The 42,813-nt window shown below is 72.2% G+C and carries 41 protein-coding genes and 5 pseudogenes; 23 read left to right on the forward strand and 23 right to left on the reverse strand.

The window, feature by feature from the left end:
• Positions 1 to 83 precede the first annotated feature (83 nt).
• Positions 84 to 239 (reverse strand): hypothetical protein, encoded by a 156-nt coding sequence (locus tag ACFVXK_RS08625; protein WP_389610775.1) that lies wholly within the window; start codon positions 237 to 239, stop codon positions 84 to 86.
• 374 nt (positions 240 to 613) lie between these two features.
• On the opposite strand from ACFVXK_RS08625, the pseudogene ACFVXK_RS08630 reads away from it, so the two are divergent.
• Positions 614 to 709 (forward strand): annotated as a pseudogene (locus tag ACFVXK_RS08630) (AAA family ATPase); the annotation flags it as partial.
• Between the two features lie 132 nt (positions 710 to 841).
• Positions 842 to 1,087 (forward strand): hypothetical protein, encoded by a 246-nt coding sequence (locus ACFVXK_RS08635; RefSeq protein ID WP_389610776.1) that lies wholly within the window; start codon positions 842 to 844, stop codon positions 1,085 to 1,087.
• A gap of 118 nt (positions 1,088 to 1,205) precedes the next feature.
• Here the strand turns inward: ACFVXK_RS08635 and ACFVXK_RS08640 are convergent, their stop codons facing one another.
• The 5 genes from ACFVXK_RS08640 to ACFVXK_RS08660 all read right to left on the reverse strand — a co-directional run bounded on the left by ACFVXK_RS08640 (position 1,206) and on the right by ACFVXK_RS08660 (position 3,661).
• Positions 1,206 to 1,901, reverse strand: coding sequence for a DUF6766 family protein (locus ACFVXK_RS08640; RefSeq protein ID WP_389610777.1), 696 nt, complete (start codon positions 1,899 to 1,901; stop codon positions 1,206 to 1,208).
• An 86-nt stretch (positions 1,902 to 1,987) separates the two neighbouring features.
• Positions 1,988 to 2,380, reverse strand: coding sequence for a hypothetical protein (locus ACFVXK_RS08645; protein WP_389610778.1), 393 nt, complete (start codon positions 2,378 to 2,380; stop codon positions 1,988 to 1,990).
• Between the two features lie 32 nt (positions 2,381 to 2,412).
• The gene (locus ACFVXK_RS08650) at positions 2,413 to 2,547 is read right to left on the reverse strand and encodes a hypothetical protein (protein ID WP_389610779.1); all 135 of its coding nucleotides are present in this window, start codon (positions 2,545 to 2,547) and stop codon (positions 2,413 to 2,415) included.
• A gap of 14 nt (positions 2,548 to 2,561) precedes the next feature.
• The gene (locus ACFVXK_RS08655) at positions 2,562 to 2,837 is read right to left on the reverse strand and encodes an isoamylase early set domain-containing protein (protein WP_389610780.1); all 276 of its coding nucleotides are present in this window, start codon (positions 2,835 to 2,837) and stop codon (positions 2,562 to 2,564) included.
• A 251-nt stretch (positions 2,838 to 3,088) separates the two neighbouring features.
• Positions 3,089 to 3,661, reverse strand: coding sequence for a cysteine hydrolase family protein (locus ACFVXK_RS08660; protein WP_389610781.1), 573 nt, complete (start codon positions 3,659 to 3,661; stop codon positions 3,089 to 3,091).
• 487 nt (positions 3,662 to 4,148) lie between these two features.
• On the opposite strand from ACFVXK_RS08660, the gene ACFVXK_RS08665 reads away from it, so the two are divergent.
• From ACFVXK_RS08665 to ACFVXK_RS08680, 4 genes and pseudogenes are all read left to right on the forward strand, one after another.
• Positions 4,149 to 4,625 carry a hemerythrin domain-containing protein gene (locus ACFVXK_RS08665; protein ID WP_389610782.1) on the forward strand — a complete coding sequence of 159 codons (477 nt, stop codon included), beginning with the start codon at positions 4,149 to 4,151 and terminating at the stop codon, positions 4,623 to 4,625.
• A gap of 123 nt (positions 4,626 to 4,748) precedes the next feature.
• Entirely contained in the window at positions 4,749 to 4,976 is a 228-nt protein-coding gene (locus tag ACFVXK_RS08670) for a hypothetical protein (protein WP_389610783.1), read from the forward strand.
• A gap of 66 nt (positions 4,977 to 5,042) precedes the next feature.
• Positions 5,043 to 5,396: pseudogene (locus tag ACFVXK_RS08675) on the forward strand (SDR family NAD(P)-dependent oxidoreductase); the annotation flags it as partial.
• A 155-nt stretch (positions 5,397 to 5,551) separates the two neighbouring features.
• The gene (locus ACFVXK_RS08680) at positions 5,552 to 7,093 is read left to right on the forward strand and encodes an FAD-dependent oxidoreductase (RefSeq protein ID WP_389610784.1); all 1,542 of its coding nucleotides are present in this window, start codon (positions 5,552 to 5,554) and stop codon (positions 7,091 to 7,093) included.
• A 143-nt stretch (positions 7,094 to 7,236) separates the two neighbouring features.
• Here the strand turns inward: ACFVXK_RS08680 and ACFVXK_RS08685 are convergent, their stop codons facing one another.
• From ACFVXK_RS08685 to ACFVXK_RS08695, 3 genes and pseudogenes are all read right to left on the reverse strand, one after another.
• Positions 7,237 to 8,421, reverse strand: coding sequence for an alcohol dehydrogenase catalytic domain-containing protein (locus ACFVXK_RS08685; RefSeq protein ID WP_389610785.1), 1,185 nt, complete (start codon positions 8,419 to 8,421; stop codon positions 7,237 to 7,239).
• Positions 8,422 to 8,446: 25 nt separating this feature from the next.
• A pseudogene (locus ACFVXK_RS08690) lies at positions 8,447 to 8,861 on the reverse strand (CBS domain-containing protein).
• A gap of 545 nt (positions 8,862 to 9,406) precedes the next feature.
• Entirely contained in the window at positions 9,407 to 10,057 is a 651-nt protein-coding gene (locus ACFVXK_RS08695; RefSeq protein WP_389610786.1) for a hypothetical protein, read from the reverse strand.
• Between the two features lie 194 nt (positions 10,058 to 10,251).
• Between ACFVXK_RS08695 and ACFVXK_RS08700 the strand changes: the two genes are divergently transcribed.
• The 5 genes and pseudogenes from ACFVXK_RS08700 (at position 10,252) to ACFVXK_RS08720 (ending at position 15,399) form a co-directional block, all read left to right on the forward strand.
• Positions 10,252 to 12,696: a molybdopterin oxidoreductase family protein gene (locus tag ACFVXK_RS08700; protein WP_389610815.1), complete on the forward strand. Its 2,445-nt coding sequence runs from the start codon at positions 10,252 to 10,254 to the stop codon at positions 12,694 to 12,696.
• The gene (locus tag ACFVXK_RS08705) at positions 12,693 to 13,490 is read left to right on the forward strand and encodes an SDR family NAD(P)-dependent oxidoreductase (protein WP_389610787.1); all 798 of its coding nucleotides are present in this window, start codon (positions 12,693 to 12,695) and stop codon (positions 13,488 to 13,490) included. The genes ACFVXK_RS08700 and ACFVXK_RS08705 overlap by 4 nt, the downstream gene beginning before the upstream one ends.
• 123 nt (positions 13,491 to 13,613) lie before the next feature.
• Positions 13,614 to 13,997, forward strand: a pseudogene (locus ACFVXK_RS08710) (SDR family oxidoreductase); the annotation flags it as partial.
• Positions 13,998 to 13,999: 2 nt separating this feature from the next.
• On the forward strand, positions 14,000 to 15,001 hold the full coding sequence (locus ACFVXK_RS08715; protein WP_389610788.1) for a PHP domain-containing protein: 1,002 nt from the start codon (positions 14,000 to 14,002) through the stop codon (positions 14,999 to 15,001).
• On the forward strand, positions 14,998 to 15,399 hold the full coding sequence (locus tag ACFVXK_RS08720; RefSeq protein WP_389610789.1) for a TraR/DksA family transcriptional regulator: 402 nt from the start codon (positions 14,998 to 15,000) through the stop codon (positions 15,397 to 15,399). Before ACFVXK_RS08715 ends, ACFVXK_RS08720 begins: the two co-directional genes overlap by 4 nt.
• 368 nt (positions 15,400 to 15,767) lie before the next feature.
• Here ACFVXK_RS08720 and ACFVXK_RS08725 read toward each other — a convergent pair whose 3' ends face one another.
• Complete coding sequence (locus ACFVXK_RS08725) at positions 15,768 to 17,234, reverse strand: aminotransferase class I/II-fold pyridoxal phosphate-dependent enzyme (protein ID WP_389610790.1); 1,467 nt, start codon at positions 17,232 to 17,234, stop codon at positions 15,768 to 15,770.
• A gap of 114 nt (positions 17,235 to 17,348) precedes the next feature.
• Here ACFVXK_RS08725 and ACFVXK_RS08730 point away from each other — a divergent pair, with 114 nt between their 5' ends.
• On the forward strand, positions 17,349 to 18,572 hold the full coding sequence (locus ACFVXK_RS08730) for an amidohydrolase (RefSeq protein ID WP_389610791.1): 1,224 nt from the start codon (positions 17,349 to 17,351) through the stop codon (positions 18,570 to 18,572).
• Between the two features lie 99 nt (positions 18,573 to 18,671).
• On the opposite strand, the gene ACFVXK_RS08735 is transcribed toward ACFVXK_RS08730, so the two are convergent.
• Positions 18,672 to 19,154 carry an MSMEG_6728 family protein gene (locus ACFVXK_RS08735; RefSeq protein ID WP_389610792.1) on the reverse strand — a complete coding sequence of 161 codons (483 nt, stop codon included), beginning with the start codon at positions 19,152 to 19,154 and terminating at the stop codon, positions 18,672 to 18,674.
• Between the two features lie 164 nt (positions 19,155 to 19,318).
• On the opposite strand from ACFVXK_RS08735, the gene ACFVXK_RS08740 reads away from it, so the two are divergent.
• The 6 genes and pseudogenes from ACFVXK_RS08740 to ACFVXK_RS08765 all read left to right on the forward strand — a co-directional run bounded on the left by ACFVXK_RS08740 (position 19,319) and on the right by ACFVXK_RS08765 (position 24,685).
• Positions 19,319 to 19,645, forward strand: coding sequence for a plasmid stabilization protein (locus tag ACFVXK_RS08740; RefSeq protein ID WP_389610793.1), 327 nt, complete (start codon positions 19,319 to 19,321; stop codon positions 19,643 to 19,645).
• A gap of 143 nt (positions 19,646 to 19,788) precedes the next feature.
• Positions 19,789 to 20,274: pseudogene (locus ACFVXK_RS08745) on the forward strand (NAD(P)/FAD-dependent oxidoreductase); the annotation flags it as partial.
• Positions 20,275 to 20,362: 88 nt separating this feature from the next.
• On the forward strand, positions 20,363 to 21,619 hold the full coding sequence (locus ACFVXK_RS08750; protein WP_389610794.1) for a cytochrome P450: 1,257 nt from the start codon (positions 20,363 to 20,365) through the stop codon (positions 21,617 to 21,619).
• Positions 21,620 to 22,175: 556 nt separating this feature from the next.
• Complete coding sequence (locus ACFVXK_RS08755) at positions 22,176 to 22,826, forward strand: PLP-dependent aminotransferase family protein (protein WP_389610816.1); 651 nt, start codon at positions 22,176 to 22,178, stop codon at positions 22,824 to 22,826.
• Positions 22,823 to 23,011 carry a hypothetical protein gene (locus ACFVXK_RS08760; protein WP_389610795.1) on the forward strand — a complete coding sequence of 63 codons (189 nt, stop codon included), beginning with the start codon at positions 22,823 to 22,825 and terminating at the stop codon, positions 23,009 to 23,011. The genes ACFVXK_RS08755 and ACFVXK_RS08760 overlap by 4 nt, the downstream gene beginning before the upstream one ends.
• Before the next feature lie 303 nt (positions 23,012 to 23,314).
• A complete protein-coding gene (locus ACFVXK_RS08765) occupies positions 23,315 to 24,685 on the forward strand; it encodes a hypothetical protein (RefSeq protein WP_389610796.1) in 1,371 nt (456 codons plus the stop codon).
• Between the two features lie 281 nt (positions 24,686 to 24,966).
• Here the strand turns inward: ACFVXK_RS08765 and ACFVXK_RS08770 are convergent, their stop codons facing one another.
• Positions 24,967 to 26,160 carry a hypothetical protein gene (locus tag ACFVXK_RS08770; RefSeq protein ID WP_389610797.1) on the reverse strand — a complete coding sequence of 398 codons (1,194 nt, stop codon included), beginning with the start codon at positions 26,158 to 26,160 and terminating at the stop codon, positions 24,967 to 24,969.
• A 336-nt stretch (positions 26,161 to 26,496) separates the two neighbouring features.
• On the opposite strand from ACFVXK_RS08770, the gene ACFVXK_RS08775 reads away from it, so the two are divergent.
• Both ACFVXK_RS08775 and ACFVXK_RS08780 read left to right on the forward strand, forming a co-directional pair.
• Positions 26,497 to 27,387 carry an SDR family NAD(P)-dependent oxidoreductase gene (locus ACFVXK_RS08775; protein ID WP_389610798.1) on the forward strand — a complete coding sequence of 297 codons (891 nt, stop codon included), beginning with the start codon at positions 26,497 to 26,499 and terminating at the stop codon, positions 27,385 to 27,387.
• Between the two features lie 82 nt (positions 27,388 to 27,469).
• Positions 27,470 to 28,048: a TetR/AcrR family transcriptional regulator gene (locus ACFVXK_RS08780; protein ID WP_389610799.1), complete on the forward strand. Its 579-nt coding sequence runs from the start codon at positions 27,470 to 27,472 to the stop codon at positions 28,046 to 28,048.
• 291 nt (positions 28,049 to 28,339) lie between these two features.
• Here ACFVXK_RS08780 and ACFVXK_RS08785 read toward each other — a convergent pair whose 3' ends face one another.
• The gene (locus ACFVXK_RS08785) at positions 28,340 to 29,245 is read right to left on the reverse strand and encodes an alpha/beta hydrolase family protein (protein WP_389610800.1); all 906 of its coding nucleotides are present in this window, start codon (positions 29,243 to 29,245) and stop codon (positions 28,340 to 28,342) included.
• A 159-nt stretch (positions 29,246 to 29,404) separates the two neighbouring features.
• Between ACFVXK_RS08785 and ACFVXK_RS08790 the strand changes: the two genes are divergently transcribed.
• Positions 29,405 to 30,301: a helix-turn-helix domain-containing protein gene (locus tag ACFVXK_RS08790; protein ID WP_389610801.1), complete on the forward strand. Its 897-nt coding sequence runs from the start codon at positions 29,405 to 29,407 to the stop codon at positions 30,299 to 30,301.
• Between the two features lie 252 nt (positions 30,302 to 30,553).
• On the opposite strand, the gene ACFVXK_RS08795 is transcribed toward ACFVXK_RS08790, so the two are convergent.
• Together ACFVXK_RS08795 and ACFVXK_RS08800 are read right to left on the reverse strand one after the other, a co-directional pair.
• A complete protein-coding gene (locus ACFVXK_RS08795; RefSeq protein ID WP_389610802.1) occupies positions 30,554 to 31,423 on the reverse strand; it encodes a hypothetical protein in 870 nt (289 codons plus the stop codon).
• Positions 31,424 to 31,764: 341 nt separating this feature from the next.
• Entirely contained in the window at positions 31,765 to 32,652 is an 888-nt protein-coding gene (locus ACFVXK_RS08800; RefSeq protein WP_389610803.1) for an alpha/beta fold hydrolase, read from the reverse strand.
• 77 nt (positions 32,653 to 32,729) lie between these two features.
• Between ACFVXK_RS08800 and ACFVXK_RS08805 the strand changes: the two genes are divergently transcribed.
• A complete protein-coding gene (locus ACFVXK_RS08805) occupies positions 32,730 to 33,392 on the forward strand; it encodes a TetR/AcrR family transcriptional regulator (RefSeq protein ID WP_389610804.1) in 663 nt (220 codons plus the stop codon).
• Between the two features lie 181 nt (positions 33,393 to 33,573).
• Here ACFVXK_RS08805 and ACFVXK_RS08810 read toward each other — a convergent pair whose 3' ends face one another.
• Positions 33,574 to 34,608 (reverse strand): saccharopine dehydrogenase NADP-binding domain-containing protein, encoded by a 1,035-nt coding sequence (locus ACFVXK_RS08810; protein ID WP_389610805.1) that lies wholly within the window; start codon positions 34,606 to 34,608, stop codon positions 33,574 to 33,576.
• Positions 34,609 to 34,679: 71 nt separating this feature from the next.
• On the opposite strand from ACFVXK_RS08810, the gene ACFVXK_RS08815 reads away from it, so the two are divergent.
• Complete coding sequence (locus ACFVXK_RS08815) at positions 34,680 to 35,630, forward strand: helix-turn-helix domain-containing protein (RefSeq protein ID WP_389610806.1); 951 nt, start codon at positions 34,680 to 34,682, stop codon at positions 35,628 to 35,630.
• Positions 35,631 to 35,642: 12 nt separating this feature from the next.
• On the opposite strand, the gene ACFVXK_RS08820 is transcribed toward ACFVXK_RS08815, so the two are convergent.
• The 7 genes from ACFVXK_RS08820 to ACFVXK_RS08850 form a co-directional block, all read right to left on the reverse strand.
• Positions 35,643 to 36,320: an alpha/beta fold hydrolase gene (locus ACFVXK_RS08820; protein WP_389610807.1), complete on the reverse strand. Its 678-nt coding sequence runs from the start codon at positions 36,318 to 36,320 to the stop codon at positions 35,643 to 35,645.
• A complete protein-coding gene (locus ACFVXK_RS08825) occupies positions 36,317 to 37,147 on the reverse strand; it encodes a DUF1295 domain-containing protein (RefSeq protein WP_389610808.1) in 831 nt (276 codons plus the stop codon). Before ACFVXK_RS08825 ends, ACFVXK_RS08820 begins: the two co-directional genes overlap by 4 nt.
• Complete coding sequence (locus tag ACFVXK_RS08830) at positions 37,144 to 38,430, reverse strand: class I SAM-dependent methyltransferase (protein WP_389610809.1); 1,287 nt, start codon at positions 38,428 to 38,430, stop codon at positions 37,144 to 37,146. Before ACFVXK_RS08830 ends, ACFVXK_RS08825 begins: the two co-directional genes overlap by 4 nt.
• Positions 38,427 to 39,734 (reverse strand): class I SAM-dependent methyltransferase, encoded by a 1,308-nt coding sequence (locus ACFVXK_RS08835; protein ID WP_389610810.1) that lies wholly within the window; start codon positions 39,732 to 39,734, stop codon positions 38,427 to 38,429. Before ACFVXK_RS08835 ends, ACFVXK_RS08830 begins: the two co-directional genes overlap by 4 nt.
• Complete coding sequence (locus ACFVXK_RS08840) at positions 39,731 to 40,519, reverse strand: DUF1365 domain-containing protein (RefSeq protein ID WP_389610811.1); 789 nt, start codon at positions 40,517 to 40,519, stop codon at positions 39,731 to 39,733. Before ACFVXK_RS08840 ends, ACFVXK_RS08835 begins: the two co-directional genes overlap by 4 nt.
• A complete protein-coding gene (locus tag ACFVXK_RS08845; RefSeq protein WP_389610812.1) occupies positions 40,516 to 41,772 on the reverse strand; it encodes an NAD(P)/FAD-dependent oxidoreductase in 1,257 nt (418 codons plus the stop codon). Before ACFVXK_RS08845 ends, ACFVXK_RS08840 begins: the two co-directional genes overlap by 4 nt.
• A gap of 292 nt (positions 41,773 to 42,064) precedes the next feature.
• Positions 42,065 to 42,813 (reverse strand): anti-sigma factor (locus ACFVXK_RS08850; protein ID WP_389610813.1); only part of this gene is annotated, 749 nt, incomplete at its 5' end.

Below are 42,813 nucleotides of genomic sequence, written 5' to 3' on the forward strand. Positions count from 1 at the left end.
GGCTCTGCGCGGCCGCGGGGGGGCCCGGGCGGGGGGCCCCGGCCGGCCCCGGGGGGCCCGCGCGGGGGCCCCCCGCCCCCGCGTCAGCTCCCCCAGATGCCCACGCCGCGCTGCGGCTGGTCACTCACGGCCGCCGCCACGCCGCTGCCCTGAGCACCCCCCTTCGCGCCGGAGCCCGGTTCGGCCGCGGAGGCCGCCCCCGTGAAGCCGGTCAGCGTGAGGCCGGTGATGAGCGTCATGGCCGCGAGGCGGCTTCGTATGCGTCGCTTCGGCATTCTTGATGTCCCTCCCGTGAAGCGCGGCGGCACGGCACCGCCCGCGCCAGCATATGCCGCCACGGTCGCACGCCCGTTCGCCAACGTCGACGGGGAAGGAGCTGAGGCGACTCCATCAAGTCACCGATCCCGGCGGCCAATCCGGCGGAAGGCGTGGTCGGTGGCTCGCGCCCGGGAGTGAGCGATCGCAGAACGTGATGACAGTACACAGCGTGAGCATGGAGCCCGAGTGCATCCCTCGACACCGCACGAACGCGCCCAATCACGTCCATTACTTCGACATCGGTACCGGCACCTGGCACGGAAAGGCCACCTTCCGCGTCACCTCGTCGGCCGGGAGCAGCGTCGGCATCGCCTCCAACGAGTCGTTCTCCGGCTGGACCAAGACCTTTACCGACACCGGCTCCTACCGCCTGGCCACGAACCGAGCCTGAGCCGAGCAACAGGCAACCGCCTGAGCTGCCGAGGTTCACATGGGGGCCCGGAACTGCTTCACCGGATGGCCCATCCGGTCCGCCAGCGCCGTCAGCTCGTCCTCCCTGGACCAAAGGCGTTCGGGGTTCCAGATGGCGATCGCGAGCGTGGTGAACCCGTCGTCGCAGCAGGCCGAACTGCTGGGCCTGCGCGTCCTGGTCACGGGATGGCAGACACAGCCCCAGCGGCTGATGGCCGACATCGCCGGCATCCCCGGCCCTGGCATGGCCACCGGCGAACGCTACACACTGCCCGGCTTCCGCCGCCTCATCCGCGAACGAGCCCTACGCACCCTCGTCCCGCCGGACCCGGACGACGGGTGGCACCCCTGCGGGTAGCCGACGGCGGTGACGGCACGCTGTCCAGCGAACCGCCCATCGCACGGAGAGCCAGTGAGGAGCCCGGGAATGGCCCCATCGACTGCTGGTGGTTCGCCCGCGGAACGGGACACGGGCGTCAGCCTTCGACGCCGGTGCTGGTGTGGGCGGCGCCGACGGGCTTCGATTCGGGAGAGCCGCGCTGGCGCAGGTAGATCGACAGGACGACCATGGCGGCGACCGCGAGGAGTTCGGACTGCCAGTTCTGGAGGGTCCGGCCCCAGAAGTCGGGGGTGGTGAGGTATCCCGCCCAGCTGACGGGGTCCTCCAGCTGCCGGAGCTGCTGGTCGTTGTAAGCGGCGGTGCCGGTGATGGACTGGGCCGTCCAGGACAGCACGAACAGGGTTCCCATGACGGTGCCCAGAGAGCGTGCGTAAAGGCTCTGGCGCCAGTCACCGGTGCCGGCCCAGCGCGGCGAGTCGGGGCGGGCGTGCTCGCCCATGCGCTGTTCCTCGTCGCTTTCGGTGCCCGCCTTGTGGACTTTTTTGGACTCCGGGGAGCCGCGCTGGACGAGGTAGACGGTGCCGAAGATGTAGAGGAAGAACTGCAGGAACTCCGACTGCCAGTTCTCGGTCACGTCGACGGCGAAGTCCGAGGACGCCAGGTAGTCGGCGAAAGTGATGGGCTGGAGGCCGTCCACGGTCATCTGTTCGTTGAATCCGGCGTGCCCGGTGACCGCCTGGCAGGCGAGGACCACCAGGAAGGCGATGCCGAAGGCGAGGGTCAGGCTGTTCTGCCGCCAGAACCCCCTGCGTGCTTCGCGGTCGTCGGTCATCGCTGGAGTACCCCGATGGTGATGAAGTAGCCGAGTCCACCGAGGATGACGACGAGGGTGGTGACGAAGAGGAACCGCAAGACGACTCACGCCCCCTTGATCGTGCAGTGGTAAGGCTGGTCTGAGCGCGGCGTGCAACCCGCGGCCACGACCTTCCAGCCGGCGGTGAACAGCGACAGGAACAGGGTGTCGCCGTCCATCCGTACCATCGCCTGCCGGCCGTACGCCTCGACCTTCCGGATGCCGTGGGTTGTCGGCAGTTCCTGCGAGGCGAGCGCGGTGGGGCACCCCTTCCGCTCGTCCTGCTCCAGCTGCTGACGGGTCTGCGGTGCCAGCAGCTCGCAGGCACGCGCACGGTCCTGCGAGGTGATGGCGGCTTCGAAGGCGACTCCGGCCGCGGCCGCGGCGTCCTGCCGTTCCGCCGGCGCACCGCACCCGGCCGCCCCGAGCACCGCCACCACGGAGAGCAGCCCGCACATCAGTCGCCGCTCTGCTCGGCGCCGTGATCGGATCACTTCGATGCGGCGCTGGAAACAGCCGGCGGGTCGCACGGTGCCTGCTCCGGTGCGGCCTCGCGGGCGGCGGCGTGGAACACCTTCTCCTCGGTCCAGGCGGGGCCGGTCAGCTTCAGCACGATCGCATCCATCCGGGCGCTTCCCGTCATGTGTTGACACGGCCGTTGGAGCCGTCATGGGCGTCCGCCTGGTCGTCGTCGAACCAGTGGTTTCCGGTCGCCAGGTAGCGGAAGGAGTGGCTGCTGTGCGTGGGCAGGACGACCGTGGCGGCGCGCATGCCGTCACCCCGGGCCTGTAGCGGGTGGGCGGCAGGGTTCCAGTTGTTGAAGTCCCCTACGACGCTGACCGGCCCGTCCGGACTGTCTGCCGGGAGAACGAAAGTGACCTGCATGCGGCCCTTGAGCTGTTTACGTTCGAGCACAGGTGGCTCCTGACGTGCAAAAGGTGGCAGGGGTTCCAGCACACTCGCATGGTGGTCCGCTGCCCCAGCTCCGCACACGCCGCCGTCGGCGGGAGCGTCACCCACCTGGATGCCGAGCTTCGTTGCCCACGCCCACCGTCTGCCCGGCGTCGCGGGGACCGCGTCGGAGTGGCCGGCACACCGCCGCAGCCGGCCTCACCCCTCGTCGACCGAGCGGCGGGCCGCCCCGGCAGGTGCCGTACGTGCCGCGGTCAGCCTGAGGGGGCGGCCCCGAAGGAGACCTCGCCGCTCGGGCGAAGCTCAGCCGCCATGTTGCGTTCCATCATCCGCAGAGCCGCCTCGGCGAGGTCGGCATCGATGTGGGCGACCGCGTCAAGGGCGCAGATGACGTCGAGGTGCCGGATGTGGGCGTCCAGGGCCGAGTACAGCACGCACTGCTCGGTCACCTGCCCGCACAGCACCACCCGCCTGACAGCGAGCTGGCCCAGCAGGTAGGCCAGGGGGGTTTCGAAGAAGACGGAGTGCCTGGCCTTGACGACGAAGAGGTCATCCCCGTCAGGTGCGATCGGCTCGACCAGGTCGGAGTAGCGGCCGCTGAGGGCGGCTTCGAGGATCTCACCGTGGTGGGAACGCCAGCGGCCGAAGTTGTCGTTCACGTAGACGACGGGCGCGCGGGCGTCCCGCGCTCGCCTGAGGAGCGCCCCGATGCCCGGAAGTGCCTCGCGAACGGACCGCACGAGTACCTCGGCGTCCTCGTGCTCGTAGGTGTTCAGCATGTCGATCACGATGAGTGCCGTCCGGTCCGTTCCGGTGCTTTCGGTCACGCCGGGCGCCTGCCCGCGCCGCTGGGAGCCAACCAGCGTCGGAGGCCCGCTCAGTGCCGCGGCCTTCCAGGACGCCATGGTCCAGGCCATGGGTAGACGAGGTCGGCGCTCAGGCATCGGGGCGTCGGAGCGCGGATCGGGTCCGTGTCGGTCCCGGCACAGGACGGGGCGTCGTCTTTCGGCGGGCGGCGGCCGTACGTAGGCGTCGGCGGCCTCGCGGTGCAGCGTGCGCGACGTCGCGGGGACGCTCGGCTGGGCGAGGCGGTCACGTCGTGGCCCATGGCGTCACGGCTCCACAGCTGCGGGGCCGTGAGTGTCGCTGCCATCCGAGCACGGAGAGTCACCTGTGTGCTGGGCGCAGTGCTGGTCCGGGCGGGCGGTCTCCCGGGTGTCCGGCGGGAAAAGGTCAGGGCTGCAGGGTCCGGCGGGCGAGGGTGGGTGTCGGTGCCCGGCCGACGCCCGGCACACCCCAGTGGAGGAGGCGTACATGGACGCGATCGTGCTGCTCCGTGAGGACCACAAGACGGTGGAGAAGCTTTTCAAACGGTTCGAGAAGACCGGCGACGACGATCTGTCCGAGCGGCGGTCCATCGCCGACGAGGTGATCGAGGAGCTGACGGTGCACGCCTGGATCGAGGAGCAGGTCTTCTACCCCGCCGCCCGCGAGGCCGCCCCCGACACCACCGACCACATCCTGGAGAGCATCGAGGAGCACCACGCCGTGGTGTGGATGCTGTCCGAGATCAAGGGCATGGACCCGTCCGACGAGCGGTTCAAGGCCAAGATGAGCGTCCTGATGGAGAACGTGCGCCACCACGTCGAAGAAGAGGAACAGGAGTGGTTCCCCGACGTGCGCAAGGCCATGGGGCGCAACAGGCTCACCGAACTCGGCGACCGGCTGGAATCCGAGAAGCGCAAGGCCCCGCGGGACCCCCTCGCCGTACCGAGCGCGGACAGCAAGTGAGCGGCCCCCGCGGGCGTCGGCCCCGGGCGGAACGAGGTTCTCCATGAGCAGCCCGGTCGGTCTGTCGCAAGGCTGCCTGAATGCCGTCCACCGCCTGAAGGAGACGCGCGCGAGATCAATACGGTGATCCTCCGCGTCGAAGGCCCCACCGGAGTGCTGGTGCCGGACCTGGAGGGCGACCTCACCGAGGAGGGACTGGTGCGGGCGCTTCCCCGCGAGGCAGCGCGGGTGGTCTTCCACGAGCTGTTCTTCGCGTGGGGTACCGAAGGCTCGTCGCGCTCGCCGGCTGAGCCCCGCGGGCGCCGGCGGCGGTGCCGGTCCGCCCCCGGCTTCCTGGCGGACCGGCGGTGACCGCCTACCGAAGATCGGGGCTGGAGACTACGAGGGGGGGCGCCCGCGGGGCTCAGCCGGCGAGCGGATGAGCGGGGCGTGCGCCGGGGCCTGGACGTGGATCTGGTCGGACCGCTGCTGTGCGGCCGGCGCGCCGCCCGCTGGATGATCAAGCAGGGGCGGGGCGGCCGCATCGTCAAGATCACCTCGGTGCACGAGCATCAACCCCCAGTGGGCACTGCCCCGTACTGCGCGGCCAAAGCTGGTCCGGCCCTGCTCACCCAGGTCATGCCGGCCAAGAGGACATCGACGTGCGCTCCGTGGAACGGCCCGGGATCCCGCTCGGACGTCCGGTGACGCGCGCGAGGTCGCGGCGGGAGGCTGCGCATGGGGCCGATGGCGGGCTCGCACCTGGAGAGCGACGTGTGGCGCAGACCGTGAGTGGACGGCCGGGCCCGGCCGTCCACCGCTTCCGCCACGATCCATCGATGTCGCAGCCGTGATACCCGCTCTCCGGCGGGCGTTCCGCGTCGGAGCCCGAGGTAGCGTCAACGGGCGCTGCGCATCGCAGCACGCTTCCCGGGCAGGCGCGGGGCATGACCCCGATCCACGAAGACAACGAGTCCTACTGGATGCAGACGACCGCCCTGCCCTCCTTCGCCCCGCTGACCGCCGACACCGAGGCGGACGCGGCCGTGATCGGCGGCGGAATCGCAGGCCTCAGTACGGCCTGGGAACTCACCCGCGCCGGAGTGAGCGTCGTACTGCTGGAAGCCGGAGGGCTGGCGGGAGGCGTGACGGGCCACACCACCGGCAAGGTCACCGCCCTTCACACCACCGTCTACGACACGCTGCGGAACGAACACGGGGAGGACGCGGCCCGGCTCTACGCGGCGTCCCAGAGCGCCGCGCTGCAGCACATCATCGACGTGGCCCGGGACCTGGGCACGGACTGCAACCTGGAGCGCCGGCCTGCCCTCACGTACTGCGAGGATCCCGAGGGGGTCAAGGCACTCCGCGCCGAGGCCGATGCCGCCCGGGCGGCGGGGCTCGACGCCTCCTTCGTCACCGAGACGGGCCTGCCGTACCCGGTCGCGGGTGCCGTCCGGGTCGAGGACCAGGCCCAGTTCCACCCTCTGGCGTACCTGCGGGGGATCGTGGAGGACCTCGTCGCGAGGGGCGGCCGCCTCCACGAGAACACACGCGTCACCGAGGTGGAGGAGGGCGACCCGTGCCGCCTCACGACCTCCTCCGGCGGCACCGTCCGCGCCCGCCACGTGATCGTGGCCACCCATCACCCGGTCTTCGACCACGCCGTCCTCGCCACCCGGCTCACCCAGCACCGCGACCTGGTGATCGCGGGCCCGCTCCCCTCCAGCCTGGATCCGGAGGGCATGTACATCACCAGGGAGGGCGGCAAGCGGTCCGTCCGCACCGCCCCCCTCGGCGACGGCGAACGGCTCCTGATCGTCACCGGAGAGGCCTTCACCCCCGGCACCGGCTGGGACACGGAAGCCGGGTACGCCCGCTTGCTGTCCTGGGCCCAGGAGCGCTTCCCCGGATTCGAGGTGAGCCACCGGTGGGCGGCGCAGGACAACGCCGCCACCGACGGCCTTCCCCTGATCGGCCGGATGCGCGCCGGCGAGAACCTCTACGTGGCCACCGGCTTCGCCGGGTGGGGCATGACCGGCGGGGTCCTGGCCGGACGACTGATCGCTTCCCTCGTCGCGGAAGCCGAACACCCGTGGGCGGCCCTGTACGACCCCGGCCGCTCAGGTGCCGTCCTCGGGTCGGCCTCCGCCTTCCTGAAGGCCCAGTGGGAGACCGGCAAGCACTTCGTCAAAGACCGCCTGGACACCCTGGGCGACGGTACGAACGGACCCGTCGGCACGCTACCGCCGGGCGCGGGAACAGTGGTCCGCACGGCCGACGGGCCGTGCGCCGTACACCGCGACGACCGAGGCCACCTGCACGCCGTCTCGGCCGTCTGCACCCACATGGGCTGCCTGGTCGCCTTCAACAACGCTGAGCGCACCTGGGAGTGCCCCTGCCACGGCTCCCGCTTCGGCGTCGAGGGCGAAGTCCTCCAGGGCCCGGCGCTGCGACCGCTGGAACGACGGGAACCCACAGATCTCTGAACCCGCCTGGCACGAAGCCACCGACTACGAGGCCGACCACGGTCCGGGCGGGCGGACGACTACCGGGTGTCTCGTCACGACATCACCTCTCCTCGTACCGGAAACCGACGGGGCCTGGAGGCTCTCCTTACCGGTTCGGCCCGTCAGGGATGGAAGAGGACCTTCACCATGTCGTCCCGCTTCTGCTGGAAGTCCGCGTACGCCTGCGGGGCGTCGTCCAGGGGCAGGTGGTGGGTGGCGAAGCCTTCGGCGCCGAGGGGGTCCCCGTCGGTCAGCAGGGGGAGCAGGTCGTCGACCCAGCGGCGGACGTTGGCCTGACCCATGCGCAGCTGGATCTGCTTGTCGAACATCGTCAGCAGCGGCAGCGGGTCGGCGGCACCGCCGTAGACCCCGGAGATGGAGATGGTGCCGCCCCGGCGTACGAGCTCGACGGCGAGTTTCAGGGCCGCCAGGCTGTCCACGCCGGCCTTCTTCATCAGTGCGGCGGCCAGGGCGTCGGGGAGCAGGCCGGTGGCGGTCTGCGCGGCCCTGGCGGCGGCGCCGCCGTGGGCCTCCATGCCGACGGCGTCGATCACGGCGTCCGGGCCGCGGCCGCCGGTGGCGTCGCGGACGGCCTCGACGAGCTGCTCCCCGTACCGGTGCAGGTCGAGGACCTGTACGCCGTTGCCAGCGGCGCGGGCGAGCCGTTCGGGCACCAGGTCGACGCCGATCACCCTGCCGGCCCCGCGGTGGGCTGCGATGCGGGTGCACATGTCGCCGATGGGCCCGAGGCCCAGGACGGCGATGCTGCCTCCGGACGGTACGTCGGCGTAGACGACGGCCTGCCAGGCGGTGGGCAGGACGTCCGACAGGTATACGAACCGCTCGTCGGGCGGTCCCTCGGGAACCCGGATCGGGAGGGTGTCGGCGAAGGGGACACGCAGGTACTCGGCCTGGCCGCCGGGGACCTGGCCGTAGAGCTTGGTGTATCCGAACAGGCTCGCGCCGCTGCCGTGTTCGCGGACCTGGGTGGTCTCGCACTGCGAGTGCAGGCCGCGCACGCACATGAAGCAGGTCCCGCAGGACACGTTGAACGGTACGACGACCCGGTCGCCGGGCTTCAGGTCCCGGACCTGTGGCCCCACCTCGGCAACCACTCCCATGGGTTCGTGTCCCAGGATGTCGCCCGCGTCCAGGAACGGCCCGAGCACCTCGTACAGGTGCAGATCGGATCCGCACAGTCCGGTCGTCGTCACCTCGATCACGGCATCGGTGGGGTCGACGATCTGCGGATCCGGGACGTCCGTCACCTCGATCTTGCGGCGGCCCTGCCAGGTCACGGCCTTCATCTCGGCTCGCCTCCTCGGTCACATGTCAGCTGGAAAGGGCTTCGAGGAGCTCCCCGACCTGCGCGTCGGGCAGGGCGCGGGCGACGTCGGCCTGGGCGACGACGCCGACGAGGGTGTGGCCGTCGATCACGGGCAGGCGGCGGACCTTGTGCTCGGACATGGTCCTGAGGATCTCGGCGGCGTCGTCGTCCGCGCCGATGGTGACCGCCTCGCCCTGGGCGAGTTCGCCGGCCAGGCAGGTGGCGGGGGTCCTTCCCGGCGCCGAGGACCTTCACGACGATGTCGCGGTCGGTGAACATGCCGTTGAGGAGCTGGTCGCTGCCGCAGATCGGCAGGGCGCCCACCCCGAGGCTCGTCATCTTCTTCGCAGCGTCCAGGATGCTGTCGTCGGCACCGATGCAGGTGGCGTCCGGCGTCATGATCTCGCGTGCGGTAGTCATGATCTCTCCTCGGATTCGATCGGCCGCGCGGTCGGCCCGGCAGCCCGGTATGCGAGCGCCTGCCCTCCACCAGCAGCTCCAAGCAGCCCACCCCTGGCTGATTCGACGAAGCAGGCGCACGGACGCCCCTGGCCGCCTGGTGCGTGGACTGGCACGACCCCACCGCCAGGCAGGGGGAATCCGGCGGCCCGACGCTCCGTCCCTGCGCACGGCCCCGGTCGGCGCCGCCAGGAGGTACACCACCGCCGCCCCTTCGGGTGACGAGGCTACGCCGGCCCGGCAGCTACGCCGGATGGTTGGGGTCCGGGCGCTGGTGTGTCAGGCAGCGGGGATCCGGCAGGCCCGTCACCAAGCGCATACCTGTTCCTGAAGCCCGTACGCGACGTCACCGGCGCGGTGTCCCTGGCCGGGGACAACGAGGCGCACCATCGAGCCGGCACCGCCGTTCTGCCCGACGGGCGGGCCCCACCCGAACGGCCCCGGCAGGCTTCAACCGCTCCTGGCGCGGGCAAGGGCGTCGGCGCACGGAAGACTGCCGCGCCCAGTCACAGCTCTGGGCGTTCTCCCGGCTCGGCCCCTTGACGGACCGCGTCGGATCGGGGGCCGCGGCGTCCTACCGGAAGGAGGGCCCCATGTCGGGTGTCCTCCAGGGCGAAGGCGGCGGCCGCGTACAGGGCGGTCGCCGTCAGGACGAGTCCGATGAGGCCGGCCGCGTCTTCCCATCCCGGTCCCCCGGTCAGCTCGTGCAGCCCGGCCGCGCCCAGACGCAGTGCGGCGCAGCCGATCACAAGGGTGGCCGCGATCTTGCCGGTACCGGCAGCGGCGATGGGTACCAGCAGACTCGCGGCGGTGACCATCAGGAAGAGGCCGAGCACGTGCCGCGTGCCGGGCACGGGCCCGGTACCCAGAAGGGCGCCCTGGACCAGCCAGCTTCCGGCCAGGACGGCCATGGCCGTGCCGAAGGCGGTGTCCCGGGCTCGAAAGCCCAGTACGGACGCGAAGAGTTGCAGAGGGAAGGCGAAGGCGACCATGACCACGGCGACGGCTTGCCGTTCGGCGGGCGGCGCCCACCCGAGCTGCAGGGCGGCGGTGACGAAGGCTGCGCCCGCCAGCGCCAGGAAACCCACCGGCACGGGCGTGCCGATGGGCCGCAGGACAGTCCCGGTGACATGGCGCGGGGGATCGGGTGCGGCCATCGTTCGTCTTCCTTCCGGCTCGCCATTGATGCGGTCAGGGGGCCGGCCCCCTTCGGCGCCTGCCCCGCTCAACGCCCGTTACGCCTGAGGGGCGAGCCGTGTCAGGTCGTTTGCCGCGGGTAGACGCCGCTCATCGAAAGGCCGGCGCCGCCGGCGCCGCGCGACGGAGAGGGGCGGCTGTGAGGCGGAATCCGGTGGAGGTGTCCGGCGATCGGATCACCGACCCCTGGGGAGCCCGCACCCCCTACGGGCGGGGCGGGCGGTGGCCCGTGCGTACGGACTCCTGTCTGGCCGAGGGCGTGTCCGAGGAAGACGTCGGCGCGTGGGTGCGGGCGGCTTCGCTGCTGCACTCCGACGGCGACGCGATGGACATAGCCGTCCGGGACGGACGGATCGTCGGGGTCCGCGGCCGGGCCGGCGACCGGGTCAACCGGGGCCGGCTGGAGCCGAAGGACCTGTACGCCTGGCAGGCCAACGGCTCCGCGGACCGCCTGACCCGGCCGCTGGTGCGCGAGGCCGGGCGCCTCGTCGAAAGCGACTGGCCCACGGCGATGGGCCGCATCGTCGCCAAGTCGAGGGAGCTCATCGCTTCTCACGGGCCGGAGTCGGTCGCGTTCTACACCTCCGGGCAGCTCTTCCTGGAGGAGTACTACACCCTCGCCGTCCTCGCGCGCGCCGGAATCGGCACCCCTCATCTGGACGGCAACACCCGTCTGTGCACGGCGACGGCGGCGGAGGCGCTGAAGGAGTCCTTCGGCAGCGACGGACAGCCCGGCTCGTACGGGGACATCGACCACGCGGACGCGATCGCCCTGTTCGGGCACAACATCGCCGAGACCCAGGTCGTCCAGTGGATGCGGATCCTGGACCGGCTGGACGGCCCCGACCCGCCGCGGCTGCTGTGTGTCGACCCGCGGCTCACCCCCGTGGCGCGCCGGGCCTCCGTACACCTCGCACCCCGCCTCGGCACGAACGTGGCGCTGCTCAACGCCCTGCTGCACGAGGTCATCCGCAACGGCTGGACGGACCCCGGGTTCATCGACCGCCACACGGTCGGCTTCGAGGCCCTGCGCAAGCAGGTCGCATCGTGCACGTCCCGGTGGGCCTCCGGCATCTGCGACGTGCCGGCGGCCGCGATCGAGGAGGCCGCCGAGCTGCTCGGCACCGCCGACCGCCTGCTGTCGACCGTGCTGCAGGGGTTCTACCAGGCAAACCAGGCGACCGCCGCGGCCGTCCAGGTCAACAACCTGCACCTGGTCCGCGGCATGCTCGGCCGCCCCGGGGCCGGTGTGCTCCAGATGAACGGGCAGCCCACCGCGGAGAACACCCGCGAGTGCGGAGCCGACGGGGACCTGCCGGGCTTCAGGAACTGGCAGAACGACGACCACGTGGCCGACCTCGCACGGGTCTGGAACGTGGAACCGTCGGCCATCCCCCACGACGCACCGCCCACCCACGCCATGGAGATCTTCCGCCTGGCGGAGCAGGGCACGGTACGGATGCTGTGGATCAGCGCCACCAACCCTGCCGTGTCCCTGCCCGAACTCGCCCGGATCCGCTCGATCCTCTCCCGGGAGGGCCTGTTCACGGTCGTCCAGGACCTGTTCCTGACCGAGACCGCCCAGTTCGCCGACGTGGTGCTGCCCGCGGCGACCTGGGGCGAGAAGACGGGCACCTTCACCAACGCCGACCGCACCGTCCACCTGTCCGAGAAGGCCGTGGACCCGCCCGGCGATGCCCGCCCCGACCTCGACATCTTCCTCGACTACGCGGCCCTCATGGGCTTCCAGGACAAGGACGGCGGCCGCCTGGTCCACTGGACTGGCCCGGAGGAGGCGTTCGAGGCGTGGAAGCGGTGCAGCGCCGGACGGCCCTGCGACTACACCGGCCTGAGCTACGAGAAGCTCCGCGGCCCGAGCGGCATCCAGTGGCCGTGCGCCGAGGACTCCCCCGACGGCACGGACCGCCTCTACGGCGACGGCCCGGCCTGGGCCCACCCGGACCTGTGCGAGACGTACGGAAAGGACCTGGTGACCGGAGAACCACTGGGCGAGGACTGGTACCGGTCCGTCAACCCCGACGGGAAGGCGCTCATCAGGCCTGCCCCCTACGTCCCGCCGAAGGAATGGCCGGACGATGACCACCCCTTCCAGCTCACCACCGGACGCACCCTCTACCACTTCCACACCCGCACCAAAACCGGACGGGTACCCCAACTCGTGGCCGCCGCCCCGGACGTGTGGGTGCAGATCGCGGACGCCGACGCCACCCGCCTCAAACTGGCGGAAGGAGACCTCGTCGACGTCACCACCCGGTGCGGCACCCTGCGCGGACGGCTGCGCATCGGGGCGGTCCGCCCGGGCGTCCTGTTCGTGCCCTTCCACTACGGCTACTGGGACACACCGGCCGGCAACGCCCCGGCCCCCGGCGCCCCGGGGCGCGCCGCGAACGAGACGATCCCCACCCACTGGGATCCCGTCTCCAAGCAGCCGCAGTTCAAGACCGCAGCGGCCGCCCTCACCCTCGTCGTACGGGCCGCCGGCACGGCGGGTCCGACGGGTGGCGAAGCCGCCTTGGCTTCAGATTTGCCCTCGATGCCCAGGTATCTCCCGCCTGACTCGGGTAGGCGCGGTCCATGACCCAGAACCGAGAACTTGCGGTGGTGACCGGCGCGTCCAGTGGCATCGGATTCGAGCTCGCCCGGCAGCTCGCCGGGCGAGGCTTCGACCTGATCGTGAACTCCGCCGACGGCGAGCGGCTCCGTTCCGCCGCGGAGGAGATCGGGCGGGAGAGCGGAGCCTGCGTGCAGGCCGTGCGGGCGGACCTGCGCAGCTACGACGAGGCGGAACGGTTCGTCGGAGCGGTGACCTCCTGCGGGCGCCCGGTGGCCGTGGCGGCCCTGAACGCCGGCGTCGGCGAAGGAGGAGCCTTCCTCGACACGGACCTTGAGGACGAGTTCGAGATAGTCGACCTGAACGTCCGCTCCACGGTGCACTTGGCCAAGCGGCTGCTGCGGTCGATGGCCGCGGCGGGTGCGGGACGGATGCTGATCACGTCCTCCATCGCCTCCACGATGCCGGGGTCGTTCCACGCCGTATACAACGCTTCCAAGTCGTTCCTGCAGTCCTTCTCCCAGGCCCTGCAGAACGAGCTCAAGGACACTCCCCTGACGGTGACCGCCCTGATGCCCGGCCCCACCGACACCGACTTCTTCCGGCGTGCCGACATGGAGGACACCAAGGTCGGCAGCGGTGAGAAGGACGATCCCGCCCAGGTGGCCGAACAAGGCCTCGACGCCCTCTTCGCCGGCAAGGACAAGGTCGTCGCCGGATCGCTGAAGACCCGGGCGCAGGGCATGGCCGACAAGATCCTCCCCGACAGCCTCACAGCGGAAGGACACCGCCGCATGGCCGAGCCCGGCTCGGGCGAGTAGGCACGGAAGCCACCCGCGCCCGCGCCGCGCCCGCCGCGCACCTCGCGCGCCGCCCCCAGCACTTCTGTACCCGCCTATTCCCTGACCCGTGCCACGCCCGACCGTGTCGGAAGGAGAATCACGATGTCCTCCGACGAGCAGGCCCGTCCCACAGATCCGGTGAGTCTTCACGCCGGGCCCCCGTTTCCCGAGCAGGACCAGGACGACCATTCCGGCTCGACCGAGGGGATGGACCCCCGCCCCGACCACGGTGAGGAGACCTACCGGGGCCACGGCCTGCTGGACGGGATGTTCTGGCTCACCAAGACCGCCCTGGCCCACATGCCGCGCGGCGGCTCGGTGATCAACACGGCTTCGGTACAGGGCTACCAGCCGAGTCCGCACCTCCTCGACCACGCCATGACCAAGTCCGCGATCATCTCGTCCACCCACGGCCTGGCCCACATGTTCGCCGAGCGTGGTATCCGGGTCAACGCCGTGGCGCCGGGACCGGTGTGGACCCCGCTGCCATGACCCCGGACGAAGCCCTGCGCCGGATCGCCTTCCTCCTCGAATGGCGCGGGGCGTCCCCCTACCGGGTGCGGGCCTTCCACACGGCGGCCGACGCCGTTCGCGGCCTGCCACCGGGTCCGGTGGACGCCGCGCGGGCCGCAGAGGTGCGCGGCGTGGGGCCGGTCACCGCCGAGGTGATCGCCCAGGCGTCGACCGGGGCGGTACCGCGCTACCTGGCCCGCCTGGAGACCGAAGCCGGCCCGGACGCCCGCCTCGGCTGGGAGCTCGCGGCCGCGAGCATCGGGGACTGCCACCTGCACTCGGACTGGTCGGACGGCGGCAGCCCGCTGGAGGACATGGCAGACGCGGCCCGCGCCCTGGGCCACCGGTGGGCCGTCCTGACCGACCACTCGCCGCGGCTGACGATCGCCCACGGGCTGAGCGCCGAGCGGCTCGAGAACCAGCTGGAGGCTGTGGCCGCCCTGAATTCCGGGCTGGGCCCGGGCTTCCGGCTGCTGACCGGCATCGAGTGCGACATCCTCGACGACGGCTCACTCGACCAGGACCAAGACCTGCTGGGCCGTCTCGACGTCGTCGTGGCGTCCGTGCACTCCAAGCTCCGCTCGGAGCCCGGGCCGATGACCGCCCGCCTGCTGGCCGCCGTGCGCAATCCACGCGTCGACGTCCTGGGGCACTGCACCGGTCGGATCATCACCGGCCGGGGACGCCCGCAGTCCCGCTTCGACGCCGAAGCCGTGTTCGCCGCCTGCGCGGAAGCGGGCACCGCCGTGGAGATCAATTGCCGCCCCGAGCGGCGCGACCCCCCGGACGACCTCCTCGTGCAAGCCGCCGCCGCGGGCTGCCTCTTCGCCGTGGACACCGACGCCCACGCGCCCGAACAACTGCACTGGCAGAGCACCGGATACGCCCGCGCGGCCCGCATCGGGCTGGGGGCCGACCGGCTGATCACCACCTGGCCACTCGGGCGCCTGCTGGCAGGCAGAGGTGAGCGCAAGTGAACCCGTCCGTCCCCGACGTGCCTGGTCCGGCCGCTCTCTCGATCCGCACGCGCCTCGCGGCCGACCGCGCCGACACCCTCGTGCGGCTGGCCGCGCTGAGCCGCGACTTCGACGGGATCGTGGCGGCGAACGCCCTGGTGGCCGTGGACGACGAACACGACCCCGAGGGCGGCACCACCGCCTTCGAACGAGCCCACGTGGCCTCCCTGATCGCGCAGGCACGCGAGCACCTGGACGAACTGGACCGGGCCCTGGAACGACTCGAAGCAGGTCGGTACGGACGCTGCGAAGGCTGCGGCGGGACGATTCCGCCCGAACGCCTGGCGATTCGCCCCGCGGCCACCACCTGCGTCCGCTGCGCCGGCTCCCGTCCGGGCCGCACGGCACGCGCCTCTTGACGTGTCACCGCTGGGCCCGTGGCCCAGGGCGGTTGAACCGGCCGTCACCGCGGCACGCGTTGAGCTTCGGTCCGGCAGCCGTGCGGCCGTGGCGGACGTGCGGCGTCACCTGCCGGACGCTCCTCCGGTCCGGTGGTCCTGGGGCCGGATCCCGGTGGGGGAGAGTTCCCAAGGTGAGGGCCGTACCGGACATGGTGAACCTCCGGGGAGCTGTGGGCCCCGTAAGGCCGCTTCTTGGACGTCATACGGCGGCTGCCCAGGGTGGGTGACCTCATACAGCGTTCGTTCCGGCGATCATCCCGTTCTCGTCGCTGCCCGCCTCTGGTCCCTCAGACAGCCGGGCCCCGGCTACTCCGTCCGCGCCGTGGTCACTCTTCGCAGAGCACGCGGACGCTCGTGACCTCCGTGTCGACCGCGTCCGGTACGACCATCCCGGCCTCCGCGCCGGTCCGCAGGTAGCGCAGGACGTCGGCGGTGAGGCGCTCGCCGGGCAGGGCCGCCGGGATGCCGGGCGGGTACGGGGTCAGCATCTCGGCCGCGATCCGGCCGTCCGCCTCCTGCCAGGAGACCTGCTCCGTCCGGCCGAAGAAGGCGTCACGGGGCAGCACGGCCTGCTCCAGCCGCAGCCTCGGCGGCGGCGGAACCTCCACGGGCTGTCCGGTCCGCAGCTCCGCGGCGTGCGCGGCCAGGTCGGTCAGCGCGTTCAGCAGCAGCTCCGCCGTGTCGCCGTCGTCGGCGTGGGTGAGTTGTGCGCTGATGCGGCGGTGGTCGGCGATGTGGAGGTTGATCCGGTGCTCGTCGCGCAGCCAGTCCGCGGCGCGATAGCCGGTGACCTCCCACGCGCTGATGTCGATGATGATCTGGAGGGGGTCCATGTCCGCCGCCCGGCCCGGTCCGCAGAAGTCCTCGCGGCCGTGCACGTGCATCCCGTCGATGCGGGAAATCCGCTCGCGGGTCTTCCGGGCGAGGGCGAGCGCGTGGTCGTACAGGTCCTGGCCCTGCTCGACCATCTGCCGGCGCCAGCCGTCCAGCGCGGCATAGACGAGCGACGAGGGACTGGTGGTCCCCAGCAGGTCCTCGCGGCTCTTGAGCACCTCCGGCCTGACCAGGTCGCCCTGGAGATGGAAGACGGAGCTCTGTTCCAGGCCGGAGCCCATCTTGTGGACGGAGGTGACACACACATCGGCCCCGGCGTCCATCGCCCAGGTGGGCAGATCCGGGTGGAAGGGCAGGTGGGCGCCCCACGCCTCGTCGACGATGAGGGGCCTCCCCCGGCGGTGGCAGACCTCGGCGATCGCGGCCAGGTCCGAGCAGGTGCCGTAGGGGGTGGGGGTGGTGACGAGGGCGCCACGGGCGTCGGGATGCTCGGCGAAAGCCGCCTCGAACGCCTCGGCGTCCGGCGGATGGGCGAGGTGGCGCTCGGCGTCCCACTGCGGGTCCACCCAGACGGGCCGGATGCCCGAGAGGATCAGGCCCGACACCACGGATTTGTGCGCGTCCCGGCCCACCAGCAGCTTCTCGTGCGGGCCCGCGACCGACAGCATGGCCGACTTCACCGACAGCGAGCTGCCGCAGGTGGAGAAGAACGCATGGTCCGCACCGACGGCGTCCGCCATCAGCGCCTGTGCTTCCTCGAGTACGCCGCGGGACGACGTACGGTCGTCCAGGCCGCTGGTGGCGAGCACATCGGAGCGGAACACCGCTTCGCCGAGCACGGCCAGCACCCTGGGATCGGTGCCCCGGCCCTGCTTGTGTCCCGGGGGTGTGAACGGGGTCTGACCGCTCGCGTGATAGGCGGCCAACGCATCGAGTACCGGTGCCTTCGACTGGTCCATGTCCTGCGGCTGCCCCCGCGCCCCTCGCGGAAACGGCCGTCATCGCGGAAGGGCGTAATCGGGCGAACTCGGGACAGGAGCGGGGGCGGGGCGACGAGGAGACGAGGAGACGACATGGGCGACCGTGACGCGAAGGGCGACGTGGGCGAACCGTCCGACGACCTCTACGGGCGGCTGCAGCGGGAGTGCGGCCGCCGGGCGGACGATCTCTGGGCCGTCAGCCGCGCCCTGCACGCGAACCCCGAGCTCGCCTACGAGGAACATGGTGCGGCCCGGCTGCTCACCGGCGAACTCCGGCGGGCGGGGTTCACCGTCGAGCAGGGGACCGCCGGAGTCGACACGGCTTTCGTGGCCCGCGCGGCGAAGGGGCGGGGGCGGTGCGTGGCGCTGCTGCTGGAGTACGACGCGCTGCCGGAGCTGGGGCACGCATGCGGACACAACCTGATCGCCGCGGCCGGGCTGGGAGCCGCACTGGCGTTGCGCAGCGTCCTGGAGGAAGGGTTCGAGGGCACGGTGCTCGCCGTGGGGACGCCGGCGGAGGAGCGGGGAGGGGCGAAGGTCGCCTTGACCGAGGCCGGGGTGTTCGATGATGTGGACGCCGCCCTGATGTTCCACCCCGGCGTGCACGACTGGTCATGGGCGCCGCTGACCGCGCAGACCCAGGTGCGCGTGGCCTTCCACGGTCGGGCGGCGCACCCGACGGGCGATCCGACCCGGGGGATCGATGCCCTGGCCGCCCTCATCCAGCTGTTCAACACGGCCGCCGTGATGAGCCGGCGGTTGCCGTCCGGCTCACACGTCCAGGGGATCGTCACCGAAGGAGGCAGTGCGACCAACATCGTGCCGGCCTTCGCCGAAGGCCTGTTCGGCCTGCGCGCGGCCACGACCACCGCCCTCGATGCCCTGATGGCCGAGGTCGGCGCGTGGGCGGAAGGGGTGGCGGCCGCGACCGGCACCGCGGTGGAGGTGGCCCGCCTGGGCAGGGGTTACGCGCACTTCCGGGACAACGACGTCCTTTCGGACCGTTTCGCCCTGCACATCGCACGCTCGGGTATCCGACTCACCCAGCCCGTCGGCGGGGTGTTCCTCGGCTCGTCCGACATCGGCGACGTCAGCAGCCGCGTGCCCGCCATCCATCCGTTCGTCGCCATCCTGGGCGACGGTGCGTCGGACCACACCCCGGCCTTCGCGCATGCCGCCGCCTCGGAACGGGCGCGCGAGGTGATGTTGGCTGCCGCCGAAGCCCTGGCCTGCACGGCTGCCGACGTCCTCAGCGATGCCGGCTTCACCGCCCGGGCCTGGGCCCGCCAGCGGGAGAAGGCGGCGGAGGGCCTCTGACTTCGCGGGCCGCGGCGCTTCGTGCGGTCCTTGGTCACCCGTACGAGAGCGCGGGTGCTCGCGGGCTAGGGCCGATTCCCTCTCCGAAGGGGCCGGTGCTCACGGAGTCCCGTCCGTCTCCCGGTCGGACCGGGGCCATACGTACGGCAGGTCGTCCGGTACCGCCGGGAAGCGCTCCCGGTAGAAGGCCGGGTCTTTGCGCACCAGTGCGGATTGATGGCTCCGGTGGAAGTCCTCCGCACCCAGCCACGGCGGCAGGTCCCCGTCGGCGGCCAGCTGCTCCTGCGTCCGTGGGACGCCTCCCGGCCGCCGCCACGCTCCGAAGTCCTGGACCAGGGTGACGGCACAGGTATCGGCGCGGCCCTCCGCGGTCCACACCCGGCAGATCTCCAGCCCGTACCGGACGAGTGCCTCCTCGTAGCCCGCCCACATCCGCACCGCCGGGTGCCTGCGCCATCCGTACCCCGGAACGACGAGGCCACGCAGCACCTGCACGGCCTCGACCCGCTGCTTGCCCAGCCGTCGTACGTCCAGCACGGCCGCCGAGGCGTCGAACGACGCAAACGGAAGGAACGTCTGCACCAGGTCTCCTTCCGGAACGACGGTACAAGCGGAACCCGCGCCGCGACGAACGGCGAAGCCCGACCTCCCGGGAAAAGCTGCGGGTCCGAATTGCGTGAGATGCAACGTTATCGGGGTACGCGCACCATGACCGTGACATCACACCGTCGATGAAGGGTTCCGTCATGCCCCGAGGTTCCAGCCCCAAGCGCGAGCGTCAGTACGAGCACATCAAGGAGTCGGGCGAGAAGCGCGGCATGTCGGAGGGCCGCGCCAAGGAGATGGCCTCCCGAACCGTGAACAAGGAACGCGCCCGTTCCGGGGAGAGCAGGACCGCGAGCAGCAGCTCCACCCAGGGCAAGTCCGCCTCGCAACGCGGCGGCGAGAAGTCCGGCGGCGGCAGCTCCTCCGCACGCACGAAGGACGACCTGTACCAGGAGGCGAAGAAGCGGGGCATCGAAGGCCGCTCCACGATGACCAAGCAGCAGCTCAAGAACGCCCTCGGCCGCTGACGCGGGACACCGCACGGCCGGGCCCTACCGCCCGGTGCGCCGTACATCCGCCTCTCCGGCAGCAGGAGTCCCGGTACCGACAGTGGGTGGTGGGCCCGTCCGCATCGAGACCGCTCGATCAGGGCCGGCCGGAGGTCGGATCCCGGCTCTGCTACGACTTCGCGACGTTCAAGGTCGGCTGGGCGCTGACCGGCCCGGTTCCGTGGACGGCGCCTCAAGCCACCGGAGCGGGGACAGTCCATGGGGCCGACGGTGTCGACGGGCGGACCCGGTTCGCCGCCCAGATCGCCATGGGGCAGGTCCCCGACGCACCGTTCGCCCTCTTCGGCCAGCTGACCACCGCGGACCCCACCCGCTCGCCGGCCGGCACGGAATCGGCGTGGGCCTACACCCGCCTCCCGCAGCACATCACCTCCGACTCCGGCCCCGACCGCATCACCGGCCGCTGGGACACCCCCGAACAGGAAGCCATGGCCGACCGGATCGAAGCGCAGGCGGAGCGCATCGCAGCCTCCGCGGCCGCCCACCCCGGCGGCGGCGTCCACGGCGCACCCGGAGCGAACGCCGCCCGGGCCGCCCTGCGCGCGCACGGCCTCCACGCCCTCCTCCACCGCGCCCAACGCGTTTGACGCAGATGGCACCGCACGACACGACCTCACACGAGTGACACCGGGCTGTGGCACGCGTGCCCTGGTCCGTGCCGGGTACGCGCGCTCCATGCCCTCCTTCAAGAAATCCGGCGCCGCCCAGTGGAACGACAGCACGCTCGCACTCCTGCTGCGCGGTTACGCGTGGCTACCCAACCGGATGCGTCACAGCATGGACGGCACCGTCCGAACCCGCTTGATGGGGCGGCCCGCGATCGCCCTGCGCGGCCCGGACGCGGTCTCCTTCTTCTACGACGAGCAACACGTCGTACGCACCGCGGCCCTGCCCGACCCGGTCCTGGACACCCTCTTCGGCCAGGGCGCCGTCCACACCCTGGACGGGGAGGCGCACCGGGTGCGCAAGGCGATGTTCATCTCCCTCCTCAAGGACGGCGCCGGCGTCGCCGCGCTGGGCGAGCACGTCACCCGGCAGTGGCGCGAAGCGATGGCCGGTGGGCAGCGAGACCGCGTGGTGCTCTTCGACGAGGCCGCCAGGGTCCTCACCTTCGCCGTCCGCGACTGGGCGGGCGTCCCCCTCTCCGACGCGGCCACCGCCGACCTGGCCCGCGACTGCACGTCCATGGTCGACGGCTTCGCCACCCCCGGCCCCCGCCACCTGCGCGCCCGCCGGGCGCGACGCCGCCAGGAAGACGCCCTCGCCGGCCTGATCACCGATGCACGCGATGCCCCGGAAGCGGACTCTCCGGGTTCGGCACTGGAGGCAGTGGCCCGGCACCGCGACCTGAACGGAACGCTCCTGGACCCCCGTACCGCCGCGGTCGAGCTGCTGAACATCATCCGGCCCACGGTCGCCATCGCCTTGTTCGCCACCTTCGCCGCCCATGCACTGCACCGATGGCCCCAGCACCGCGACCTCTTGCGGGCAGACACCGGGGGCTCATACGCCGAGGCGTTCGCCCACGAGGTACGGCGCTTCTACCCCTTCGCCCCCTTCGTGGCGGGCCTCGCAGCGCGGGACCTGACCTGGCACGGGGAACGCATGCCCAAAGGCGCCCTGGTCCTGCTCGACCTGTACGGCCAGAACCACGACCCGGCCCTGTGGGAGGACCCATACCGCTTCGACCCGCGCCGGTTCACCGCCCCTGAGGGGCCGCAGGACCCCCTGGACAACCTCATCCCCCAGGGCGGCGGGGACCCGGCACACGGACACCGCTGCCCCGGAGAGGACATCACCGTCACCGCACTCGCGGCCCTCGCGACGGAACTGGCGCAGCTCGACTACGAAGTCCCCGGCCAGGACCTCGGCATTCCCCTGTCCCGCATGCCCACCCTCCCCCGAAGCGGCTTCGAACTCCGCCTGAGGTGATCGGCCAGGGCCGGCACCGGCCAGCGCCGGGGGCCTGGCAGGGCCGTAGCGCCCTCGTTCCGCCCGTCGGTTCGCGCCTGCGGCCGGAACCATCTGCTCGGAAGGCACCGCTCGGCGGAGAGACCCGCCCGCGGTCAGGACGCTCTCGAGCTGGGGCGCGTCGTGCCAACCATGCGTTCCGGTTCCCTTCTCCGAAGACTGCGCCCTGGCTCGTCGCGCGGCAGTGCACGCAAAGCACGTTGCTGTGCGGGTGCGCCGACCACCGTCCACGGACTGGGCGCCTCCGGCACGACCGCGTCACCGTTGGACGCCACTGGCCCTTCGAGCCGGAGGCATCGACCCGGGAGGACCCACTCGATGCGTCGTGTAGCGTCCGCCGGTTCCACCAGCGGGCAGGCGCCTGTCGGCCGCTGCAGCGTCCCCGGCGAACTGCCGGGGGTCGACACGACCGACGGGCGGACTCAGGCGATGTGGCGGAGAAGACTGACGCGAAGCTCGCCGTCGAGGAGGTCGTCCAGCCGGGCTGCGAAGTCGTGTAGGTGAGCAGGTCCCGCACCTGGCTGTCGAGGATCCCGGCTGGCCCCGTATGCACCAGGTCGCGGCCGCCGCCGGCCTGCCCAGCGAGCCGGTCGCCGTGGACGCCGAGGGCCTCGACGTCGAGGCCCTGGATCGAACGGACGCCCGGGCGGTGTTGTGTGCGCCGGCCCATCAGTTCCCCACAGGCGCGGTCCTGTCCCCCGCACGGCGGAGGGCTGTGCTCGCCTGGGCCGCGCAGCGCTCCGCCGTCATCGTCGAAGACGACTACGACGCAGAGTTCCGCTACGACCGCAGACCCGTCGGTGCGCCGGCCAGCCTCGACCGCAACCTCGTGGTCTACCTGGGCTCGGTCAGCAAGACCCTGCATCCAGGACTGCGTCGGGGCTGGATGGTCCCACCGCCGGCGCTGCGCCCACCGCTGCTTGGCGCCCTCGACACCGCGGCCGCCGGCCCCAGCACACTGGACCAGCTCACCTTCGCCAGGCTCGCCGGCACCGGCGGCTACGACAAGCACCTACGCCGCGTACGCAAGACGTACAGGGCCCGCCGCGACGCCCTCGTGACTGCGCTGGGCAGCCATGCCGTCATCCGCGACTGCGGTCCGGGCCGCGGCATCGCCGCAGGCCTGCACCTGTTGGTCCCCCTGCCCCCGGACTCCACGACCACGTGATCGTCGAACACCTCGCAGACCGCGGCATCGCCACCGCCGCCCTCTCCGGATACACCACCCGGCGCCACCCGCCGGCCCTCGTCATCGGCTACGGCCGACTCGCCCCGAGCCGCGCGCAGTGGGCAGCCGAACAGATCGCGGAGGTCCTCCTCGACCAGCTACCGACTTCGGCGCTCGGGGGGTGACTGGCCAGTTCGTCCAGCGCGCCCATGAGTCTGCTGGGGAGGCGCACGGGGGCGTGGAGTCCGATGGGTCAGTGCCCCTTGGCGCCGTGCGCGCGCCAGGTGTCGTCGCCACCCGGACCCGATCAGCCCACATACCTTTCCCCTGTTGGCAGGGCCGCGCACATCATCGGTCGCGCGACACCCAAGCCGGCGCCGGCGCCGGGCGTACCCGGGCAGCCAGAACCGCCACCGGGCCGCGGCACCAACCGGCCGACGGCGGTCCCTGCGGTGACTCATCCGGCAGACGAGGGAAGGCGGCAGTACATGGCTTCGCACAGCAGCGAACCGAGGGTCGACGTCAGCACCGAACCGTGGACGGACGCGGAGGGCGCCGAGAAGGCGCAGGGCGGGGCGCCGGAACCGCTCCGGCAGGGAGTACTGTTCACGCCCACACTGCGGGGGGACACGGCCCGCAAGGTGAACAAGCCGAATACGGTGTGGCAGCTCACCGGTGCGTTCGCGTACGAGGGGGAGACGGCCACCGGCACCGCCGCCGTCTACTACGGCCTCGACGCCGACGGCACGCCCCACGAGGGCCTGGTCAATCCGATGATCTTCGCGGACGGGTTCAACTACGGCGAGAGCAGCCTCGACGACCTCTACTCCCACCTCGACGCCCCCTACAACGCCGACGGCAAGCGGCTGCTCAGCAGGCTGCTTGCCGCGGGCGTGGACGTCATCCTGCTGGGCTTCAAGGAGCGCCACACCCACATCCAGGCCAACGCAGCCGTCGCGGTCAGCGCCATCCGCAGGGCCATCACCGACCGGCAGCCGGGCGGCGCCCCCCTGATCGTGGGCGGCGTCAGCATGGGCGGACTCATCACCCGGTACGCGCTGGCCTGGATGGAAAACGAGGGCGAGGACCACGAGAGCCGCATCTACCTCTCCTACGACTCCCCGCACAACGGCGCCTGGATCCCGGTCGCACTTCAGCAGCTGGCGTACTTCTTCGAGTCCGTTCCCGACCCCTCCGGCAAGCCGAAGCAGGCCGAGCTGATCAGGAGCGCCGCCGCCCAACAGCTCCTGTGGGCCTGGGTTCCGAACGCCAAGGACTCCGGCGCCGTCGCGACCTGGAGCGAGAAGCGCGTCCGGTTCCTCCAGGACCTGAAGGACATCGGATGGTTCCCGTCCAAGCCGGGCCTGCGCAGGATCGGCGTCGCCAACGGCACCGGTGACGGCACCTCGGGCCCGCTGCTGCCCGACGAGCTGGTCTTCGACTGGAGGATCCCGGGAATCGCCCGCGCGGTACTGCGCACACAGCCGGCCTTCGGCCAGGACCAGGAAGTCGTACGGATGTCAGCCCTGATCCTCGGCTACCGTACGAGCCGAACCAGCGAGATCCCCCCGCTCGACGGCGCCCCCGGCGGCACCCTCAGCTCCTACGGCATGCTCGCCGACGCGCTCGGCGCCACGATCGACGAGCGCCACCGCTCCGGCTGCTTCGTGCCCTCGGTCAGCGCCGTCGCCCTGAAGTACGACCCCGTCACCTGGGACGTCGACCTCACCACCCCCCTCGACGACCTCCCCTCCGGCCGAAGCGAGCTGGACGCCTTCCACTGCGACGACACCAATTCCGAGCACAGCCTGGTGACCGAGAGCCTCGCCGAGTGGATCCTCGCCGAACTCATCGGCTGACCGCGTCGGCCACGAGTGGGGCCGCACCGAATACGACACAGACTGACCGACCCATCAGAGCTCCTGACCCCTCCAAGCCGGCCCGACAAAAGGACCGGGCCACCGTGACCGGGCCCCCGCGCATGCAGCGCGGGGGCCCTTCGCGTCCCTCAGAGAGGTCGATCGCCGTGTCGCCCGTTCCGGCCGGCCAGGGAATCAACGGGCCCGGCCGGCCTCCCGGCTGACGGGCCACGGGCTACGGACCACCGACGCGCTGCGGGTCGCAGGCTCGCAGCGTTCGGTCAGCTGCGGGTGATCCGGGCCCAGGTGAACGGCCCGAACGAGGTGTCGGTCGTGGGGTGGTGCGCGCCCGGGGTGACGGTCAGCTTGAGCCATTCCAACGGCACGGTGCTGCCGTGGACGACGATGCGGTGGAAGTTCGGCACGTCGTAGCCCGGGTGGCTGTTCCAGGCGTTGTAGGAGCAGACGCCCGCGTCGCCCGTGCAGGGTGCGTCCTGGCGCAGCGGGTCGTCCGAGCGGTAGACGTGCGAGTCGCCCACCAGCAGGAGCACCGGCTTGCCGAACGCGGCGGTGTGCGAGGCCAGGCCGGCGACGATCGGCTCGTAGTTCGTCACGTGTGCGGCGGTCTTCCCGTCCACGTCCCACATGTCGGCCTGGGTGCTGACCACGACGCTGGAGATGCCGCCGGTGTGGGCGAGGGCGAAGGCGGTGTCCAGCCAGCGCAGGTCGGCCGCGGTGCGCCGGGTGGCCTCGTCGAGCTGTTCCTGGGAGGCGGTCGGTGCCCCGTACCAGGGGTCGGCGTCGTTGTTGGAGCCGCCGGGCACGTTGATGGTGACGAACAGGGTGCCGTTCTTGACCCACAGCACGTTCTCCACGTACCGGGCGTCCTCGGGGTGGGCCCGGTTCGGCAGCTGTGCCTGGGACAGGACGCGCAGCGTGCCGCTGCCGAGCGTGCGGCCGGGGGTGGGGAAGAAGGTCCGGCGGACCAGGTCCAGGTTGGCGGCCGGGTTGCCGGAGGCGTAGCCGACGGGCTGACCGGTGGCCGGATCGAGGACCGGGTCTATCTTGCCGGTGGCCGTGTTGTACTTGCCGCCGCCCTCGCCGGGCTTGTGGCAGTCGGTCCACTCGTTGTCGCCGGGGGTGTAGACCAGCGGGTCGGCGAAGGTCTTCCACAGTGCGGCGATGGACTGGTCGTACGCGGCGGTGCAGTACTGCTTGCCGGAGTGGATGTCGCCGACGTGAATCACGGTACTGACGTCCGGGTCGGCATTGACGTCGGCGATGAACGCCGGCGTCGCCTCGAATTCGGACGTGTCGGTCGGCGACGCGCCGTAGGGGGCGTCGCCGTACACGGCGAGCGTGAACGGAGCGCGGGCGCCGTGCGAGGGTCCGATCTCGGCAGCCGTTGCGGGGGTGGCCGGCACCACGCCCATCGCGAGGGCGAGCGTTGCGGCCGCGTAGAACCTTCTGGTCATCCGGACTCCCTGTGTTCGCTGTGTTGCTGTGCCGGAGCAGTGTCCGGGTCGCGCGCACCGCGCCGGGAACGGCCAGGTGAACAGGAGTGCAAGAGAGCAGATGAAGTGAGATGCGTCCCCTGTGCGTGGCGCGCTCAAGCCGCCGGTGATGGCCGGGCACGTAGGACAGGAGTCGACCTGGCCCAGGCGTCCGCGTGTCTCCTGTCGGCGGGCGGGCTGCCGGTGCCGGTGCCGGTGCCGGTGCCGCCGAAGCCTCAACCGGATAGTCCATCCGAATACGTGCTACCGTCGGCTAAATGGATGACCTATCCGATTGACTGCCAGGGTGGAGGACGCATGAAGAAGACAGCAGTGGTCACGGCCGGAACGGGGGGCATCGGCCTGGAGACGGCGCTGGGGCTGGCCGCCGCCGGGTTCGCCGTCACGGTGATCGGGCGCGATGTCGATCGAGGAGCCGAGGCCGTCGAGCGGATCAACGCGACGGGCCCGGTCCACCCGGCCCGGTTCCTGTCCGCGGACCTCGCCTCGCTCGACCAGGTACGTGCGCTCGCCCGGACGATCGCCGCCGAACACTCCGCCTCGGGGGAACCGCTGACCGTGCTGGTCAACAACGTCGGGGCGATGTTCGCCGAGCGCCAGACCCGGGGCGGTGTCGAGGCGTCCTTCGTCGTCAACCACCTCTCGCCCTACCTGCTGACCGAACTGCTGCTGCCCACGCTCACGGCCGGCGCGCCGAGCAGGATCGTGAACGTGACGTCGGGCGCGGTCGCCGTGGCCAAGCGCGTGTTCGACGCCGTCGAGCCGCCGGGCGGCTACTACGGCTTCCACTGGTACGGTCGCGCCAAGCTCGCCAACCTGGCCTACACCCTGGACCTGGCAGGCCGGCTGGACGGCACCGGCGTCTCGGTCTTCGCCGCCGACCCCGGAGGGGCCGCGACCGACATGACCAACGGCACCATGGCCGACCCGAAGATCGTCTCGCCCGCCCTGCGACTGCTGTGGCCCCTGGTGCGCCGCACATTCGAACGCTCGACCTCCGGTCCGGCGTCCGCGGCAGCAAGGCCCTCCATCGCGGCCGCCACCGACGAGGCGCTGACGGGCCGAACCGGCGCCGTCATCGGCGCCCGGGCGCAGCCGGTCGCCCCGCACCGGGGGGCGGCCGACCCCCGCGTGGCCGAAGCGGTACGCCGACTCAGCGAACGGCACGCGCCGCTCGCCTCCGCCTGAGCGTCGTACGCGCGGCGCGGCGCTGCGGGTACCCGGCGGGCGGCGGAACCATCCGGATGAACCATCCGATTAACATGGCCTCATGACGACGCCCCTACGCAAGGACGCCGCCCGCAACTGGCAGCGGATCGTCTCCGTCGCCCGCGACCTGGTCGACGAGGGCACACCGCTGCAGCTCAACGACGTCGCACGGCGGGCCGGGCTCGGCGTCGGCACCGTCTACCGTCACTTCGCCACGCCCGAGGCGCTGCTGGAGACCGTCGCCGCGCCATGCCTGGAGGCCCTGGTGGACCACGGCCGGCAGGCGCTGGCCGACGCCGACCCCTGGCGCGGCCTGACGGGCTTCCTCTTCCACACCGTCGAGGCCCAGGTCACCGACGCCGCCCTGCCGCCCGTCGCCGCCGCGGCAACGGACGCCGTGCCGCGCACCACGGAACTCAAGGAGTCACTGGCGTCGGCCGGCGCCACCCTCCTCGCCCGGGCCCGCGATGCCGAGGTGGTCCGCCCCGACCTCGCCGCCGCCGACCTCGTCCCGCTCATGTGCGGCGTCGCCCACGCCGTGAGCGTCCACGGCGGCACCCCCGCCGACCGGGTCGACACCGCACACCGCTACCTCGCCGCCCTCCTCGAAGGCTTGCGCACGACACCACCGAGGGCATAGGCGACCGCCCCGGTGCCAGTTCCGGAGTACGCCGGCCGCCGTTGCGGTCCGCCCCGGAGTCGCCGCCGCACGGCGGGCCGGGACCACGTGGTCCGCCTCGGGTGGGTCCACCACGCCCAGGAGGTACGGATGGGTTCGGCGCCGCCTTGGGGGTTCGGGATGCGTCCGGATCGGCTGGCCGAGGGGGCACGGCTCGACCAGGCATCGGCGTCGGGGCCCGACTTCAGGATCCTCCCGTCGGCTGCCTGAGTGCGCATCGGGCAGTTCAGGCGGCCCGAGGGTGACATGGGTTCAGTTCACGTGCTTGTCGAACCACTCGACCAGCTGCTCGGGGTGCTCGGAGAAGTAGTTGTAGCCGTCCCAGCGCCGGGTGCTGCCCTCGATCCAGAACAGCTTCTTGTCGCCCACGGGGACGGCGTCGAAGATCGCCTGCACGTCGGAGGGCTTGGTCAGGGCGTCGTCACGCACCTGGGTGATGAAGGTGGGCACCTGGCAGTTCTCGGCGTACCCGATCGGCGACACCTCGTCGATGGTGAAGCTGAGGTTCAGTTCCACCTCCCGGTCCACGGCTTCGAACTGGTCCGCGATCCCCATCGCCTCGAGGTTGCGCTCGACCATCGCGCGCATCGAGATCGGCTGGATGGCGACCAGGGCGTGCACGGCCGCGAAGAGTTCCGGGTGCCGGGTCATCGCCATGAACGTGGCGTTGGCGCCCATGCAGCGGCTGAGCAGGCCCACCTTCATCGTGGCCGCGTCGGGGCGGGATCCGGCGTACCGCAGCGAGCCGGCCACGTCGCGGGACTCGAACCGGCCCCAGGTGAAGATGGAGCCGTTGGCGTCGCCGCTCTGGCCGTGGTTGCGTGCGTCGTAGGTCAGCACGTTGTAGCCGGCCTCATGCAGGTGCTGGTACTCCCGCATGTAGTTGACCTCGATGGTGTTGCCGGGGACGAACTGCCACGGGGGCAGGTGCGAGGGGAAGCCGTAGCGGTTCATGGGCATCGGGTGGTTGGCGATGATCAGCTTGTCCGAGCCCGGGCAGGGGATCCACCACGCTTCCAGCGGGGTGCCGTCCAGGGACGGGAACGTGACGTCCTCGTACGCCATCCCGTACTCGTCCGGCGTGTGCAGGATCGGCGCACGCACCGGGCTGCTGAGGCCCTTCGCCAGACCCTTGACCATCTCCGAAATATCCGCCATGACCATATCTCTTTCTGTTTCGTGGTGAGATCGTCTGGTATTTCCTTCGGCTATCAGAACGTAACTTTCGGGCTGGGGAGAAGCCACTGGCGAAAGGTGTACCGGCAGGGCACCCCTCCTTCCGGGATGGCTCCGAGATGTCGCCCTAACCTGGAAACCGTGGACAATGCAGCCGAGACCCGGGAGTTCCTGACCTCCCGCCGCGCCAGGATCAGCCCGCAGCAGGTGGGGCTGCCCGCCCATGGCCCCCGCCGGGTACCGGGACTGCGGCGCGCCGAGGTCGCGCAGCTCGCCGGGGTCAGCGTCGAGTACTACGCGCGGCTGGAGCGCGGCGACCTGTCCGGAGTGTCGGACCAGGTCCTCGACGCCCTCGCCCGGGCGCTGCGGCTTAGTGAGGACGACCGCACCCATCTGGAGGATCTTGCCCGGGCCGCCGGTCCGGGACGTCGACGCCGACGCCGGGCGGCCGCCGCCTCGGTACGGCCGAACCTGCGGCGTCTCCTGGACTCCATGGCCTGCCCGGCGTTCGTCCTGAACGGCCGTGGTGACGTCCTGGCCGCCAACAGCCTCGGCCGTGCCCTGTACTCCCCCATGATCGAAGCTGCCGGGGAAGCCACGCCCAACCACGGCCGGTTCATATTCCTGGACCCCCGCTCCCGCCGGTTCTGGGGCGACTGGGAAAGCGCCGCCGACAACCTGGTCGCTCTCCTGCACGCCCAGGCCGGCCGCGACCCCTACGACAAGGACCTCACCGACCTCATCGGTGAGCTGTCCACCCGCAGTGACGACTTCCGTACCCGCTGGGCCGGCCACGACGTCCGCCAGTACCACCAGGGCGCCAAAGCCATCCACCATCCCGTGGTCGGCACCCTTCACCTCGCCTACGAATCCCTCGACCTGCCCGCCGACGGCCTCATCCTGTTCGCCTACGGCGCCGAGCCGGGCAGCGACTCCGAAGACGCGCTGCGCATCCTGGCCGGCTGGGCCGCCGACCACGTCCAGCAGCCGGTGCCCGGCGAGACGCCCCCCGCGCCGCCGACCGGCCGTCACCCGTGACGGCGGAGCAGCGACCACCGGGAGGGGGCGGAGGAGGTGCTCGTCCTCCTGGGCGTGGTCGGCGGTCTGGAAGAAGCCGGGGTGACGTTGCGGCAGGAGGTCACCCCGCCGGGCTCATGGCCCGGGTCAACGGCACCATGGCCGATCGCCCTGTCCCCGGTTCGGCGCATGAGCGCCCTCGGAACCGCACGGGGGTCCGGCGCCTCGTTCACCGGACCCCCGGTCGGGGTACCGACCTCCGTGCCTGGCGGCTCAGGGGCGCCAGTCGGCTTCCAGGTCGTGGGAGCCGGTCTTGGTGAGCTGGGTCAGTGCGGTGCCGTCGGCCCGTACGAGGTAGAGGTGTTCGGGGTCCGCGTCGTCGGTGCCGCCTCTGGTGAAGACCAGAGTGTTGCCGTCCGGGGACCAGGAGGGGTACTTGTCGTTGGAACGCGCCGAGGTGACGCGGTGGAGTCCGGTGCCGTCGGGGCGGACGACGTAGAGATGGGCGAAGCCGGAGGCGTCCACGCGGCTGAAGGCGATCCGGCCGCCGTGCGATGCCCAGTCGGGCGTCCCGTCGTGGGAGCTGGGACCGGTGACCGCCGTCTGGGCGAGGGTGGACAGCCGGATCTTCATCAGCCTGCTGTTTCCGGCCGCATCCGCGCGGCTGAACGCCAGGTACTTGCCGTCCGGTGACCACGTCGGATGGAGGTCGTCCTCGGCGGTGTGGGTGAGCCTGATGGCGGCGGTGCCGTCGATGTCGGCCACGTAGATCTCGCGCTGGGTGCCGACCGGCTTGGCGTAGGCGAGCCGTTTTCCGTCCGGGGACCACGCCGGGTCGGAGGCACCCTTGGTGCCGGGAACGGCCTTCAGGTCGCTGCCCGTGGCGCTTATCGTCCAGATGCCGTCGATGGCGCCGCCGGCTCCATAGCGGACGAAGGCCACTCGTTTGCCGTCCGGGGACCAGCTGGGCATCACGTCACTGACGGCGGAGGTGTGGGTGAGTTTGACGGTCGTGCCACCGCCGGGAGAGATCGCGTAGAGGTCTTCCGTGGGCGCTGCGGCGGTGTAGCGGGCGAAAACGATCGGGTGGTCCCCCGCCGCCCCCGCGTCTCCCGCGGCACCGAGGGTCAGGGGCGCGGCCATGGCCATCACCGTGGCGGTCACCACCGCCCAGCGGCGCCGCCGTGTACGGGGGGAACTGTCCGCGCTGCGTACGCGGGTCCCGCCGATCCCCGGAGTCCTTCCTTCGGTTCTGCCTTTGCCGGTGCGGTGGTGATGGTGTCTCACGGTGTCCATCCGATCCCTCCCTACGGCCTGCTGCGGGCCGCTGCAGCCCGTAACGTCCCACCGATGGGGCTCGGGGGGAAGCGAGGGCAGCCGTCGGTGCGCGCCCTGTGACATCTTCCGTACACCGCTGTCACACTCTTCGGCCCACTCGATCCGGTCACCGCCGCTTGGCGTGGAACAACCGGGAGGTCGAGCCGCTAGCCGGCCCGGTCCGCGAGAGTGCGCAGCTCGTCCGCGTAGGTGGCCCACACCTCGCGAGCGAGGAAGTGGCCGAGGCCCGGCACCAGGCGCAGGCGTGCGCCGGGGACGGCGGCGGCGATGGCGCGCGCGGCCGAGGCGCGGAGCAGCGGGTCCTCCTCGCCGTGCAGCACCAGGGTCGGCACGGTGATCCGGGCGAGCGGTCCGCCGTACCACTTCGCACCGATCTGGCGGCTCTGCGCCTTCTGGTCGCGGAAGCTGGCGACCTGGTGGGCCGCCTCCCTGTCGACGAACTCGCTTACGTCGCTCTCGTCGAGGTGCTGCCCGGGTGCGGCCAGGAGACGGGCGACGGCCACGGCCAGGTCCAGGTTGCCCCGCGGGGTCTCGGGGTGGTGGAGCCGGGCGAAGCGGGGCAGGCGCGCCAGGCGGACGTGGCGCAGGACGGCCAAGCCCTTCGCGTCGCTGGGGACGGCCGAGGAGGTGGCAAGGCTCAGCACCCGCCGCGGATGGCGGATCGCGATGCGCTGGGCGATGAGCCCGCCCAGTGAGTGGCCGAAGAGGTGGGCACGCTGCCAGCCGAGGGCATCGAGAACGGCCACGGCGTCATCGGTGAGGTCCTCGGCGCTGTAGGCGGGAGCTGCCCGCTGCAGCAGGGCCTTGACCGGTAGGGTGGCGCGCCGGTCCGGCCCGCGGGCGGACTCGCCGGCGTCGCGCTGGTCGTAGGCCACCACGTGGAAGCCCCGTCCGACGAGTTCCGCCACCAGGCCGTCCGGCCACCAGAACCGTGTGGTGCCCAACCCCGTGATCAGCAGCAACGGGTCGCCGCCCGCACCGCCCAGGTCCTCGAAGGCGATCCGGATCCCGCCGTTGTGCGCGAAGCGCGTCATCGCCCCGCCTCTTTCGCGAACGCTGTTCGCGAACACCGTATGCAATAGGTAGGCTGACGGCAACACAGGAGGTGTCAGTGGCGGCCCAGCAGGAACCGGTGATCTGGATGCGGCCGGAGCAGGCGCCGGTCGGGCGCCCGGCCGAGCGCAGCCGCGCCGAGATCACCGCCGCTGCGGTGGAACTGGCCGACCGCGAAGGCCTGGAGGCCGTCTCGATGCGCCGCGTCGCCTCCGCCCTGGGCACCGGCGCCGCCTCGCTCTACCGCTACGTGGCCACGCGGGACGACCTGCTCGACCTGATGACCGACAGCACGGCGAGCGAGTACGACCTCCCCGCCCCCAGCGGCGACTGGCAGGCCGACCTCCTGCTCATCGCCCACCAGGCCCGGGACATCATGCGCCGCCACCCGTGGCTGCCCACCCTGGTCATGAGCCGCCCCGCCCTCGGCCCGCACGGAACCGACCTGCTCGAACACGTCCTGGCCGTCCTCGCCGACCACCCGGCCGACGCCGCCCGGAAACTGGAGGCGTTCGCGCTCCTGAGCGGCCTGACGGCACTCTTCGTCCACAACGAGACCGCTGCCGCGGGCGCCCAGCGCCACGCCGCCTACCTCCGTCACGTCGCTGCCGACGGCCACCACCCCCGCATCGCCGCCCTGCTGGCCACCTCCCCACCCCAAGGCCCCCACGACCGCTTCGACACCGTCCTCACCCGGGCCCTGAACGGCGTGCTGGCCTGACGCCACGACAGTCCGGGCCGCGCCCTGCAGCGCACCGAGCTCGCCGAGAACGACCACCCGCGCCGTCCGGTCCGCACCGGGCCGGACGTCGGGCTCGGGTTCGGCGCGGCGCCACCACCGCCGGGGCCGTGCCGGACGCCACGGCTCGAACCGGTGACACCGCCTGGCCTGGAAGGGCCGGTCAGCGCAGTGACCAGGTGATGTCGGCGACCGAGGAGAGGAAGTCCTCGGCGTCGAAGACCTCCCCCGGGGCGCGCATCCCGCCGGCCGTGCCACTCGGCAGCGTCCGGCCGGTGAGGATCCGGACGGCCGCCTCGGCGACGAGTGGGGCGGTCACCGCGTAGATGTCCCGGCCGGCCGCGGACGCGGTGCGGCGCTCGGCCCCGCGGGTGACCACGACGTCGATGAGCCACGACTGCGCGGAGCGGCCGTCGTCGGACGCGGCGGTGGGCGCCGGCGTGCGCGGGTCCCGGAGGTCGGCCAGCGGCGCCTCGTTCATGAACGCCCGGACCTCGGGGGCCTTCAGGTGGCGGGAGATGGTGATCTGGTCGGCCGTCCCGAGCGCACGCACGGGCTGCCTGCCCACCGGCGCCGCGAAGTCCCAGTCCGCCGGGACCTCCCGGCTGTCGTCGAAGGGCACCAGCCGACCGCCGCTCACCGTCACCCGCTTGCCCGCGCTGCGCGCTCCGGCTTTGCGGGTGCCGGGTGTCGGGTGCCAGCTGTCGAGTGCGAACGCCACCGAGATGTCGTCCGCAGCCGCCCAGTCGCCCATCGCCGCGGTGGCCAGGAGGTCCGGCAGACCTCCGAAGAAGCCCAGGGCGGGCAGGAACAGCAGACCGCTGTCCGCGAGCGGGTCCCGGTACGTCTCGAAGTCGTGGCGGGTGACCGGCTGCTCGCCGGTGATGTCGATGTAGTGGATGCCGGCGCGCAGCGCAGCCTGGATCAGCGGCCCGGTGGTGTCGCCGAACGGTCCTGCGGCGTTGACCACCAGCGCGGCGCCCGCCACCAGCGCGTCCAGGGATCCGGGTTCGTCGACGGTGGCGACATGGACACGGGCGTACGGGTGGGCTTCGGCCAGGGCGGCCATCCTGACCGGGTCGCGGCCCCCGAGGGTAAGCCCCACGCCACGCCGGTGGAACTCGTCGATGAGGAAGCGGGCTGTGTGGCCGTAGGCGCCGAAGATCGCGACGGTCTGCTGCGCTGGATCGATGTTCATGGCATCGAGCTTGGGGCCGGTCGGTCGCCCGCACGAGTGTCGGAAAGGACGCCACCCGTACACTTTCGGACATGACTTCGGTGGTGATGCCGGTGTACGACGGGGCGATGTTGTTCGAGGCGGCCATCGTCCTTGAGATCTTCGGCGCGGACCGCTCCCATCTCGCCCGGCCCTGGTACGAGTTCGCCGTCTGCGGACCGCAGGACGCCCGGCTCGGCGGACTGCTCCGCCTCGACACCCCGTACGGGCTGGACGTCCTCGCCCGGGCCGACACCGTGATCGTGCCGTCCTGCGACGACATCGAGGCCGACCCTCCCGGGGACCTGCTGGAGGCGCTGCGCGACGCCCACCGGCGCGGCGCCCGTATCGCGTCGCTGTGCACCGGCTCCTTCGTCCTCGCCGCCGCCGGACTGCTGGACGGGCGCGAGGCCGCCACTCACTGGCTGCACGCGGACCGGCTCGCGGAGCGCTACCCGCGCGTACGCGTCAACGCCGATGTCCTCTACACCCACGACGGGCAGATCCTCACCGCCGCGGGCAAGGCGGCCGCCCTCGACCTCAGCCTCCACCTGGTGCGCCTCGACCACGGCGCGGCCGTCGCCAACGCGCTCGCCCGGATCCTGGTCGTGCCTCCGCACCGCGCCGGCGGCCAGGCCCAGTACATCGCCGCGCCCGTCCCGGCCCGGAGCGGTGACGGGTTCACCGCCCTGCAGGAGTGGATCCTCGACCGGCTGCACGAGCCCCTGACCGTCCAGGACCTGGCCGCCCGCGCCGGAATGAGCACCCGCCACCTGACGCGGTCCTTCCACCGGAACACCGGCATCACCCCGCTGCGCTGGCTGCACGCTCAGCGCATCAGGCGCGCGCAGGAGCTCCTGGAGACCACCGACACACCCATCGAGCGGATCGCCGTGCATGCCGGCATGGGCACGGCGGCCACGTTGCGCCGGCACTTCAGCCGCGCGGTGGGAGTACCCCCGGACACCTACCGGCGCACCTTCCGCGGTACCGACGGCTCGTAACCCGTCCGTCCCTCACATCCGTCCGCGGCCGGGCGGCGGCGCGCGGCCGAGGACGGTGGCGGCGCAGGCCGTGGTGAGGCGGTGCCAGAGCCGGGCGTCGCGGATCATGGCGTGGTGGCCGTGGGGCATGCGAACACCCCGGACGCGGGCACCGGCCGCATGGGCGCGGGCGAGGTAGGTCCAGGTGTCGGTGGCGGAGGTGATCCGGTCGGCCTCGTCATGGAGGGCCATGATCGTGCGGTCGGCGAGGTGGGCGACGGGCTCGCCGGGCGGGCACCACGGGGCCAGGGCGACGACGCCCCGGACCTGCGGGTCGTCGGCGGCGCGCAGTGCTGCTCTGGCGCCCATGGAGTGCCCGACGAGTACCACGGGCAGCGGCCCGGCAGTGCTCCGCAGTTCTTCCAGGACGTGTCTGGTGTCCTGGACGGGGTCGGCTCGGTGTCCGTTCCAGCCGCGTACCCGGTAGCGGACGGAGGCGATGAGAACGTCCGCGAGCAGGGGGTCCCGGTTCAGCGCGCGGGCGACGAAGCGCATGCGCAGGCCGGGCAGGTTGAGCGGCGACGGTGGTGCGAGGGAGTCGGCGCGGCCGCCGTGCAGGACGAGGATCGCCGCGGACGCGGGCAGGAAGGGCGGCCGCGGCAGCTTGAGGGCGCGGTGGTGCCCTGCGCCGTCGCACGCGCGCCCTCTCACCTGGTGCCCGTCTGCCTGCCCGGGGCGGGCTTCTTCGGGGGCAGCGGCAGGAAGCCGCTGGTGCGTGCCGCGTAGGCGGCGTAGCCGCGGCGGTCGGCCATGTGCTTCTCCAGGAGGCGTTTGCCGCTGCCGACGGTCAGCAGCAGGGTCATGAGGACCGGGGAGAGGAGGACGGCGAGGGCCGGCTGCCAGGCGGTGCAGGCCAGCAGGTACAGCCCCCACCAGACGAGGCTGTCGCCGAAGTAGTTGGGGTGCCTCGTCCAGGCCCACAGGCCCTGGTCCATGATGCGTCCGCGGTGGGCGGGGTCCTGCTTGAAGCGCGCCAGCTGATGGTCGCCGACGGCCTCGAAGCCGATCCCGAGGGCCCAGACCGCGATCCCGCAGAGGGCCAGGACGTCCAGGGGCACGGAGCTGTAGGAGGCGGCCTGCACGGGCAGGGAGACCAGCCAGACCAGGGTTGCCTGCGCGAGGTAGACGGTGCGCAGGGCGTACCGGGTGCGGTTGCCGCGGGCCTTGTCCAGGAGGGCGGTGTAGCGCGGGTCCTCGCCGTGGCCGCGGGAGCGCCAGGCGATGTGCGCGGCCAGCCGCAGCCCCCAGACGGCGGTGGCCGCGCAGACGAGCAGCCGCCGCCAGTCGTCGCCGTGTCCGGCGGACAGCAGCCAGGTGGCGAGGGCGACGGCGGTGAAGGCGAGGCCCCAGGCGATGTCGACGATGCGGTGCAGCCCTCGGCGGACGGCCACGGCGAAGGTGGCGAGGAGCACCGCTCCCGCCGCGGCGGCGGTGAGGGCGAGGTTGAGGCCGAGGGCGCCCCAGTCGGTGCCGGTCATGCCGGGCTCGCGGCGGCGTACCAGGTGGCGGGGGTGGCCGGCATGGCGGCGCCGCCCTCACGGGTGGGGCGTACGGCGAGGATCTGGTCGACGCCCATACGGCGTTCCGCGAAGGCCAGCGAGGCCCCCGCCAGGTACAGGCGCCAGACCCGCCCCGTGGTCTCCCCCACCAGGGCGCGGACCTCGTCCCAGCGGTCGTCGAGGGTGGCGCGCCAGGCGTCGATGGTGGTGGTGTAGTGCTCGCGCAGGGACTCGGTGGAGCGGACCTCCAGTCCGGCGCCCTCCAGCAGGTCGACGGTCCGGCCGACGGGGCGCATGTGCATGTCGGGGGCGATGTACGTCTCGATGAAGGCGCCTCCGCCGGGGGCGTGCGGGCCGCGGGACATCTGCTGGATCAGCAGCCGGCCCTCGGGGCGCAGTGCGTCGTGGAGCTTCGTGGTGAAGGCGGGGTATGCGGCGTCGCCGACGTGTTCGCCCATCTCGATCGCGGCGGCCGCGTCGTAGCCGCCGCCGTCGATGTGCCGCCAGTGCAGCAGCCGGACGTCGACGAGGTCGGCCACGCCCTCGCGTGCGGCCCGTTCGGTGACGAAGTCGCGCTGCGCCCGGGAGAGGGTGACGGCGGTGACGCGTGCCTTGTGCTCGCGGGCGGCGTGGACGGTGAGGGAGCCCCAGCCGCAGCCGACGTCGAGCAGTCGGTCCCCGGCACGCAGGCCGAGTTTGCGGCAGACCAGTTCGAGTTTGTCCCGCTGGGCGTCGGCGAGGGTGTACGCGGGGTCGTCGGGCCGGGTCCAGTAGGCGCAGGAGTACGCCATCGACTCGTCCAGGAGGAGGGCGTAGAACGCGTTGGACAGGTCGTAGTGGTGGCTGATCGCGGCCCGGTCCCGGGAGGCGCTGTGCAGCGGGCCGCTCAGCCGGGCCCGCCCGTCGGGGCGGCGCGGCGGCGGACCGGCGGCGCCGAGGCGTAGGGCCAGTGCGGCGGCCGCCGCCATGCCCGCGGGCCGGGGGCGGGCCGGGGGGCGGTCGCGGACGGTCCGGGCGGCCTGGGAGAGGGCGCGGGCGAGGTCGCCTTCGACGTCGAGGTCGCCGGTGACGTACGCCTCGGCGAGGCCGAGTTCGCCGGGTTGCCACAGCAGACGGCGCAGCGCTCGCGGTGAGCGGAGGGTGACGAGGGGGGCGTCGGCGGGGCCTGTCCGGCTGCCGTCCCAGGCGCGGACGCGTACGGGGAGGGGGCCGGGGAGGAAGTGGCCGAGGAGCTGGGCGAGTCGGTCGGCGGCGGGCCTCACGGTCGGGTCCCTTCGGTGAGGAGGAGCTGGCGCACGTCGAGGTAGCCGGAGCGGAATCCGGCTTCGGAGTAGGCGAGGTAGAACTCCCACATGCGCTGGAAGACGGTGTCGAAGCCGAGGGCGGTGACGGCGGGGCGGTTGGCGGTGAACCGTTCCCGCCACAGGCGCAGGGTTTCGGCGTAGTGGGCGCCGTAGCCATCGTCGGCGGCGGTGTGCAGACCAGCGGCGGCGGAGTGCCGGGCGATGGCCTCGCGGGAGGGGATCAGGCCGCCGGGGAAGACGTACTTGCTGATGAAGGTGTGGGTGGCGGCGGTGTGCAGCATCTGCTGGTGGCCCATGGTGATGGACTGCAGGGCGATGCGGCCGCCGGGGGCGAGGGCGCGGCGCAGCGCGGTGAAGTAGGAGGGCCAGTACTCGGCGCCGACCGCTTCGATCATCTCGACGCTGATCACGGCGTCGTGGCGGCCCTCGGCGTCGCGGTAGTCGCGCAGCTGGACGTCTACCCGGTCGGCGAGTCCGGCGGCGGCGATGCGTTCGCGGGCCAGGGCGGCCTGTTCGGCGGAGAGGGTCAAGGTGGTGACGTGGGCTCCGCGGGCGGCGGCCCGCAGGGCGAGTTCGCCCCAGCCGGTGCCGATCTCCAGCAGCCGCGTGCCGTCGCCCACGCGGGCGAGGTCCAGGAGGCGGTCGATCTTGCGGTGCTGGGCGGGTGCCAGCGTCTCGAACCGGGCCGGGAGGTCGGTGAAGACGGCGGAAGAGTAGGTGAGGGTGGGGTCGAGGAACGCGGAGAACAGGTCGTTGGACAGGTCGTAGTGACGCTGGATGTTGTCGCGGGCCCCGGCGCGGGTGTTGCGGTCGGCGGACGGGCGGCGCGAGACCCACATGCCGCGCAGGCGGCGCAGGGGTGCGGGGACGAGTTCGTCGACGTGCTCGGCGAGGACGGTCAGTGCGCCGGCCAGGTCGTCGCTGTCCCATTCACCGGCCATGTAGGACTCGCCGAAGCCGATCAGGCCGTCGCGGCCGATGCGCCGGTGGAAGGCATCGGGGTCGTGGAGGGTCAGCGCGGGTCCGGTCGTCCGGCCCGGCCTCGTGAGAGCCAGCCGTTCCAGGGCACGGCCGACCAGGTGTCGTGCCAAGGCGGTCCGGACGAGGCCGGCGGGCGGCGGTCCGGCCAGGTCCGGCCAGCGGGCGGGATCGACTTCAGGGCGCCCGGCGGTGTGCGGGGCGGGGGCCTGCCGCGAAGGGGGCTGGTGCTGTGGTGGGATGGCAAGACTGCGGCCGTGGGAGGTGGTGGCGGGATGGGTCACGGCTGCTTGCCTTCCTGCGGGGCGGACCGGGGGCGGGGATGGAGGGGCAGACCGCGCAGCAGCAGGTGGATGCCGTGGCGGCGGATGCCGGCCCAGACGGCGGCGGTCGACCAGGGTCTGAGGAGGGCGGCGGACAGCAGGGCGGGCACGGTGGCGGGCCGGCGGCGGCCGCGGACCACGGCGGTGAACGCGCGACCCTCGCCGTTCTCCAGGTGCACGGTCAGCGCCAGCCGTTCGCCGGGCAGCGGCAGCCGCATCCGGTAGCGGCCCTCGACCGCGAAGAACGGCGAGACGTAGAACTCCTTGTCCGCCTCCGCCTCTCCGGAGCTGTCCGGGCGCAGCAGGTAGCAGTGGCGCTGCCCGTAGGTGTTGTGGACCTCGGCCACGACACACGCCAGGGCGCCGGAGCGGTCGTGGCACCAGAACACGCTGAGCGGGTTGAAGGCGAACCCGAACACCCGAGCGTGCGCCAGCATCATCACGCGCCCGCCGTCCAGGTCGATGCCGCGGCCGGAGAGGAAGGCGTCGAGTCCGGCGCGGATGGAGTCCACGCCGCCGAAGTGGTCGCGCGCGTCGAACCGGGCGAGCGCGCGCAGCGGGCGGGGCAAGACCGGCAGCCGGTCGAGGTCCACGCACCACAGGTAGGTGCGGTGCCGGAAGGAGTGCCGCAGTGGTGTGGTGCGGGCGTGTGCGATGACGCACGGGTAGAGCGCCGCGGCCAGCGTCCCTGCGGCTGCCGGTTCGGCGGTCGCCGTGCGTGCGGTGGTTCCTGCGGTCCCGGTCACCAGCTCACCCCCAGGGATCGGGCGGCCTGGGCGCCGGAGCGGCAGCCGTCCTCGTGGAAGCCCCAGCCGTGCCAGGCCCCCGCGTAGGCGGTCACGCCCGTGTTGAGGCGGGGCAGTTCCCGCTGCGCGGCGACGGAGGCGGGGGTGTAGACCGGGTGCTCGTAGACCATCCGCTCCACCACGCGGTCCGGGGCGATGCCTTCCTCACCGCCGAGGGTGACGACATGGTCCGCGCCGTCGGGCAGGTGCTGGAGGCGCCGCATGTCGTAGCTGACGCGGACGGGCTGCGCCGAGGGGTCGCAGTCGCTCATGCGGTAGTTCCAGGAGGCGCGGGCGCGCGGCGAGCGCGGCAGGATCCGGGTGTCGGTGTGGAGCACGGTGGGGTTGAGTGAGTAGGTGAAGGCCCCCAGGAGCCGCCGCTCGTCCTCGGTGGGGTCGGCGAGCATCCGCAGCGCCTGGTCGGGGTGCGTGGCGATCACCACGGCGTCGTGGGAGTCCGTGCCCTCCCCGGTCGTGACGCTCACACCCCGGCCGGTGCGCCGGACCGCGTCGACCGGGCTTGAGGTGTGGACGCGCTGCACGTGCTTGGCCGCGGCGGCGACGTACGCGGCCGAACCGCCGGTGACGGTCTTCCACTGCGGGGAGCCCGTCACGGACAGCAGGCCGTGGTGTTCGAGGAAGGCGAAGAGGTGGGCGGCCGGATGGGACAGGGCCGTGCGGGCCGGACAGGACCAGACGGCGGAAACCAGCGGCAGGGCGAAATGAGCCACGAAGTGCGGGGAGAACCCGCCCTCCCGCAAGAAGTCTCCGAACGTGGTTCGCGGGTCCGCGCCACGGGCCAAGAGCCGGCGGGCGCGCCGGTGGAAGACCGGGACCTCGGCCAGCAGCCGCAGGTGGCGGCCTCGCAGGGTGGGTCCCGAGGCGAAGAGTCCCGTCAGCCCTCGGGCCCCCGCGTACTCCAGGCCGCAGCCGTCGCACCGCACCGACATGCTCATCTCCGCGTCCTGCGTGCCGATCCCGAGTTCCCGGAACAGGCGTAGCAGGGTGGGGTAGGTGCGCTCGTTGTGCACGATGAAGCCCGAGTCCACGGCGACGGCGCGGCCGTCGGGGCCGGCCGTCTCATGGGTGTGGGCGTGGCCGCCGAGCCGGTCGTCCGCCTCGTACAGGGTGACCTCGCACGAGGACGCCAGCACGTAGGCGGCGGTCAGGCCCGCCACCCCCGCGCCGACCACCGCCACTTTCCGATGATCCACCACACTGCTCCCGCCACTCGACACGCCGCCCTTCAGCTGCGTTTCACCCGTACTTCGCAGCCGAGCGGCGGCCGGATTGGTGACGACTCACGGCAGCCGTCGGGGGGAGGAGGTGGCGGGTGGGCCAGGTCAGGTGGTGAGGCGGGCCGGCTGTGCGTTCAGGGCGGTGGCGGGCGGGTAGGTGGGGCCGACCGCACTGATGTGCCTCCGGTGCGGACGGCTGTCGCCGTCCATGGGACCTCGGTTCGTCGTCTTGTGGGGGCGCCCGGAGCTCGGGGACGCCGGGATGGTGTCAGGCGGGGAGCGCCATCAGGAGCAGCGGGCTGGTGGTGGGCTGCGGGGATCCGCCGGCGGGTTCGAGGGTGAGGCCGACCGCGCCCGCGCCGGCGGGGTCGCCGGTGAGGATGACGGTGCCGTCGTGGTCGATCAGCCCGGCGGGGCGCATGGTGCCTGCGTGGTCGAGCCACAGCTGGTAGGTCTTGCCCGGGCCGGCGGCGGGGAGGTTGGCGGCGGTGAAGACGGCCTTGTTCTGCCGGTCGGAGGCAACCACCGTGGTCAGGGCTCCGTTGGCAGCTCGTCCGTGGACGGTACGCGCGTCGGGGGCGGCCAGGACGGCGCTGACCGTGTCGAGTTGCCGCTGGGCCTGGCGGGCCTCTGCCTTGACTTCCTGCATGGTCTGGGACTGCCATACGGCGATGCCGCCGAGCGTGGCGGCGGCCACGGTGGCGGCCAGGGCCAGGGGCACGGCCCGGCGGCGCAGGATGGCGCCGAGGGCGGGCGCTGCGGCGTGGGTGGGGACGCGCGGCGGTAGTTGGCGTACGCCGTTGATGGCGGCCATGACCTGCGCCTTGGCCGCAGCGGGCGGTGGCTGGGAGGCGGCTGCGGCCAGGCGGGCGGCGGTGGCTTCGAACTCGGCGGCTTCCTGGCGGCAGGCCTCGCAGGATTGGAGGTGGGCGTCGAAGGCCAGGCGTTCAGCGGGTTCGAGTGCGCCCAGGGCGTAGGCGGCGGCAAGGGTGTGGGCGTCGGTGGCGTGGTGTTTCA

The organism is Streptomyces sp. NPDC058157, assembly GCF_042884105.1.
Lineage (GTDB): Bacteria > Actinomycetota > Actinomycetes > Streptomycetales > Streptomycetaceae > Streptomyces.

What these genes read in the sequence shown, in the direction of transcription:
- ACFVXK_RS08625 (WP_389610775.1), bottom strand. Translation starts at nt 239, where the DNA reads ATGACGCTCATCACCGGCCTCACGCTGACCGGCTTCACGGGGGCGGCC.
- ACFVXK_RS08635 (WP_389610776.1), top strand. Translation starts at nt 842, where the DNA reads ATGGCGATCGCGAGCGTGGTGAACCCGTCGTCGCAGCAGGCCGAACTG.
- ACFVXK_RS08640 (WP_389610777.1), bottom strand. Translation starts at nt 1,901, where the DNA reads ATGACCGACGACCGCGAAGCACGCAGGGGGTTCTGGCGGCAGAACAGC.
- ACFVXK_RS08645 (WP_389610778.1), bottom strand. Translation starts at nt 2,380, where the DNA reads ATGTGCGGGCTGCTCTCCGTGGTGGCGGTGCTCGGGGCGGCCGGGTGC.
- ACFVXK_RS08650 (WP_389610779.1), bottom strand. Translation starts at nt 2,547, where the DNA reads ATGGATGCGATCGTGCTGAAGCTGACCGGCCCCGCCTGGACCGAGGAG.
- ACFVXK_RS08665 (WP_389610782.1), top strand. Translation starts at nt 4,149, where the DNA reads ATGGACGCGATCGTGCTGCTCCGTGAGGACCACAAGACGGTGGAGAAG.
- ACFVXK_RS08680 (WP_389610784.1), top strand. Translation starts at nt 5,552, where the DNA reads ATGACCCCGATCCACGAAGACAACGAGTCCTACTGGATGCAGACGACC.
- ACFVXK_RS08685 (WP_389610785.1), bottom strand. Translation starts at nt 8,421, where the DNA reads ATGAAGGCCGTGACCTGGCAGGGCCGCCGCAAGATCGAGGTGACGGAC.
- ACFVXK_RS08695 (WP_389610786.1), bottom strand. Translation starts at nt 10,057, where the DNA reads ATGGCCGCACCCGATCCCCCGCGCCATGTCACCGGGACTGTCCTGCGG.
- ACFVXK_RS08705 (WP_389610787.1), top strand. Translation starts at nt 12,693, where the DNA reads ATGACCCAGAACCGAGAACTTGCGGTGGTGACCGGCGCGTCCAGTGGC.
- ACFVXK_RS08715 (WP_389610788.1), top strand. Translation starts at nt 14,000, where the DNA reads ATGACCCCGGACGAAGCCCTGCGCCGGATCGCCTTCCTCCTCGAATGG.
- ACFVXK_RS08725 (WP_389610790.1), bottom strand. Translation starts at nt 17,234, where the DNA reads ATGGACCAGTCGAAGGCACCGGTACTCGATGCGTTGGCCGCCTATCAC.
- ACFVXK_RS08730 (WP_389610791.1), top strand. Translation starts at nt 17,349, where the DNA reads ATGGGCGACCGTGACGCGAAGGGCGACGTGGGCGAACCGTCCGACGAC.
- ACFVXK_RS08740 (WP_389610793.1), top strand. Translation starts at nt 19,319, where the DNA reads ATGCCCCGAGGTTCCAGCCCCAAGCGCGAGCGTCAGTACGAGCACATC.
- ACFVXK_RS08750 (WP_389610794.1), top strand. Translation starts at nt 20,363, where the DNA reads ATGCCCTCCTTCAAGAAATCCGGCGCCGCCCAGTGGAACGACAGCACG.
- ACFVXK_RS08765 (WP_389610796.1), top strand. Translation starts at nt 23,315, where the DNA reads ATGGCTTCGCACAGCAGCGAACCGAGGGTCGACGTCAGCACCGAACCG.
- ACFVXK_RS08770 (WP_389610797.1), bottom strand. Translation starts at nt 26,160, where the DNA reads ATGACCAGAAGGTTCTACGCGGCCGCAACGCTCGCCCTCGCGATGGGC.
- ACFVXK_RS08775 (WP_389610798.1), top strand. Translation starts at nt 26,497, where the DNA reads ATGAAGAAGACAGCAGTGGTCACGGCCGGAACGGGGGGCATCGGCCTG.
- ACFVXK_RS08780 (WP_389610799.1), top strand. Translation starts at nt 27,470, where the DNA reads ATGACGACGCCCCTACGCAAGGACGCCGCCCGCAACTGGCAGCGGATC.
- ACFVXK_RS08785 (WP_389610800.1), bottom strand. Translation starts at nt 29,245, where the DNA reads ATGGCGGATATTTCGGAGATGGTCAAGGGTCTGGCGAAGGGCCTCAGC.
- ACFVXK_RS08795 (WP_389610802.1), bottom strand. Translation starts at nt 31,423, where the DNA reads ATGGCCGCGCCCCTGACCCTCGGTGCCGCGGGAGACGCGGGGGCGGCG.
- ACFVXK_RS08800 (WP_389610803.1), bottom strand. Translation starts at nt 32,652, where the DNA reads ATGACGCGCTTCGCGCACAACGGCGGGATCCGGATCGCCTTCGAGGAC.
- ACFVXK_RS08810 (WP_389610805.1), bottom strand. Translation starts at nt 34,608, where the DNA reads ATGAACATCGATCCAGCGCAGCAGACCGTCGCGATCTTCGGCGCCTAC.
- ACFVXK_RS08815 (WP_389610806.1), top strand. Translation starts at nt 34,680, where the DNA reads ATGACTTCGGTGGTGATGCCGGTGTACGACGGGGCGATGTTGTTCGAG.
- ACFVXK_RS08825 (WP_389610808.1), bottom strand. Translation starts at nt 37,147, where the DNA reads ATGACCGGCACCGACTGGGGCGCCCTCGGCCTCAACCTCGCCCTCACC.